A 57354-nucleotide genomic window follows, 5' to 3' on the forward strand; every position below is an offset into this window, starting at 1 on the left:
TACCTCACGCTCGACGCTCCGCTCACCAACTGGCCGGTTATTGAAGCCATCGACCAGTTTGTGCGGGGTATTGGCGTGTACGGCAAGGGCCGCGTGGGCAAGCTCGACTACGTGCTGTCGGTCAACGAGTCGTTCCTGACCAACCAGACCGGGGCCTTCAGCACGCCGCTGGGCCTGGGTACCACCACCGGCACAGGCGCTGCCGCCGTCAACCGCGGCACCAACGTGGCGCAGTACAATCCGCAGGGCACCAACCACATCTACCAGGGCTACTTCAGCTACGAGTTCCTGGATCAGGAAGCCAATCTGCTGCCGTTCAACGTGGGTACGTACTTGGGCGCCAAGCGCGTGTTCAACATCGGAGCCGGCTTCTTCTACAACAAGGACGGCATGGTGTCGCGCTCCAGCAACAGCGTGCTCGATGCGGCGGGCATTGCCGCCGCCACGGCCGCCGGTACCAGCGCCTTCAATACTGTACCGGTTGACAAGCACGACATTGCCCTGTTCTCGGCCGACGTGTTCTTCGATACGCCGATCAACAAAGAAACCGGCACGGCTTTCACGGCCTACGCCGTGTACTACAACTACAACATGGGCCCCAACCACACCCGCTTCATCGGGGCCGCCAACCCTGGTTGGGGCACTGATGCCCGCCGTGGCAACGCCGTGCCGCACTCCGGCACCGGCAACGTGGGCTACGTGCAGGCCGGCTACCTGCTGCCCAAAAACCTGCTGGGCCCCAAGCTGCGGGTGCAGCCCTACGCCTCGCACCTGCTGGCCGGCTACGAAGGCCTGCGCAAGTCTGATGGCGAGCAACAGAACGTGAACATCTTCGATGCGGGCGCCAACTTCTACATCGACGGCCACAACGCCAAGTTCACGCTCAACTACCGCGCCCGGCCTGATTTCACCGACGTGAACAACGTGAACTACAAGCCGGAAATCACGCTCCAGACGCAGGTAGCCCTGTAGGAAATTTCCTCCCGACTTACGGCCACTAAAGCAGGAATCAGCCCCGGAAAACGGGCTGATTTCTGCGCCGGACGTGGTTTTCATCCGCAACTTCATCTTCCCACTTCATTCTGTCCATCATGAACCAAAACCTACCGCAGCGCGACTCCGGAGCGTATTCCGGGGCCGCCCCCGTGGCCGGCACGGCCGGTGCCGTGACGCACGACAACAACGACGTTTCGACCAGCAAGATCTGGCAGGTGATTACGGCCTCCTCGGTGGGCACCGTAATCGAGTGGTACGACTTCTACATTTTCGGCTCGCTGGCCGCCATCATCGGGCCGGTGCTGTTTGGCTCGACGGGCAAGATTGAGGACACCATTCTGGGCACGCTGGCCGTGTTCGGGGCGGGCTTTGTGGTGCGGCCGTTTGGGGCCGTGTTCTTCGGCCGCATCGGCGACATGATCGGGCGCAAGTACACGTTTCTGCTGACGCTGCTGATTATGGGCGGCGCCACGTTCGTGACCGGCCTGATTCCGAGCTACGACAAAATCGGCATTGCCGCCCCCATCATCGTGACCTTGCTGCGCTTGCTGCAGGGCCTGGCTTTGGGCGGCGAGTATGGCGGCGCCACCACTTATGTGGCTGAGCACTCGCCGGACAACAAACGCGGCTATTACACCTCGTTTATCCAGATTACGGCCACGGCCGGCCTGTTTCTGAGCATTCTGGTGATTATCACCACCCGCAAAACCATGGGCGAGGACGCCTTCAAGGAGTGGGGCTGGCGCATTCCGTTCCTGTTGTCGGGTCTGCTGGTAATTGCTTCCTACTACATCCGCCGCAAGCTGCACGAGTCGCCGCTGTTTGCCAAGGCTAAGGCCGAGGGCAAGACCAGCACCAACCCGCTGCGCGAGTCGTTCGTGAACCCCGTAAACCGCCGCCTCGTGCTGATTTCGCTGTTCGGCGCTACCATGGGCCAGGGCGTGGTGTGGTACACCGGCCAGTTCTACGCCTACTCCTTCATGCAGAACACGCTCAAGCTCGACCTCGTGGACGCCTCGCTGGTGCTGTGCATTGCCCTGCTGATTGCCACGCCGTTCTTCGTGTACTTCGGCAGCCTCTCCGACCGCATCGGCCGCAAAAAGATCATCATGATGGGCCTGCTCTGCGGTGCGCTGTTCACCATCCCGATTTTCTACGGCCTTAAGGCTTTTGCCGGCCCCCTGACGGAAGTAACTGCCGCCACCGTGGATGCCAGCGGCAAAGCCGTGCCGGCCGTGATGAAAGCCCTGACGCCCAGCCTCGTGCCCATGACAGTGCTCACCTTCTGCCTGGTGCTGTTCGTGACCATGGCCTACGGCCCGATTGCGGCTTACTTGGTGGAGTTGTTCCCCACGAAAGTACGCTACACCAGCCTGTCGCTGCCCTACCACATCGGCAACGGCGTGTTTGGGGGCTTCGTGCCGTTTATTGCCACGGCCCTCACGCTGCGCGCCGCGGCCCAGCCCGAAGGCACGCTGTTCAAAACCTACAGCAGCTTCGCCGGCCTGCTCTATCCGGTCATCATTGCCCTGATCTGCTGGTTTATCGGGCAGGCGTTGATGAAGGACGTGCGCAACGTGAAGCTGATGGAGGAAAACTCCGGCGATGTAAAATAGGCTGCCTGTTTCCGGCCGAAACCTACAAAATCCGCCGGGCCGTTGGTTCGGCGGATTTTGTAGGTTTAAGCGCTGCCGGTACTGCTACCGGCCTCCTGCTACCAGCTCGTCTTCCCCGCATGTCTGCTCCCTCCAAACCTAGCCCCGCACTGTCCTCCGTCCCGCCGCCCGACCGCCCAGAACAGCGGCTGGGGCAGCGCTTGCTGTTCGTGGCCGTGCTGTTCGGGGTGCTGCTCACGTTCCCGTTCCTGGGCACCTTCGACCGGGAAACGCGCATCGGCGGCATCCCCGGGCTCTACCTCTACGTGCTGCTCGCCTGGTCGGCGCTGGTAGCCCTGACCGGTTGGTTGGTGAGAAGAATTAGTAATTGAGAATTGACTGAGTACTGCAAGCACCAAGAGTTGCACCGGTATTTTGCTACCCGACCAATGCCCGTTCATTCACCTCAAAATCGCCTGAGAATTCTTCATTACTAATTCTCAATTACTAAGTAAAACCTCATGCCCACCTGGCTCGTCATTGGCTTTTCGTTTGGCTACCTCGCTCTGTTGTTTGGGGTGGCGTATGCGGCGGAGCGACGGGCTGGTTCGGCGCGGCGGAGCCTGGTGAGCAACCCCTACGTGTACGCCCTGAGCATGGCCGTGTACTGTACTGCCTGGACGTACTATGGCTCGGTGGGGCGGGCCGCGTACTTCGGGCTGGAGTTCGTGGGCATCTACCTCGGGCCCACGCTCATGGCCCCGATGGCGTGGCTGGTGCTGCGCAAAATCATCCGCATCTGCCGGCTGCAGCGCCTCACCTCCATTGCCGACTTCATCTCGGCGCGCTACGGCAAAAGCGCCTGGCTGGGCGCCCTCGTGACGGTGGTGTGCGTGCTGGGCGTGGTACCCTATATTTCGCTGCAGATCAAGGCTATTGCCGCCTCCTTTGATATTCTGACCGGGGGCGGCGGCACGCTGCATGCGGCGGGCAGCGTGGGGGTGTCGTCGGCGTTTGCTACTACGGTGGCGCTGGCGTTTTTCACCGTCATTTTCGGGGTCCGCTCCATCGAAGCCACCGAGCGGCATGAGGGCATGGTGCTGGCTGTGGCTTTGGAAAGCCTCGTGAAGCTGGTGGCGTTTCTGGCGGCTGGCCTGTTCGTTACCTACGGCCTGTTTGATGGCTTTGCCGATGTGTTTGAGCGGGCCGCCAAAGTGCCTGATTTGAGCCGGCTGTTTACGCTGCAGGGCGCTGGCACCGGCGGCAGCCAGTGGCTCACGCTGCTGCTGCTGAGCATGTCGGCCATTCTGCTGCTGCCGCGGCAGTTTCAGGTGGCGGTGGTGGAAAACGTCAACGAAAACCACCTGCGCAAGGCCATGTGGCTGTTTCCGCTCTACCTCATCGTCATCAACCTGTTTGTGCTGCCGCTGGCCTTTGGCGGGCGCCTGCTCGACGGGGCCGGCCAGCTCGATGCCGACACGTTTGTGCTGGCGCTGCCGCTGCAGGCGGGCCGGCCGTGGCTGGCGCTGCTCATCTACCTGGGCGGGCTGTCGGCGGCCAGCAGCATGATCATCGTGGAAACCATTGCGCTGAGCGTGATGATGAGCAACCACCTGCTGATGCCGCTGCTGGTGCGGGTGCCGGCCGCCCGCGCCGAGGGGCCGCGCTGGTTTGCCTACCTGGGCCAGGTGGCGCTGCACAGCCGCCGGCTGGCCGTGGTGCTGGTGCTGCTGCTGGCCTACGGCTACTACGTGGAAGTCAGCCACCTGCTGCCGCTGGTGAACATCGGGCTGGTGTCGTTTGCGGCGGTGGCGCAGTTTGTGCCGGTGGTGCTGGGCGGCCTCTACTGGAAGGGCGGCACCCGGCAGGGCGCCACGGCGGGCATTCTGGCGGGCTTCGTGGTGTGGTTCTACACGCTGGTGCTGCCCACGCTGGTCGGGCCGGAGCTGCTGCCCGACACCGTGCTGCGCGAGGGGCTGTTTGGCTTGCACTGGCTGCGGCCGTTTGCCTTGTTCCACCTCGAAGGTCTCGATTACCTGTCGCACGGGCTGTTCTGGAGCTGGTTTTTCAACCTGGCGCTGTACGTGGGGGTGTCGCTCCGGCGCCAGCCCACCGACCTGGAGCTGCACCAGGCCGACGTGTTCGTGGACGTGTTCCGGCACGGCGCCGGCTTCGAGGGGCGCGCCGGCTGGCAGGGCGTGGCGGCTTTGCCCGACGTGCGGGCGCTGCTGGCTGGCTTCCTCGGGAAGAAGCGCACCAACCAGGCGCTGCGGGCCTTCGAGGAGCGGTTTCCGGATGCCCACGCGCCCGAAACCGACGGCACACCCGCTCCGCCCCAGGCCGATCCGCGCCTGCTGGCCTACGCCGAAAAGCTGCTGGCCGGCAGCATCGGGCCGGCGTCGGCGCGGCTGCTGCTGCGCTCGTCGGTAGGAGTGGAGGACATCAGCTTCGACAACGTAGTGGGCATCCTGCGCGAAAGCCAGCAGCTGCTGGAAGCCAACCGCCAGCTGCAGAAGCAGCAGCGGCAGCTGCAGCGCCTTACGCAGGAACTGCAGGCCGCCTACGACCAGCTGCAGGAGCTGGATCAGCACAAAGACGAGTTCCTTTACACCGTTACGCACGAGCTGCGCACGCCGCTCACCAGCATCCGGGCGCTGTCGGAAATCCTCACCGACAACCCCGACCTGGAAGAAGAGGAGCAGCACCGGTTTCTGCTCACCATCACCAAGGAGTCGGAGCGCCTGAGCCGCCTGATTACGTTGGTGCTGGACCTGGAAAAGTACGAGTCGGGCAAGGCCACGCTGGAAAAGGCCCCGGTGGACGTGGCCGACGTCATCACCGACGCGCTGGAAGCCATTGGCCAGCTCATGCGCGCCAAGCACATCCACCTCGACCTGGCCGTGCCACCCGGTTTGCCGCCCCTTTCCGGCGACCGGGACCGGCTGATGCAGGTGCTGGTGAACCTGCTCTCCAACGCCGTTAAGTCGTGCCGCGCCGATGGCGACGGCCGCATCCTAGTGAGCGTGGAAACCCCCGCCGACTGTCTGCGCATCACGGTGCAGGACAACGGCAAGGGTATCGACCCGGCGTTTCACCAACTCATCTTCGACAAGTTCTTCCAGGCCCGCAACCAGACCATGCGCAAGCCCGAGGGCTCGGGCCTGGGCTTGGCCATCACCAAGAAAATAGTGGAGCTGCACGCCGGCCGCATCTGGGTGGAAAGCGCCCCGGAGCAGGGCGCGCGGTTCTCGTTTGAATTGCCGGTTGTATGAGCGTTTCAGGCCACAAAGAACGTCATGCTGAGCTTGTCGAAGCATCTCGCGTGCTGACGTCAGATTACCATTTCAGCGTCAGCACGCGAGATGCTTCGACAAGCTCAGCATGACGTTCACTCGCAATTCCGCTCCACCCACGCCCATCCTCCGAAAACAACTACCCCATGCCTACCGCCCCGCACATTCTCATTGTCGATGACGAGCCCAACATCGTCATGTCGCTGGAATTTCTGATGCGCAAAAGCGGCTACCAGGTCAGCATTGCCCGCAACGGCACCGAAGCCCTGGAGGCCATCGACCACACCGCCTTCGACGTGGTGCTGCTCGATATTATGATGCCCGACGTCGACGGCTACCAGGTGTGCCGCCACCTGCGCCAGCGCCCCGACCGCACCGCCACCCGCGTGGTGATGCTCTCGGCCAAAAGCAAGGAGGCCGACGTGCAGAAAGGCTACGACGCCGGCGCCGACCTCTACCTGCCCAAGCCCTTCAGCACCCGCCAGCTCATGGAAAAAGTAAAAAGCCTGCTCGTAGTGCTGTAAGGGGTAGTGGTCCTACGAATCGCCCGAAGGGCTTCGTAGGACCACTACCACCCGAACGACCTGCCTGCAACGACTTAGTGGTCCTACTAACCCCTTCGGGGAATTGGTAGGACCACCCCGCCACTCCGCCACCATCCCGCCCATGACTTACTCTGCCGAATACGCCGCCAGCCTCCAGGACCCCGAAGCTTTCTGGTCCGCGCAGGCGCAGCAGCTGCACTGGTTCCGGCAGCCGCCCCGGCCGGTGCTCAGCCAGGCCCCCGATACCGGGTTCTACCGCTGGTTTCGGGGCGGGCAGCTCAATACCAGCTGGCTCTGCCTGGACTACCACGTAGAAAACGGCCGCGCCGACCAGCCGGCCCTGCTTTACGATTCGCCCGTGACCGGTACCGTGCGCTGCTACACCTACCGCGAGCTGCTGGACCTCACCAGCCGCTTTGCCGGCGGCCTGCGCCAGCTGGGCGTGCAGCGCGGCGACCGGGTCATCATCTACATGCCCAATATGCCCGAGGCGGTGGTGGCCATGCTGGCCTGCGCCCGGCTGGGGGCGGTGCATTCGGTGGTGTTTGGCGGCTTTGCGCCCCACGAGCTGGCCGTGCGCATTGACGATGCCCAGCCCCGCGTTATCGTCTGCGCTTCGGCGGGCATGGAAGTCACGATGCCCATTCCCTACAAGCCCCTCGTGGATGCCGCCATCAGCAAGGCCACCCACAAACCCGCCCATGTGGTGGTGCTGCAGCGCGACTTCTGCGCGGCGGAAATGCAGGCTCCGCGCGACGTGGACTACCGCACGCTGCTAGAGGCGGCCCCCGTGCCGGCCGTGCCGCTCGACGCCACCGCCCCGCTCTACATCCTCTACACCAGCGGCACCACCGGCAAGCCCAAAGGCGTGGTGCGCGACAACGGCGGCCACGCTGTAGCCCTGAAGTACAGCATGAGCGCCATTTATGACGTGCAGCCCGGCGAAAACTTCTGGGCCGCCTCCGACCTGGGCTGGGCCGTGGGCCACAGCTACATCGTGTACGGGCCGCTGCTGCACGGCTGCACCACGGTGCTGTTTGAGGGCAAGCCCGTACGCACGCCCGACGCCGGCACGTTTTGGCGCATCATCCAGGACTATCAGGTGCGGGTGCTGTTTACGGCGCCCACCGCCATCCGGGCCATCAAGAAGGAAGACCCCAGCGGCCAGCTCGCCGGCAAGTACGACCTCAGCAGCCTGCGTCACCTGTTTGTGGCCGGCGAGCGGTGCGACCCCGCCACCTACGACTGGGCCGGCGCCACGCTGGGTGTGCCCGTGGTCGACCACTGGTGGCAGACCGAGTCGGGCTGGCCGATGCTGGCCACGCTGGTGGGTTTGCCCGATATGCCCGGGCCCCGCGCCGGCAGCGCCGGCCACCCCGTGCCCGGCTACGACGTGCAGATTCTCGACGAAGCCGGCCTGCCCGTGCCGCGCGGCACCACCGGCCTAGTGGCGGTGCGCCTGCCGCTGCCGCCCGGCTGCCTGCCCACCCTCTGGCACGACGACGCCCGTTTCCAGCGCAGCTACCTCGACACCTTCCCCGGCTACTACCTCAGCGGCGACGGCGGCTACCGCGACGCCGAGGGCTACCTCTACATCATGGGCCGGGTGGATGACGTGATGAACGTGGCCGGCCACCGCCTGAGCACCGGCGAGATGGAGGAGCTGCTGGCCGCCCATCCCGCCGTGGCCGAGTGCGCCGTGCTGGGCATTGCCTGCGAGCTGCGCGGCCAGGTGCCCGTGGGGCTGGTGGTGCTCAAAGACGGCCAGACCCTCCCCGAAACCCAACTGGAGCAGGAGCTGGTGCGCCTGATCCGGGAGCAGATTGGGGCGGTGGCCTGCTTCCGGCACGCGGCCGTGGTGGCGCGCCTGCCCAAAACCCGCTCCGGCAAAATCCTGCGCAAAACCCTGCGCCAGCTCGCCGACGGCGAAGACTGCCCCATCCCGTCCACCATCGACGACCCCGCCATCCTCGACGAAATCCGGGAGGTGCTGCGCCGAAGGCAGATAGGGCAGGCGTTTGAAAACCCAGCAGCTATAAGCTAAAGCTAAAAGCTAGTTCCCCTCCTTGGAAAGGAGGGGCTAGGGGTGGTTGACAATCGTTGAAAATCATCTGATTCTAGCTCTAAAAACCGTCCAACGTTCATCAACCACCCCTAGCCCCTCCTTTCCAAGGAGGGGAACTAGCCTTAAAATTTCACCACCTCAATTCTCCCCATACCATGCCCGAAGCTCCCGTGAAACACGCCCGCATCCGTACCCTGGAAGAGTACCACGACGCCTACCGCCGCAGCACCGAAGACCCCGAGCAGTTCTGGGCCGATGTGGCCGCGCCCTTCACGTGGCGCCGCAAGTGGAACAAGGTGCTGCACTCCGATATGGCTACCGGCCACAACGAGTGGTTCCAGGGCGCCCGCCTCAACATCACCGAAAACTGCCTCGACCGGCACCTAGCCACGCGCGGCAACAAGCTGGCCATCATCTACGAGCCCAACGACACCAAGACCCGCCACCTGCGTCTCACCTACCGCGAGCTGCACCAGGAGGTCTGCCGCTTTGCCAACGTGCTGCACAACAACGGCGTGGAAAAAGGCGACCGGGTGTGCATCTACATGCCCATGATTCCGCAGCTGGCCATTGCGGTGCTGGCCTGCGCCCGCATCGGAGCAGTGCATTCCGTGATTTTTGCCGGCTTCTCGGCCACCGCTATTTCCGACCGGGTGAACGACGCCCAGGCCACCGTGGTGCTCACCGCCGACGGCCTCAACCGCGGTGCCAAGCAGATTCCAGTGAAGCGCGTGGTGGATGAGGCCCTGGAAACCTGCCCCGGCGTGCGCCGTGTGATTGTAGTGGAGCACCTGGGCTGGCCCGTGCAGATGAAGGACGGCCGCGACGTGTGGTACCACGAGGAAGCCGAGGGCGTGGCCAAAACCTGTCCCGCCGAGGAAATGGACGCCGAAGATCCGCTGTTCATTCTCTACACCTCGGGCAGCACCGGCAAGCCCAAGGGCGTGGTGCACAGCACCGCCGGCTACATGGTGTGGGCCGATTACACGTTCCGCAACGTGTTTCAGGTGGAAGAAAACGACATCTACTGGTGCACCGCCGACATCGGCTGGGTGACCGGCCACACCTACCTGCTCTACGGCCCGCTGCTGGCCGGCAGCACCTCGCTCATGTTCGAGGGCATCCCCACGTACCCCGACGCCGGCCGCTTCTGGGAAGTCATCGACAAGCACTCGGTCAGCATCTTCTACACCGCGCCCACGGCCATCCGCAGCCTGATGGCTGCTCCGCTGGATAACGTGCTCAGCTACTCCCTCGACTCGCTGCGGGTGCTGGGGTCGGTAGGGGAGCCCATCAACGAGGAAGCTTGGTACTGGTATTTCCAGCACGTGGGCAAAGAGCGCTGCCCCATTGTGGATACGTGGTGGCAGACCGAAACCGGCGGCATTATGATTTCGGCCTTGGCCGGCATCACGCCCAGCAAGCCCACCCACGCGGGCCTGCCGCTACCTGGGATCCAGCCCGTGCTCCTCAATCAGGATGGCACCGAAATCGAAGGCAACGACCAGGAAGGCTACCTCGCCATTAAGCACAGCTGGCCCGGCATCATCCGGACCACCTACGGCGACCATGACCGGGCCGTGCAAACCTACTTCGCGCCCTACAAAGGCTACTACTTCACCGGCGACGGCGCCCGTCGCGACCCCGACGGCCTCTACCGCATCATCGGCCGCGTCGACGACGTGATAAACGTGAGCGGCCACCGCTTCGGCACGGCCGAAATCGAAAACGCCATCAACCAGAATCACAACGTCATCGAGTCGGCGGTGGTGGCTTTCCCGCACGATGTGAAGGGCCAGGGCATCTACGCTTACGTCATCTGCCGCTCGGGGGCCGTGGAGAAGGAGTCCGATAAGGCACACATCGAAGCCAGCATCATCGAAACCATCGTGGCCCAGATCGGCAAAATCGCCAAGCCCGACAAGATTCAGATTGTATCGGGTTTGCCCAAAACCCGCTCCGGCAAAATCATGCGCCGCATCCTGCGCAAGGTGGCCGAGGGCGAAATCAGCAGCCTCGGCGACACCACCACGCTGCTCGACCCAGCTGTGGTCGACGAAATCATCGAAGGCCGCAAGTAAACTGTCTGGCTGTTGCCAACTGGCTAGCCTAGAGAACAAAAAAACGCCCCAGCTGAAAAGCTGGGGCGTTTTTTTGTTCTACGCTGCGCTAACGTAGTGGCCAATTAAAACCGGCTCAAATAGTCTTTCTTGACGGGTTTGGGCTGCTTTTTCTTACCAGAAGAAAGCCACACCACCAAACCAGCCGTGACGGCGCCAATCGTAGCCAGCTTAGTCACGAAGGCCGGGCGGTTGTATTTCCACTCCATATCATAGCCTTTCTCGGCCCAGATGTTAGGCAGCTTGCCGTGGGACAGGTCGGCCACAATGCCTTCCACCACGCCCACCCGGTCGGCCACGATGAGCGGCAGCCAGTGTTTGTACTCATTCTCGCTGTACTTGAAGGCGGCCCGGCGGATCAAGCCGCTCAACCCCATCGGCGGGGCCGGCGTGCCGAACACGGCCGACACATCGGGCCGCTCAATGGAGCGCAGCACTTCCGTGTCCTCCGGCTGCAGGTGGTCGGGGCGGTGCTTGCTGTCGGGGTCTTCGCCCACGTTCATGCGCTTGCGCATGGGGTAGGTGGGGTCGTTCTTGGGGTCGGCATCAATGCCCCAGCCTTTGATCTGCTTGGGGTCGATGCGCGGGTTTTTCGGGGTGTTCTTTGGAGTCTTTTCCATGATAACGAGGCGTTACTGGTTGGCGGTGGGGGGCATCAGCACGGTTTTGATGCAGTTGTCCAGCTTGGCGGAGAACATGCGGTAGCCGTCGGCCACGTCTTCCAGCGGGATGCGGTGCGTAATCAGCGCCTTGGGGTTGAGCACGCCGTTCTGCACGTGCTCAATCAGGCGCGGCAGCAGGCGCTTCACCGAAGTCTGGTTGCCCCGGATGGTGAGGCCCTTATTCATCATGTTGCCGATAGGCACGAGGTTGTCTGTAGGGCCATATACGCCCACGATGCTCACCACGCCGCCTTTCTTCACGGAGTTGATGGCCCAGTGTAGCGCCGTAGCCGAGCCCGCCTGCAGCAGCAGCTTGCGGCCCGTTACGGTCTGCATAGTGTTGCCGGCCGCCTCGGCGCCCACGGCATCAATCACGCAGTCAGCGCCCATCCAGTCGGTGATTTTCTTGATGAACAGCACCGGGTCGTTCATTTCCTTGAAGTTGTAGGCCTCGCAGTAGGAGTAGTTGCAGGCAAACTCCAGGCGGTAGTCTTCCTGATCAATAATGATGACGCGGCCGGCCCCAAACAGCCAGGCGCAGCGGGCGGCCACAATGCCAATCGGCCCTGCCCCAAATACCACCACCGTGTCGCCGGTCTGGATGCCGGCCATTTCGGCGGCCTGGTAGCCGGTCGGGATGACGTCGGTGAGCAGCACGGCGTCGTCGAGGTCCATATCCGGCGGAATGATGGTGGGCCCCACGTTGGCGTAGGGCACCCGGGCGTATTCGGCTTGGCCGCCGTTGTAGCCGCCGGCCGTGTGTGAGTAGCCGAAAATGGCCCCTACGGCCGTCGATTCGGTGTTGGATTCGTGGCAGTTGCCGAACATGCCTTGGCGGCAGAAGTGGCACTCGCCGCAGGCAATGTTGAAGGGCACCAGTACCCGGTCGCCCACTTTTACTTTGGTGACATCGGCCCCGATTTCCACGATTTCGCCCACGAACTCGTGGCCGAAGGTGGAGCCCACGCGGGTGTCAGGCACGTTGCCGTTGTAGAGGTGCAGGTCGGAGCCGCAAATGCAGGTGCGCAATACGCGTACAATGGCATCCTGCGGGTGCTTTATCTCCGGCATGGGTTTTTGCACGGCGCGGACCCTTTTCGGGCCCCGGTAGTCCATGGCTAGCATAAGCGTTTGGCTTTAGGGGAAATTGAACAGGTGAAACGAGGCCGCAGCATGGCTGAAATGCAGCGCTTGCTGCCGAACTCGCTGCTGGGGTGTACCTGCTAGCGTGTGCCAAGGTTGTTAGTGTTCAGCTTCAATGCTGACGGCCGGCAACGGAACTGGTTGCCAGTCAAGTTTCTGACGATCCGATAAATAACTGGCGGCTAATTGGCTAAAAAAATAAGCCAAACCTGGCGGCGAGTTGCGTATACTGGCATTCCAATTATGGCTCGCTGAACGCTATGCACTGCTTCACCCGCGAAACTCACCTCACTCAACTCGCTGAAACGCCGGTCTGGGACGTGCTCATCATCGGGGGCGGGGCCACGGGGCTGGGCGTGGCTGTGGATGCCGCCAGCCGCGGCTACCGCATCCTGCTGCTGGAGCGCACAGATTTTGCCCAGGGTACCAGCAGCCGCAGCACCAAGCTGGTGCACGGCGGCGTGCGCTACCTGGCGCAGGGACAGGTGGGGCTGGTGCGCGAGGCCCTGCGCGAACGGGCCCGGCTGCTGCGCAACGCGCCCCACTTGGCGTACCGCCAAGCCTTCGTGATTCCGTGCTACCGGTGGTGGGAGCGGCCCTGGTACCTGCTGGGGCTGAAGCTCTACGATCTGCTGGCCGGCCGCCGGGGCATTGGCGGGGCCCACCTGCTGAGTGCGGCCGAAGCTGCCCAACACCTGCCGGGCGTGCAGCCCGCGGGACTGCGCGGCGGCGTGCGCTACTTCGATGGGCAGTTCGACGATGCCCGCCTGGCCCTCACGCTGGCCCGCACCGCCGCCGACCACGGCGCCACCGTACTCAACTACATGGCCGTAACCGGGCTGCAGAAAGACGCCACCGGCCGCGTGTGTGGCGCCACCGCCCACGACCAGGAAACGGGCCGCACCTATACGCTGCAGGCCAACGTGGTAGTGAATGCCACCGGCGTATTCGTGGATGAAGTGCTGCGCCTCGACACGCCCGCCGCCGCGCCGCTGGTGCGCCCCAGCCAGGGCGTACACGTAGTGCTGCCCGCCGATTTTCTGCCCGGCCCCGAGGCCCTCATGATTCCACAGACGCCCGACGGCCGGGTGCTGTTTGCGGTACCGTGGCTGGGCCGCGTGGTGGTAGGCACCACCGATACGCTGGTGCCGCAGGCCACATTAGAGCCCCTAGCCCAGGCCGAAGAAATCCGCTTCATTCTCGAAACCGCCGGCCGCTACCTCACGCGCCCGCCGCAACTCCACGACGTGCTCAGCATCTGGGCCGGCCTGCGCCCGCTGGCCGCACCCACGCAGGCTGGGGCCGCCACCAAGGAAATTTCGCGCAGCCACAAGCTGCTGGTATCTGCCTCGGGGCTGCTCACTATCACGGGCGGCAAATGGACCACCTACCGCCAGATGGCCGAGGACGTAGTGGACCGTGCTCAGCAACTGGGAAGCTTGCCCGTGCAGGCCTGCCGCACCGCCGTATTGCCCCTGCATGGTGCTCCCGCCTCCAACCTGCCACTGCCCAATGCGGCGCTGTCCGCGTACGGCTCCGACGCCGCCGCGCTGCAGCAGCTACTGGCCGAAAACCCAGCCTGGGCGGCGCCAGTAGCGCCCGGTTTCCCCTATGTATGGGCAGAAGTAGTGTGGGCCGCCCGCCACGAAATGGCACGCACCGTAGCCGATGTGCTGGCCCGCCGTCTGCGGCTGTTGTTTCTGGATGCCCGCGCCGCGCTGGCTGCCGCTCCGGCGGTAGTGCAGCTGCTGGCCACCGAGCTGGGGCATTCCGACGTCTGGGAGCAGCAGCAGTTGGCGGAGTTCCGGGAGCTGGCGGCCGGGTACCTCACCCCCTAGCCCCCTCTCTTTTGGAGAGGGGGCTAGGGGGTGAGGTCTCTACACCACCGGAGCCGGCAGCACCTTGCCCGTCACCTCCCCGAAACCGATGCGCAGGCCGTCTTTTTCGCAGTAGCCGCGCATGGTTATAGTGTCGCCGTCGAGCAGAAATTTGCGCTCCGAGCCGTCGGCCAGGGGCAGGGGGCGGGTACCGCGCCAGGCCAGCTCCAGCATCGAGCCCAGCGAATCGGGCGTGGGGCCCGAGATGGTGCCCGAGGCGTACAGGTCGCCGACCTGCAGGTTGCAGCCGTTGGAGGCGTGGTGGGTGAGCTGCTGGGCCATGCTCCAATACATGAGCCCGAAGTTGGAGCGGGAAATGGTGGTTTCGGGGCCGTTTTCGGGCTGCAAAGCCACTTCCAGGTTTACATCGAAGTTGTGCTGGCCGGGCTGACGTAGGTACAGCAGCGGCTCGGGCTCCTGCACGGGGCCGGCCACCCGGAACGGCTCCAGCGCATCCAGCGTCACTACCCACGGCGATACGCTGCTGCCGAAGCTCTTGCCCAGGAACGGCCCCAGCGGCACGTACTCCCAGCTTTGAATGTCGCGCGCGCTCCAGTCGTTGAACAGCACCAGCCCGAAGATGTGCTCCTCGGCGTACTGAATCGGTACCGTGTCGCCCAGGTGCGTGCCCTTGCCCACGATGAAGCCCACTTCCAGCTCGAAATCTAGCTGCTGCGAGGGGCCGAAGGTGGGGGCGGCGGCATCGGGGGCCTTACGCTGGCCGTTGGGGCGGCGGATATCGGTGCCGCTCACCACGATGCTGCTGGCCCGGCCGTGGTAGCCGATGGGGATGTGGCGCCAGTTGGGCAGCAACGCGTTGGCCGGGTCGCGGAACATGATGCCCACGTTGGTGGCGTGCTCGATGCTGCTGTAGAAATCGGTGTAGTTATGGGGCTTCACGGGGCGCAGCATCTGCACCTCCGTCTGGCGCAGCAGGCACTCGCGCATCACCTCATCCGAGCGGAGGGCGGTGCTGTCGTGGCGCAGTAGCTCCGAGACGCGCTGACGCACGGCCCGCCACGCCGGCCGGCCCAGGGCAATGAACTGGTTGAGCGAGCGGCGGCGGAACACCTTGGGCATCTTCGCGCCCAGCTCCAGATCCTCGAAAAAGCCGAACTGCGCCACGGCGTACAAATCCAGCACGTACTCGCCAATGGCTACGCCCAGCCGTGGGCCCCGTTCCTCCGTCTCGAACACGCCGAAGGGCAGGTTCTGAATGGGAAAGTCGCTGCCGGGGGCAATATCAATCCAGGAGTGCAGGGAAGGGTCGTTGGGGTTGGCCATGCGGGCGGGGTGGTTGGTGGTAGGAGCGGCAAAGGTAACGGGGCCGGCGGAATGCGGGTACAGGAGGCAGAATCCTAGATGCAAGAAGCATTATCTTTACTAAGGCATCAGCTACAACCACCAACGATTAATAGACGCGAAAATGAATCAGATTAACTATCCGGAATTTGCTAATGATTGTCTTCATGATCTAATAGAAAAGCAGGATATATTTAATGCTGCATATGATATTAACGGATATGAAAATTGGTTTTATAATCAGGCTACAGGTTTGCTTACCTTTTCAACTGGTGATGATGAATTGAATTTTAAATACGTTGAAATAGGTACTTTCTCCAAGAAGTCTAATACTTGGAAATGGTCATGGGACAATGAGCATACTTTGCCTAGCGTAAAGGACGAAGCTATACAGCTTAAGGAATTTGGCGCGAAGTACGGATACGAAAAACTAACGGAAGGATATTTTGCCAGCAGTGAGGAAGAAGCCTGGGAGTTTACGGCTATTGCTGCCAAGTTGATAAAAGGTATCGGGGCATATAGACCAACATCAGAGCAGCTGTTGATTTTTATGGTGCTCACTGAATTTGTTGATACTGAAACTGCTAAGAATGTCAAAGATTTATATGTGGAGTGTGGTAAGCACGAATATCGCAGAAGGGCATTTGTCTGCAGCCATTTAATGGCTCGTAAGAAAGTTGGATTTGAAGAATCATTCGATACGTATGAGAATATGGAATTGCACGATGAGGATGACTATCAGGCATGGTGTAATGAATGTGAAGTAGTGCGGCAGCAGGAAGATGGTTGGAATGAAAAGTCAATGGAGTTTGCCGACATCAGAGTTGTTTGCGAACAATGTTATTTTGAGATGAAAGAAATAAACCTCGGTTATAGATGATAATTGAAAAGGTAAATAACCACAGCGCCCCGCCCCAACCGGAAAACCGGCAGGAGCGGGGCGCTGCTGTGTTACGTAAGAAACGAACGGCTACCGGACCTGGCCGGCGGGCTGCTCACTCATGGGCGTGACGTTGATGGCTTCCACGGCGCGGATTTCGGGCACGGCCTTCTTCACCGATTCCTCTACGCCGGCTTTCAGCGTCATCGGCGACATGGGGCAGGTGCCGCAAGCGCCGAGTAGCTCCAGGCGCAGCACCATGTCGTCGGTGATTTCCAGTACGCGCACGTTGCCTCCGTCGGCGGCCAAGTAGGGCCGGATGGTATCCAGGGCCTGTTCGATGCGGGGCAGGAGCGGATGAGTTTCCACGGTGGGCGATACGGTCATAACGGGGATTTCACGGGTTTTACGCTGGGTGGGCGGCAAAGCGCCCGCCAGCGTCGGCAATACGAAAGCAAAAGTAGAACATTCGCCCGACGCTACGGTAAACCGGCCGGAGAGGGGAGAAGTTCAGGGGGAAGCGTAGCTACGGAGAACGTCATGCAGAGCGCAGCGAAGCATCTCGCGTGCTGATGTTGGATTACTTTGGCAACGTCAGCACGCGAGATTCCTCGCGCTGCTCGGAATGACGTTCTGGCTCGTTCCGCCAGTTACGATTTCATCTCCACGATGTTGGTTTTCGGGGCTACGGCGTTGCGGATGCTCACCTGGCGGGCCAGCTCCTCGGCCAGCTGGGCGAAGACCTCGGCGGCCGGCGTGTTTTCCTGCAGGATGGCGGGCGTGCCCTGGTCGCCGTTTTCGCGGATGCTCTGCACCAGCGGAATCTGGCCCAGCAGCGGCACCTCGTGCTTGGCTGCCAGTCCTACGCCGCCGCCTTCACCGAAGATGAAGTACTTGTTGTCGGGCAGCTCGGCGGGCGTAAACCACGCCATATTCTCCACAATGCCCAGCACCGGCACGTTGATTTGCGGCAGGCGGAACATCTGCAAGCCCTTTTCGGCGTCGGCCAGGGCTACTTTCTGGGGCGTGGTCACGATGAGCGAGCCGGTGACGGGCACCGTCTGCACCATGGTCAGGTGGATGTCGGAGGTTCCGGGGGGCATGTCGAGCAGCAGGTAGTCCAGCTCGCCCCAGTCCACTTCCGTGATGAACTGCTTGAGGGCCGAGGAGGCCATCGGGCCGCGCCACACAATGGCCGACTCGGCCGGGGCCAGGAAGCCGATGCTCATCAGCTTCACGCCGTGGGCTACCACCGGCTGAATGAGGTTTTTGCCGTCGGGGCCCTGAAACACGTGGGGCCGCTCGTCCATCACGCCGAACATGAGGGGCATGCTGGGGCCGCTGATATCGGCATCCACGAGGCCCACTTTGGCGCCGGATTTGGCCAAGGCAATGGCCAGGTTGGCCGTGACGGTGCTTTTGCCCACGCCGCCCTTGCCCGAGGCAATGGCAATGATGTTCTTCACGCCGGGCAGCAGGTCGCGGTTCTGGCGCATGGTGGTCACGCGCGAGGTCATCACAATCACCACCTCGGCGCCCGGGTCCACCATCGTGTGGATGGCCCGCTCGCAGGCGTCGTGGATGAGCTGTTTGAGGGGGCAAGCGGGCGTGGTGAGCACGACGGTGAACGACACGCGGCGGCCTTCAATCTGCACGTCCTCAATCATGTTGAGCGTCACGAGGTCTTTGCCCAGGTCGGGCTCCTCCACGTAGCTCAGGGCCTTGAGGACGGCTTCTTTGGTAATGGGTTCCATTATAGTCAGCGAAGAAAGTGCGGATGCAAAGCGCAAAGATAACCCGGAAACCGGGGCGGCGGTTGCGCAACATTGTTCCCATGGAACGTCATTCCGAGCATGTGGCGCATTAAGCCAGCGACGAGGAATTTCGCGTGCTGACGTTGTGGCCGTGGGAACGATGTAGAGACGCAATATTTTGCGTCTCGTCGTTGCTGACGTTGTTTAAGTGATGCGGTTCCGGTCGTTCAACGACGAGACGCGAAGTGTCGCGTCTCTACATCGTTCCTGCGAACCCAAAGTCAGCAACGACGAGACGCAAAGTATTGCGTCTCTACATCGTTCCTGTGAACCCGGCATCAGCACGCGAGATTCCTCACGCTGCTCGGAATGACGTTCTTTTTGGGGCAGACTACAGCCCGAACTGCGCCAGCAGGGGTTCTTTGTGCTGCTTGCCGATGGGCAGCTTTTCGGGCAGGTCGTAGAGCTCGACTTCGTTGCCGCTGATGGCCCGGATGGCGTCGAGGCGCACGATGTACGACTTCTGGATGCGGATGAAGCGGCTGGGCGGCAGCTGGTCTTCCACGCGGCTCATGCGCAGGTAGGTGATGATCATCTGGTTTTTGAGCACGATGCGGATGTAGTCCTTCATGCCCTCGATGTAGTAGATTTCCTCGAACAGCACCCGGCGCAGGGAGTGGCCCTCCTTCACGAACAGAAACTGCGGCGCGGCGGCCACCGGGGCGGCCGGGCGGCTGCCCACCACGGCCAGGGCCTTGTTCACGGCCTTCATGAAGCGCGGAAACGACACGGGCTTCACCACGTAATCGAGGGCGTCGAGCTCGTAGCCTTCCAGCGCGTGGTGGGGCGAGGCCGTGACGAAGATGACGTAGGGCGGGTTGTGCAACGAGCGGATAAACTCCAGCCCATTCACCTGGGGCATGTTGATGTCGGAAAACAGCAGGTCGATGCGCTGCTGCTGGAGCACTTCCAAGGCTTCGAAGACATGCTCGCAGCTGGCTACCAAGTGCAGGCCGGGCATCTGGGCAATGTAGTCCTGCAGCAGCTCGCGGGCAAAGGGTTCGTCGTCGATAATCAGACAGTTAATCATAGCATTGGGGAGATGGGCAGGAGGAAAGCCGCAGCAGTAACGGCGGCGGCCGGGGCGAGGCGCAGGGCCAGGGCTACGCGGTAGGTGTAGGCGTCGGGGTCGTGGGTGAGGCGGAGCTGGTAGTCCGGCGGGGCATAGTGCAGGGCCAGGCGCTTCTGCACGTTGGCAATGCCCACCCCGCCTACTTCGCGCCGGGGCGCATCGGGGCTGAAGCTATTGCTGACCTCGAAGTGCAGCCAGCCATCGGCGGCCGTGAGGGAAATGGCCACCCAGGAAGCGTCGAGGCTGCTATCCACGCCGTGCTTGAAGGCGTTTTCCACGAAGGGGAAGAACAGCAGCGGCGTGACGCGGTAGGCGTCCAGCGGGCCGGTTTGCTGGTAGTCGATGCGCACTTTCTGGCCGTAGCGCAGCCGCTCCAGCTGCAGGTAGGCCGCCAGAAACTCCACCTCCCGCGCCAGCGGCACCAGCGCCGCATCCGACTCAAACACCGTGTAGTGCAGCAGCCGGGTGAGGTGCTGCACCATGTCGGGGGCGCGCTCGTCCTGCTTCACCACCATCATATACAGGTTGTTGAGGGTGTTGAACAGGAAGTGCGGGTTCACCTGGGCTTTCAGGAAATTCACTTCCAGCTGCAGGTTTTCGCGCTCCAAGCGCAGGCTGTGGTTGCTGCTGCGGAGCAAAAACCGGATGAAGCGCAGCAAAATGGGTGGTATCACCGTCACGGCAAAATCGTTGAGGCCCATGCTCACGCTGCGCCACGAAAACACGCCGGCCCACAGGCTGCCATCGAGGAAGCGGTGCGCGTAGCTGTAGAGGTCCTTGGAGATTAGCCCGTAGCGGTCCAGCAGGGCGTAGCAGGCATAGGAGCACAGCGCCCAGAAGTAGTAGATGGCCACCAGCCCCAGGGCCGTGAGCAGCCAGCGCCGCCGCAGCAACACGCGCGGCAGCAGCACTTCCGAGAAGAAATAGTAGCTGCCGATAGTGGCCACCGCGTCCTTCAGCACGAAGCTCCAGGTTACAATCGGCGTCTGCCTGAAACTCTGGAAAACGTAGTATTCAAAGCCCACAAACAGCAGCCACCAAGCCGCGTGCCGCAGCCCCCGACCGCCCGGCGTGGCGAAAAACCGGCTGGCGCGGGTGCGTGTATCAGCGAGCCAGCGGCGCATCGGGCGGAAGTTGCAGGTGGAGGCGCAGGTGCACGCGGTGGGCGTCTTCGGTGAGGGCCACGGTGTGCCGGCCGGGGTAGAGCAGGGCTAGGCGGCGCAGGGCGGCGTCCACGGCCGCGTCGGGGCGGTAGGTGAGGGGTGCGGCGCTGGTGCGGGTCAGGGTGAACGTCACGGCGTCGGGCTGCACCGCCACGGTGCTGTGCAGGGTGGCGGCGGTGCCGGGCGGGGCGGCGTCGAGGCCGGCGCAGAGGCGCTCCAGAAACGGGTGCAGCAGCAGCGGCGCGAGCTGCTGGTGGGCGGGCGTGCCGGTGGTTTCGTGGGTGATGCGCACGGTATCGGGGCGGCGCAGGCGTTCCAGGGCCAGGTAGTCTTCCAGGAACTCCAGCTCCCGGCTGAGCAGCACCCGCTCGGTATCGGTTTCGTAGAGCGTATAGCGCATCAGGTCGGCCAGGTGCAGCACCACGTCACCGGCGCGGTCGTCGCGGGTGCGGGTAAGCTGGTGCAGGCTGCCGAGGGTGTGGAACAGAAACTGCGGGTTGATTTGCGACTTGAGGTAGCCCAGCTCCAGGCGCAGGTGGTTGCGCTCCAGCTGCAGCCGGCGGCGGTCCACCACCAGCGCGTAGGCCAGAAAGCTGATCAGCACCGGAAACAGACAGATGGCCAGCAGCCCGAAAAACACGCTCAGCTGCTGACCGGGGCTGAGGAGCCCGGCCCAGAAGCCTTCCACGTAAAACCCGTGCAGGGTGCGCCGCAGCACCCCCGACAGCGGCACGTACGCTTCGGCCAGGCGGGTGCCAATGTACATCCAGAACTGAAAGGCATAGAGCAGGGCCACCCCGCCCAGCAGGGCCCGGCCGTAGCGCCCGCGCAGCAGCCAGCGCGGAATAATGAGGTACACTAGGGCATTGAACAGCAGCACGGCGTAGCCCATCTGCAGCCCTACCAGCGGCCAGATGGGCCCTTCGAAGCGGAAGTTGGGGCGGTTGTTCCAGGCGAAGTAGAACCCGGCCAGTACCAGCCACAGCAGCGCCTGCAGCAGCAGCGTGGTGGTGCGGGTACTCGGGGCCGGCCAGCGCCCGGCGGCCCGCAAAACAGATTCTGGCATAGCAAAACAGCAGACCAAGTCGGGCTTTGGTGGTGTGGGACCCGCGCTTGGTCGAAGAAACTTCGGAAGCCTAAAGCTCTGCAATTTCTTCGTTCCAGAATCTACCGCTCGCCAACTAAATCTTCCCCGATGTACCCTTCCTTCCGCCTTTCGCTCTGCTCTTCTCCCGCCACTGCCGCCCGCCGTTTGCGCCTGGCCGCTGGCGTTGCGCTGGCCGGCCTGCTCAGCCTGCCCGCCCAGGCCCAGGACAGTACGCTCACCCGCCTCACCCACAAATACCAGTTTGCGCTGGAGCAAAAGGGTACCCAGTTTTCTGGGGCGGGCTGGGACAAGCTGCGGCAGGACATCGAGAAAAGCCAGCTGGTGCTGGTGGGCGAAGACCACGGCATGGCCCAGATTCCGCAGTTCACCCAGGCCGTGGCCCAGGTGCTGAAGCCGAAAGTATTCGTGGCCGAAATCGACAAGTACCAGGCCCGCGACCTGACGCAGCTGGCCGCGCAGCCCGGCCTGCCCGTAGCCGTTGAGCGGAAGTGCCCGATGGGGTTTGCCTTTTACAGCTGGGCTGAGGAATTTGAGTTGGCTCGGGCGTTGCGGGCCCAGAATACGGCCCTTGTGGGGCTGGAGCAGGTGGGCTTTTTCGCGCCGGGCCGCTTCTACGCGCTGCTGGCCGAGAAAACCAAAAACAAGCAGTCGGCGGCGTATTTGCGGCAGCGGGGCGCGGCTTACCAGGCCCACAACCAGGCCGTGATGAGCACCAACCCCGGCCAGCTGATGGTGTACCGCCACACGCCATCCACCCTGGACAGCCTCACGGCCCTGGCCCGCCAGGAAAGCCCGGAGGTGCAGCGCATGGTGAAGGAGTATATTACCAGCGTCCACATCAACCAGACGGCTATCCAACCCAAAACCGGCCTCCAGAGCCACCAGGACCGCGTAAACCTGATGCGCCGCAATCTGTTGGCCGAGCTGCCCGCCTACCAGAAGCCCGGCCAGCCGCTGCCCAAAATGCTCTTCAAATTCGGGGCCGGCCACATGGGGCGCGGGGCCAGCTTCACGGGCGGCGTGTACGATGTGGGCAACCTGGCCCTGAACCTGGCCGAAATGCAGGATCAGAAGTCGCTGCACATCTTCATCATCGGCAAACAGGGCACCCAGAACAGCGGCTTCAATCTGCAGGATTTCAGCAAGAACGTGGCCACATATTCCAATGCTGATAGCGACATGATCCGTCCCTTTGTGGCCGCTACGCCGGCCGGCACTGCCTGGCAGGTGTTCGATGTGCGCCCCCTGCGCCGCGCCCTGCTCCGCGACCAACTGAAAATCAGCAGTTCCGAGCTACTGACGACCATCATGAACTACGATTACGTGGTCATCATCCCCAAAACCACCGCCAGCCACAACATCTAGCCCCAGCAACAGTAGCGCGAACTTTGTAGTCCGCGTCCCCACGCTGTCCGGATAACTGAAATGGCGTGGGGGCGCGAACTGCAAAGTTCGCGTTACTGCCGTTCTGAGATGCTGAACGGTGTAGAGACGCGAAGTGTCGCGCCTCTACATCGTTCAGCGAACCGCCAGTTGTCCGGCAGGCCGTAGCTTTAGCCCTGACAACGGAAAACTAACAACTGACAACTCCCCCTCATGCAGCTTGGTATCGACAGCTTCGCCGCGGCCCCTACGGGTGGCACCGCCTCCGACAACGCCACGGCCCTGGGCCAGCTCCTGGAGCGCATCGAGCGGGCCGACCAAGTGGGCTTGGATTTCTTCGGCATCGGCGAGCATCACCGCCGCGAGTTCCTCGATTCGGCCCCGGCCGTGATTCTGGGCGCGGCGGCCGCCCGCACCAGCCGCATCCGGCTGGGCAGCGCCGTGGCCGTGCTCAGCGCCGCCGATCCGGTGCGGGTGTTTCAGCAGTTTTCCACCCTCGACCTGCTCAGCCACGGCCGGGCCGAGCTGGTGGTGGGCCGCGGCTCCTTCACCGAAGCCTTCCCGCTGTTCGGCCTGAACCTGCACGACTACGACGCCCTGTTCGAGGAAAAGCTGGCGTTGCTGCTCCAAATCCGCGACCAGGAGCAGGTGAGCTGGTCGGGGCGGTTCCGGCCGGCTCTGACAGGGCAGGCGGTATACCCGCGGCCCATGCAGGCGCAGCTGCCTATCTGGCGCGGCGTGGGTGGCACGCCCGAGTCGTTTGTGCGGGCCGGGGCCATGGGCCTGCCGCTAATGGTGGCCATCATTGGGGGCGAAACCCACCGCTTCCGCCCGTTGGTTGATTTGTACCGGGAGGCCGGTCGGAAGGCGGGGTTTGCGCCCGAACAGCTGCAAGTCGGGCTCCACTCCCTGGGCTACGTGGCCGACACCACCGAGCAGGCCATTACCGACTACTACCCTGGCTACGCCCGCACCTTCACCCGCATCGGGCGGGAGCGGGGCTGGCCGCCCGTCACGCCCGGCCACTTCGAGGCCCAGCGCGGCCCGCGCGGTGCGCTGCTGGTCGGCAACCCCGAGGAAGTGGCTGCCAAGATTCTGCGCCACGCCGAGTCGCTGGGTGGCGTGAGCCGCGTCACGTTCCAGATGGACAACGCCGACCTAGCCCCCGAAAAGCTGCTCCGCGCCATCGAGTTGCTGGGCGAGCGGGTGAAGCCGCTGCTGGGGTAAGTAGGGTAGGAAGGCGCAAATAGAACGTCATGCTGAGCGCAGCCGAAGCATCTCTACCGCTTTCAATAAACGTTAATTTATCCGTCATGAACGACAGCGCATTTGATTCACTTCTTGAATTTCTGACCCAAATACCAGCTATTGAAAATGTAACTGGGACGGGAATCAACGAGGCGGGCCTATGGTGGGTGAAGTTTAAAATAGATATCAAGCATAAGTTGGTTTGGCAAGTCGTACAAGAATTGGGGCATGTTATAAATTATGTGTCTTTGGGTGAACGTTTACCGACTGTCTTCTACCCAGTTTCACCTCCACCATACATGAATGGTGGGCCGTTTGATTTTCTATCGTGGATGATTGAAAACAAGCATAAAGACTTCACGCCTGATGATTTAAAGGAGTGGCTGGAAGGCAGGTTGCCTCAGCCGGTAGATAGTGAGTCGGAATGGTTAACTGATGATGAAGATGATAGTGAGCCAGAGCTGTAACTTCAACGAAGCGGGAGAGATGCTTCGGCAAGCTCAGCATGACGTTCAAAGGGACTTAGCCAGCCAGCTGTAAACCCAAGGCGTGCCACTTCGCGGCGGTTCCTGCCTACCTTTGGGGTTCTGTTCCGCTGCTACCCCTGTTGCCCGCACCGCCTTGGCCCGTATCCCCAAAGAAACCGTCGACCAGATTATCCACCACGCCGACATTGTGGAGGTGGTGGGCGACTTCGTGAGCCTCAAGCGCAAGGGCCAGAATATGTGGGCCTGCTGCCCGTTTCACCACGAAAAGTCGCCGAGCTTCTCGGTGGCCCCGGCCAAGGGGCTGTACAAGTGCTTCGGGTGCGGCAAGGCCGGCGGGGTGGTGCAGTTTATCATGGACATCGAGGGCACCAGCTACGTGGAGGCCCTGAAATACCTGGCCAAAAAGTACGGCATCGACGTTCAGGAAGAGGAAAAGACGCCCGAGCAGCAACTCGCCCAGAACGAAAAGGACTCCCAGTTTATCGTCTCGAACTGGGCCAAGGACCACTACCACAAGCTGCTCCAGGATAACGAGGAAGGCCAGAGCATCGGCTGGAGCTACCTCCGGCAGCGTGGCCTCAACCAGGCCACCATCAAAACCTTCGAGCTGGGCTACTCGCTGGATCAGTGGGACGACCTGCTGAAATCGGCCTCGGCAGCGGGGTTTGAGCTGAAGTACCTGGAGAAAACCGGCCTCGTGGTGCGCCGCGAAGACGACCAGGGCCAGGACACCGGCCGCCGCTACGACCGGTTCCGGGGCCGGGTGATGTTCCCGATTCACAACATTTCGGGTCGCGTTATCGGCTTCGGGGCGCGCACGCTCAAGCCCAACGATAAGACCGCCAAGTACCTCAACTCGCCCGAGTCGGAGATTTACCATAAGTCGGATGTGCTCTACGGCCTCTACCAGGCCCGGCAGCCCATCCGCTCGGAGGAGCTGTGTTACCTGGTGGAAGGCTACCTCGACGTGCTGAGCTTGCACCAGGGTGGCATCAAGAACGTGGTGGCCTCGTCGGGTACCTCGCTCACCGACGGCCAGATCCGCCTCATCAAGCGCTACACCGACAACGTAACGGTACTCTACGACGGCGACGCGGCCGGCATCCGGGCCTCGCTGCGCGGCATCGACATGCTGCTGGAAGGCGGCCTGAACGTGCGCGTGGTGCTGTTCCCCGACGGCGACGACCCCGACAGCTACATCCGCAAAGTCGGCGACCAGCGCTTCAAGGAGCACTTGGAAGTTGCCAGTCAGGATTTTATCCAGTTCAAAACCGACCTGGTTTCGCGCGAGGCGGCCCACGACCCGGTGAAGAAGGCCGAGGCCATCCGCGAAGTGCTCCAGAGCATTGCCAAGGTGCCCGACCCCATCAAGCGCCAAGTGTTCCTGCAGCAGACCTCGCAGGCCTTCGGCATCGACGAGCAGGTGCTCATCACCGAGTACAACAAGCTGGTGCGCAACGCCACCCAAAAGGCACCCGGCGGCCAGAGCAGCAGTGGTGGGAGCGGGGCGGCGGGTAGTGCCAGCGGCTACAATAGCAGCTATGGTGGTAGCTCCGGCGGCCAGCAGGTGCCAGGTGGTGGCGCCAGCCAACGCCCGGCCCCGCGGCCCATGAGCCCCGAGGAAGAGGCCGAAGCCCTGATGTACGGCGCCTCGCCCGAAGACCTGATGGGCGGCGGCGGCGACCTGGGCACCCTCACCCGCGAAGACTTGGAGCCCGTGCCAGACGTGCTGGAGCAGTGCGAGCGGGAAGTGGTGCGCCTGCTGCTGCTCTACTCGGCCCAGCCGCTGGCGCCCGAGGTGGCCGTGGCCCAGTACCTGCTGCAGCAGCTCGACGATACGCCCTTCAAAACCGGTGTCTATGCCGATTTGCTGCACCTGTGCCGGCAGGAGCTGGAGCAGGGCCGCTGGCCCGAGGTGCGCACGCTCATCCAGCACGGCCGCTCCGATATCCGCAGCGTGGTAGCCGAGCTGGCCACCGAGAAGTACGAGCTCAGCCCCAACTGGACCACCCACCAGATCCACGTGCCCCGCGAGCTGGACTTGCTGCAAACTGCCTGCGACAACGCCATTCTGCGCCTCAACAAGGTGAACGTGGAGCGCGAGCTGGCCGTGCGCCTCGAAGCCCTGCGCCACCCCGCCGACGAGGCCAGCATGATGGAAAACCTGCAAACCATCCATCTGCTCAAGCAGATGGACAACCAGCTGGCCAGCCTGCTGGGCACGGTCATCCCGCGCGGCGCCTGATTCAATTATAAATTCAGGATTAAAGATTTAAAATTGGTCCTGCCGGTGAATCTTGCGCCGTGAGGACGGGGCTGCCGGGGGTTGTCATGGCCTGGAATAGTTGGCGGCGCCCGCCTGAGCGCCCGCGCCAAGCCACCAATTCCTACTTTTTAATTCTCAATTTTTAATTGAAAAAATGTGGCACCGCTTTAACCTGAGTCGGTTTTTTCTGGCTGTGGTGCTCACCATTGTCAGTTTCGGTAGCGGTATTCTGGGGTTCATGTGGATTGAGAAATTCACCTTGGCCGAGGCCTTCTACATGACCATGATTACCATCTCCACAGTGGGGTTTGGCGAGCTGCATCCGTTGTCGCCGGACGGGCGGCTGTTTGTCTCGGTTTATATCTTCTTCAACCTGCTCGTGGTGGCCTACCTGGTGTCGGTGCTGACCACCTACATCTTCGATGGCGAGCTGCGCAACCTCTTTCAAATGCTTCGCACTGACCAGGAAATCCGCAATGTATCCAACCACATCATCGTGTGTGGCTTTGGGCGCAACGGCAGCAAAGCCTACCACGAGCTGCACGACAGCGGCTCGCAGGTGGTGATTGTGGAGCAGAGCGAAGCCTTGCTCAAAAGCACCGTAGAAGTGCTGGGCGGCAAGATTCTGGCCGTTTTCGGCGACGCCACCACCGACGAAACCCTGCTGGCCGCCGGTATTGCGCGGGCCCGGGCCATCATCACGGCCCTGCCCAAGGATGCCGACAACGTCTTCGTGACCCTAACGGCCCGCGAGCTGAACCCGGGCATCAAAATTATTGCCCGCGCCAGCCTCAAAACCAGCGAAGCCAAGCTGCTGCGCGCCGGCGCCGACTCGGTGGTCATGCCCGACGAAATCGGCGGCTCGCACATGGCCAACCTCGTGATCCGCCCCGAAGTCATCCGGTTTCTGGACATGATTTCGGGCTTGGGTCCCAACAAGCTGCGCCTGGAAGAACTGCGCCCCGACGAAATGCGGCCCGAATGGCGCGGCCGCAGCATCCGCGAGCTGGACATCCGCTCGCGCACCGGCGCCACTGTCATCGGCCTCAAGCACCACACCGGCGAGCTGCTGGTGAGCCCCAGCGCCGACACCATCCCCCAACCCGGCGACGTGATGCTGTTCCTGGGCACCGACGAGCAGATTGCCTCGCTGGTCCGCCAGTTTCATGTGTAGCGGCGGCGCGGTGCCGGGTAGCCGGTGTGGTGCTACGAGTTGCCCGCAGGGCCTCGTCGGACCACTATCTTTGAACGATCCGGCCCGCATCGGCCAACGAATAGTGGTGCTACGAGGCCCTGCGGGCAACTTGTAGCACCACAACCCACCATTCCACCATCCCACCATCCACTACGTGCACATTCTGCAGCTTTGTCCGCGCGTTCCGTTTCCTACCACCGATGGCGGGGCCATTGCCATGTACGACGTGGCCGCGGGCCTCGTGCGGGCCGGTCACCGCGTCACGATGCTGGCCCTCAACACACCCAAGCACTATCAGCCCGCCACCGCCCTCGACCACCTCGGGCCCAATTTCCGCCTGGTTACGGTGGATATTGACACGCGCCTTTCGCCCTGGAAGGCCCTGCGCAACCTGCTTTCCAGCGAGCTGCCCTACAACGTGGAGCGGTTTGTGAGCGAAGCGGCAAAGGCGAAACTGGCCGAGCTGCTGGCCGCGGAGCCTTATGATGTGGTGCAGATGGAAGGCACTTTTGTGGCGTGGTACGCTGGGTATTGGGCCGAGGCCGGCCGGCCCCGTGGGAGGCACCTGCCGCCGGTGGTGCTGCGCGCCCACAACGTGGAGTACACCATCTGGGAAATGCTGGCTCAGCGTGCCGGTAACCCCTTAAAGCAATGGTATCTGCAGCAGCTGGCCCGCCGCCTCAAAACCTTCGAACACCACGCCCTGCACCAGTTTGATGCCGTGGCGGCCATCACCGAAGCCGACCAGCAGCGGCTGCGGCAGCTGGGCTGCCCGGAGCCGGTGGTGTTCATTCCGGCCGGCGTGGAGCTGGAGCGGTTCCGGTCAGATGTCGCCATCGTGCCCCGGCCCCGTAGTTTGTTCATGATTGGCTCGCTGGACTGGCTGCCCAACCAGGAGGGCCTCGACTGGTTTCTGCGCGAAGTCTGGCCCCAGGCCACGGCCCGCTACCCGGGCCTGGAGCTGCACTTGGCCGGCAAGCAGATGCCGGCCCGCTTCCGCGAGCTGCAGCTGCCCGGCGTGACGGTGCACGGCTTCGTGGAGTCGGCGGCAACCTTCATGCAGCAGCACGACATCATGCTGGTGCCGCTGCTGAGCGGCGGCGGCATGCGCATCAAAATCATCGAGGGCATGGCCCAGGGTAAATGCATTCTGAGCACCACGCTGGGCGCCGAAGGCATCCATGTGAAAGACGGCTTCGACATTTTGGTGCGCGATACGCCGGCCGCCTGGCTGGAGGTGCTGGGCCGCTACTACGCCGGCGGGCTGGCGTCGGGCCTGATCGGGCAGGAGGCGGCTCACACTATTCGGCGCCTTTACGACAACCGCCGCGTGGTGGAAAGCTTCGTGGATTTGTACAGTGTGGTGCGCCAGCGGCGGGCCGAAACGGTGTAAGTTTGCCGGCAATGAAGCTTCTTGTACTGCTGTCCCGGTTTCCGTATCCGCTCGACAAGGGCGACAAGCTGCGCGCCTACCATCAGCTGCGCCACCTGGCCCGGCACCATGAGGTGTGCCTGTTTGCGTTGTCGGATGAGTTGGTGACGGCCGCGGACCGCGCCGCCGTGGAGCCGCTGTGCGCTGGCGGCCTGCACGTGCACTCCCTCAGCCGCCCCGGCATTGCCCTCAACATGACCCGCGCTCTGGCGCAGGGGCTGCCGCTGCAGGTGGGCTATTTCTACGACCGCACGGCCCAGGGCCACCTCGATGCCCTGATCCGCCAGTTCCGGCCCGACCACGTGTATTGCCAGTTGATCCGGATGGCGCACTACCTGCGCGCCCACGTCCCGCAGCTGCCCATGACCATCGATTACATGGACGTGTTTTCGAAAGGCATGCTGCGCCGGGCCGAGAATGCGCCGCTCTGGCAACGGCCGCTCTGGCTGCGCGAAGGCCGCCGCCTGCGCTCCTACGAGGCCCGGGCGTTCGACTGGTTTCGCCACCACACCATCATCTCCGACCAGGACCGCCAGCTCATCGAGCACCCGCACCGGGCCCAAATTCAGGTGGTGCTCAACGGCATCGACACGCAGTTTTTCCAGCCCCGCGCCACCGCGCCTACCTACGAGCTGCTGTTCTGCGGCAACATGAGCTACCACCCCAACGTGGATGCCGCCGTGTTTCTGGCCGAGGAAATCCTGCCGCTGGTGCGCCAGCTGCACCCCGAAGCCCGCCTACTGATTGCGGGCACCACACCCTCGGCGCGGGTGCTGGCCCTAGCCTCGGCCGCCGTCACGGTCAGCGGCCGCCTGCCCGACATCCGCGACGCCTACGCCGCCACGCAGGTGTTTGTGGCGCCCATGCGCGTGGGCACCGGCCTGCAGAACAAGCTGCTGGAAGCCATGGCCATGGAGCGCCCCTGCGTGACCACGCCGCTGGCCAATAACGCCCTGCGCGGCCGCCCTGGCCAGGATCTGCTGGTGGGCGAGTCGGCTCCGGAGCTGGCGGCCCTCATCATCGGCCTGCTCAACGACCCCGCCGCCGCCGCGACGCTGGGCCAACAGGGCCGCCGGTTTGTGCAGGAGCACTACGATTGGGAAGCCGCCACTAACAAGCTAGAAGCGTTGTTTCAGTAGCCAGCCAGATGATTTGGTTCTTGGGTGTGCTGGTGGTGATAGTATTTGGCAGAACATGGCTGCAAAGCTGCAGGGAAGGATTTGTGTCATTAAAGAGTGCCACCCGCCTCAAACGAACCGGAGTGCACAAAACCGGCGAAATAATAGGGTTTGAGGAGTGCGTCGACAAGGAAGGCGACAAGTGGTTTTACCCCATCATTGTGTTTTCATACCAAGGCAGGCAGTGGCAGTTTATATCACAGGCAGGATATGACGATAAAGGTCTTGCCGGAGCGTACGTTCGCGTCATTCATGACCCGCTGACGCCCAACCTGGCTGAAGTAGACAATCTCATGGCGTTGTTCGGTGGGCCTGCTTTAACTCTGTACTTTCAGATACTGTTCTTGGTTTTGGCAGCCGGCTACGCAATTCAGGAATTTCTCGCGTAGGTTGGATAACACAACTTGGGGGGTGTTTGAGCAGCGCGCCAGCGTTAGCTTGCTTAATTCAGCTTGTCGCATGGCTGCGTTAAGCACATTTGCGAAGTGCCTTCATACCCTCAATTCACCTTCTTCACTCAATTCCCATGACTCCTCTTCGCATTGCAATTCTAGGCTGCGGCAACATGGGCATGGCCTTCGCCAAGGCGTTTCTGCACTACAATCTCGTGGAACGCCCCGATTTGCTGCTCCTCGGGCGCGACGCGGCGCACTGCCAGCGGCTCGATGCCACCCATCGGGGCCTGCCCACCGGACTGCTCGAAGCGCACGTGGGCACCTACGACGTGGTGATGGTAGCTGTGAAGCCGCAGGATTTCAACAAGATAGCGGCCGGGCTGCGGGACGTGCTGCAGCCCACGCAGGTGGTGGTGTCCATCATGGCCGGCATCCCGATCGGGCGGCTGCAGCGCGAGTTGGGCCACCAGCAGGTGATGCGCGCCATGCCCAATACGCCGGCGCTGCTGGGGCTGGGCATCACCGGGTTTTCGGCGGCGCCGGAAGTGGAGCGCAGCCGCCTGCACCAAGTAGAGAACCTGTTGAACGCCACCGGCCGCTCAATCTTCCTGGAAGATGAGAGCCTGCTCGACGCCGTGACGGCCGTAAGCGGCAGCGGCCCAGCCTATTTCTACTATATCGTGCAGGCCATGATGCAGGCCGGCCGCGAACTGGGCTTCTCCGAGTCGGTGGCCGGGCTGCTGGTGAAGCAGACCATGCTGGGCGCCTACCACCTGCTCAACACCTCCGACAAAAGCCCCGACGAGCTCATTGCCGCCGTGGCCTCCAAAGGCGGCACCACCGAAGCCGCCCTGCGCGAATTCCAGGCCGGCCACCTCGCCGAAACCCTGAAAGCCGGCATGAAAGCCGCCCAGCAGCGCGCCACCGAGCTGGCGAAGGAGTAGCTGAGTAGGCAGTAGCGCGAACTTTGTAGTTCGCGCCCCCGCGCCGTCCGAATGGCTCTAACGGCGCGGAGACGCGAACTACAAAGTTCGCGCTACAGCCATCGGTACAGTATGAAAGCTGCCGGGCATAACACCTGTGCGAAACAGAGCGTTACCATCCTCCTCCATTGCCAAGCCGACGCGGTTTTACGCAGTTACTCCGCTACTCAGCTACTCTCTCGTAACTTCGCGGCGTGGCTGCTGGTTGTAGCAGCAACTTTGCGGGGCTCCTCGGGGCTGCACCTCCTGAATCCGCGAAATCCGAATAATCCGTTTAAATCCGTGATTCCATGCTGGATTCCATTGAAGACGCCATTGCCGACATCCGCGCCGGCAAAGTCGTAGTAGTCGTTGACGACGAAGACCGTGAAAACGAGGGCGACTTTATCTGCGCCGCCCGCTGTGCCACCCCCGAGGTCATCAACTTTATGGCCACCCACGGCCGCGGCCTCGTGTGCGCCCCGCTCATCGAGCAGCGCTGCGAAGAGCTGGGCCTGGAGCTGATGGTAGGCCGCAACACGGCCCTGCACGCCACCCCGTTCACCGTGAGCATCGACCTGCTGAAAAACGGCGTGACCACCGGCATTTCGGCCTCCGACCGCAGCAAAACCATCCTGGCCCTCATCGACCCCGACACCAAGCCCGAAGAGCTGGGCAAGCCCGGCCACATCTTCCCGCTGAAGGCCCGCAAGGAAGGCGTGCTGCGCCGCGCCGGCCACACCGAAGCCGCCATCGACCTCTCCCGCCTCGCGGGCTTCGAGCCGGCCGGCGTGCTGGTAGAAATCCTGAAGGAGGACGGCGAAATGGCCCGCCTGCCCGAGCTGCGCGAAATTGCCACCAAGTGGAATCTGAAGCTGATTTCGGTTCAGGACCTCATCAAATACCGCCTCGATAAGGAAAGCCTCATCACCCGCGAAATTTCGGTGAAGCTGCCCACCGACTACGGCGACTTCGACCTGGTGGCCTACACCCAGCGCACCACCAACGCCCAGCACTTGGCCCTGGTGAAAGGCGACATTTCGGGCGACGAGCCGGTGCTGGTGCGCGTGCACAGCTCCTGCGTCACGGGCGACATCTTCGGCAGCTGCCGCTGCGACTGTGGCCCGCAGCTGCACCGCGCCATGCAGCACATCGAGCGCGAAGGCCGCGGCGTAATCGTATACATGAACCAGGAAGGCCGCGGCATCGGCCTGCTCAACAAGCTGCGCGCCTACAAGCTGCAGGAGCAGGGCCGCGACACGGTGGAAGCCAACCTGGAGCTGGGCTTCGGCATGGACGAGCGTGACTACGGTGTGGGCGCCCAAATCCTGCGCGACCTGGGCATCTCGAAGATGCGCCTACTTTCTAATAACCCCCGCAAGCGCACCGGCCTGATCGGCTACGGCCTGGAAATCGTGGAATCGGTAGCCATTGAGGTGGAGCCCAACGAGCACAACGAGCGGTACCTGACCACCAAGCGCGACAAGCTGGGCCATACCATCCTGCACAAAGACCGCACCCCGCACCCGGATGTAGATTCGGCAGTAGGCGTGGAGTAAGCCTGCATTCTTTTGCAATAGTCACCAAAAACGCCCCGTATGGTTTCATGCGGGGCGTTTTTGATGGTGCGAATACGTTGGTGCGGGGCCTCACATATTCGGGTGACAGAGTAGGATGTTGGCTTGAAAATCAATAGCTTATCCTAAATATCTTGCTGTCCTGTCATGCAACGCCGCTCCTTTCTGCACCTGACGCTGGCCGCTCCCGGGCTGGCCGTAGCTCCCTCATTTGCCAGTATGGTCCAGGGCGGAACGGGCGAGTCCCGCAAGAGCCTGCTCGTCAGGGCCGGGGCCGACAGTACCAACCGACCCTTTGAATTCCTGGATGCCACGTTCACTGTGAAGGTTTCCGGCCGGGACACGCAGGGCCGCTGCGTGATTTTCGATACGCTGCGCCGGGAAAAGGTGGGCCCAATGCTGCACCTGCACCTGAATCTGGACGAGTGGTTCTACGTGCTGGACGGGGAGTTTAAGTTTCAGGCCGGGGCGGAAATCATGCGCCTCAACGCTGGCGACTCGCTGTTCGTGCCCCGGAATATGGCGCATGCCTTCGTCAAAATCAGCGAAGGCCCGGCCCGCCTGATTGTGATGCACCAGCCGGCCGGCACCATGGAGGAGTACTTCCGCATCGTCAGCGCCATGCCCGACCAACGCCCGGAAGCGCGCAAAGCCCTGGCTGAAAAGCACGACACGCGCTTCGTTGGCCCGCCTCTGAAACCAGATTGAAGGTGGCACGCCTCTTCTGCTTTACGCAAAAGGGTAGAGCATTACTGCGCTATTATCAACGATACATCAGCAGCGGGAGCGGCGGATTGTCAGCTTACGGCTGCTTGGTGGCCGAATGATTGAGCAGGTAGAGCAGCACGCCGTTGGTCCAGCCGAAGCCATCCTGCAGCGGATACTCGCCGCCGCCGGCGGGCAGGCTGGTGTTTTGCACGTTGTATTTCTCCAGCAGCTTGCCGGTTTGCTGAAATACGCGGCTATTCAGGCGCACCCAGCGCGTAGCTACCGTGTCGGCGAGGGGCTGCTGGTTGTAGCGGCGCAGGCCCTGGATGGCCAGGTACTGCAACGGCGCCCAGGCATTGGGGGCGTCCCACTGCTGGCCGCTGGCGTTGAGGGTGGTGAGCAGGCCGCCATCCTTCAGAAAATCCGCTTTCAGGCCGGCCGCCACCTGCGTGGCCTGCGGCGCAGTAGCCACCCCGAACGCCAGCGGAAACACGCCCGCCAGCGTCCGGATGGTCGCCGGACGGCGCTGCGGGAGGTCGTAGTCGGTGTACCAGCCGGCGGCTTTGTTCCAGCAGTAGCGCTGAATGGCGGCCTGCCGTTTGGCGGCTTTCAGCTCCCAGGTTTTGGCCGTAGCGGCTTGGCCCTGGGCTTTGTAGGAGCGGGCCAGGGTTTGTTCTAGCGTCAGCAGCAGGCAGTTCAGGTCTACGGGCACCAGCTCGGTGGTGCGGATGGACGTCAGCTTGCCATCGGGCCCGAACCAGCGGGTGCTGAAGTCCCAGCCGGAAGCCGCCGCCGCCCGAATGTCGCGGTAGAACTGGCGCGGATTGGGCAGGCCTTTCGCCGCCGCCACGTCCTCGGCATACGACTCTTCGCGGGGCTCGGTGCTGCTGTCCCAGTAGCGGTTGAGCACCTCGCCGCCCGGCATCCGCACGGCGCGGCGGCTGGCCTTGCCGGGCGCCAGCGAGTCGGCCCCGCCCATCCAGTAGGCGTATTCGCGCAACAGCGCGGGCTGGTAGCGGGGCAGCACCGAGTCGGTTTGCTGCTGGGCCAGCAGCTGCACCATCAGGGCGAAGAAGGGCGGCTGCGAGCGGGTGAGATAGTAGCTGCGGTTGCCGTTCGGGATGAAGCCGTAGCGGTTCAGTAGGAAGGCGAAGTTGTCGGCCATGCTGCGCACCAGCGGGGTGCGGCCGGCCTCGCTCAGCCCGATCATCGTAAAATACGAATCCCAGTAATACACTTCCCGAAACCGGCCGCCCGGCACCAGATACGGCTTGGGCAGCGGCAGCAGCGACGAGTACCGGGCCACCGAATCCTGAGGGCGGCGCTCCAACACGCGCCAGAGCGTATCGAGGTGGGGGCGCAGGCCGGCGGCCACGTTGCTGCGGTAGGTGCTGGCGTCGGAAGCCGGCAGCCGGAAGCGGGCCTTCACGAAGGTGGCCAGGTTGAAGCCGGGCTGGGTGCGCTGCTGGGCATAGTCGGCCAGAATGCGCGACGGCGGCGCCAGCGGCACCATGTCCACAAACGTCTTGTTGTCGGGAAACACGCGGCCCTGCTGCACGGCCTCAAACAAGCCGGGATAGAGCTGGCGGGGCGTGAGCGGCAGCTGGGCCGAAGCCCAGGTAGTGGACAGGCAGCAAACGAGGAGCAGAAGGTGGCGCATGGCGGTAGGATGGGGCATTGCTGGCCTCAAGATACGGGTTCAGCTACTGATAATCAGGAATGTACTGCCGAGGGCAGCGGCACCGGGCGGGCCGGCCCCGAACAGGACGGTTGTAGGATCTACGGAACCAGGCCGGCCGAGGGAGAGTTAGCTGGAAAAAGCCGTGTCAGAGCATGGCGGCCACGTATTTTTTCGGCTATCTTTCCCCGGCTATGAGGAAGCTCCCTACCATTATTTTTGCGCTGCTGACCGCCCTGGCGCTGGGCACGGCCCCGGCCGCCCGGGCCCAGCAAGGCCAGCGGGCCCTGGTGCAGGAATTTGCCGGCAGCACCATCCTGCTGACCTCGGGCGACACGCTCCGCGGCCCCGTAACGCTGCGCCGCGACCAGGACGTGCTGCTCATGGCCCAGCCCGACGGCACGCTCACTACGCTCTCAGCGGTAAGCGTCAACAGCTTCGCGGTGAAAGGCGAGCAGATTGACAGCCGCCTCGGCAACGGCTACTACGACAACTTCCTCGATGCCCGCAACGGCTACTACTACGGCAACCCCATGTACGGCGCGCCGCGCCTGCGCCCCGAAACCGAAAACCTGAACCGCGTGCGGGTGTTCCGCACCTTCCGCTGGAACCGCGGCAACGACTACAGCGACTTCACGTCGCCGGCGTTTTTTGAGCAGCTCAGCAACGGCCCGCGCATGCTGCTGCGCCGCGAGTCGCTGGTAGAGCGCACCGTAAACAACGGCCCGTACGGCTATGGTGGATACGGCTACGGCTACGGCGGCCGCAACTTCGGCACCTACACCGACAAAAAGGACGATTTCTACCTGGCCACGCCCACCGGCAGCATCATTGCCCTGCGCAACCCAAAAAAGGACCTGCTGGCCGTGTTCAGGGGCCAAGCCAAGCAGCTGGAGCAGTACGCCCGCGACAACCGCCTCAGCTTCACCGTAGCCCGCGAACTGGCCTTCATCGTCAACTATGCCAACTCGTTGGTGAAGGAGTAGAACGTGGTTGTCATTACGAGCAGAGCGAAGCAATCCTTCCTCTGAATAATGGACAGTTCCCTAACAGACAAGCCCTCCGGCATTAGTGTACTAAACTAACGCCAGAGGGATTATCTTGTAAGGAGAGTGACTGCCACGTGAGGAAGGATTGCTTTGCTCGCAATGACAACTGTTACAAATCACGGCTGCGCAGCAGCAAGTAGCTCAAACCCCAGAACAGGGCCGTGTAGGCCAGGGCCAGCGGCAGCGCCTGGCTGGGCAGCAGGGCCATGGATGGGCCCGTGACGGTGGCCATCAGCTCCTGGCCGGGCATGGGCGTGAGGCTGTTGAAGATCTTGGCCGGCAGGAAGCGGTCCAGCTCGTCGGGCAGCGACAGGCGCAACAGTGGCTCGGCCACCCACAGGTACAGCAGAAACAGCAGAATGGCGGCTCCGCTGCGGCGCACCAGCACCGCCACCAGCGCGGCCAGCGCCAGCACGCCCAGCACCTGTACCCCATAGAGCAGCACCGCCGGCAAACCCGCCGTGGCCTGCGCCACCGTGCCCGCCGCCCGCGTCAGCCCGAAATACGTCCCGATGCCCAGCACCACCAGCACCGCAAAGCCCGCCAGCAGCCCCGATACGGCCAGCTTGTTTTGCAGCAGCCCCGCCACCGAGCTGCCATCAATCACCTGTTGCCGGAACGTGCGGAACTGAAACTCGTCGGTGACAAGAATCACCAGCAGAATACCCAGCAGCATGGTGAAGTAGCTGGCCACAAACGTGAGCTTCTCCCACAGCCCCGGAAACACATACAGCGAGTCTCCCAGCCGCTGCCCGTTCACGTTCAGGCTGCCGCCTGCCGACACAAACAGCAGCAGCAGCACGGCATACGCCAGCAGAATGATCCAGACGGTGCGGTAGGGGAGAATCTTGCGAAGTTCGGCGCGGAAAAGCATGAGCGGTTGAATGGCTTGATGGTTGAATTGCTGAATGGTTTGATGGCTGAATGGTTGAACACTGTGAAGGCCGGGGCAGAAAGATGAACCTTCAGCTATCCAGTCCTTTAACCGTTCAACCATGCAGCCATCAAGCCATTTACTTGGTCAGCTCCAGAAACTGGGCTTCCAGGCTGCGGCGGCGCAACTCCAGGCCGGCCAGGGCAATGTTCTGGGCGAACAGGGCGCGGTTGAGGTCGGCGGGGCCGTGGCCGGGTGCCAGGGCGGCGCTGAGCTGGCCGTCGGGTTCGGGGCGCACGTCCGACACCCAGGGCAGGGCGGCCAGTGCCTGCTGCACGGCGGCGGCGGCCTGCGGCTCGGGGCGCAGCAGCACCCGGTCGGCGGTGGCCAGGATGTTGCCGACGGGGCCGGCCGCCCGCAGCTCGCCGCGCTGCAGTACCGCCACATGCGTGCATACTTTCTCGATTTCATCGAGCAGGTGGCTGGCCAGAATTATGGTTTTGCCCTCGGAAGCCAGACGCTGCACTAGGCCGCGCACCTCGGCAATGCCCTGCGGATCGAGGCCGTTGGTGGGCTCGTCGAGCACCAGCACCTCGGGGTTGCCGAGCAGGGTGGAAGCTAGGGCCAGCCGCTGCTTCATGCCCAGCGAGAACCCGCGGAAGGCATCGTGCTGCCGCGTGCCCAGCCCCACGGTATCGAGGGCCTGGTCTACGCTGCGCGGGTCGGCCCGCTTGATGTCGGCGGCCAGCTGCAGGTTCTGGCGGGCCGAGAGGTAGGGGAAGAAGTTGGGCGTTTCCAGCAACGCCCCGATGCGCCGCCGCCCGGCCGCCGTGGGCGGCTGCCCAAACCAGCGCACCGTCCCGCCCGACGCCCGCAATACGCCCAGCGCAATGCCTAGCGTAGTGGTTTTGCCGCTGCCGTTGGGTCCCAGCAGGCCATACACGCTGCCCGGCTCCACCTGCAGCGTCAGGCCCCGCAGCGCCGTGGTGCCGCCGTAGGTTTTGGAAAGGTTGTCGAGTTCGAGAATGGGCATGAGTAGGGAGGGAATTGTATAAGGTCCGAGGCTGCAACGTTAGCACGTCATGCAGAACGCAGCCGAAGGCGAAGTGAAGCATGACGTTCAAACTACTCCACTGGCAGCGCGCCGCCCATCCAGCGGACTACCGGGTAGCGCAGGTGGGTTTTTTCGTAGTTCGGCGACTGGCGGTACACCCAATCCAGCTGGGCGGCGCCGCTGGCGGCAAAGGCAGGGTTTTGCTGCTTGAGCTTCTCCAGCCGCTCGCGCAAAGCCGGGTCGCGGCGGAGCAGGTCGGCGGCCACGTCCTCGAACACGTAATCGGAGAAATACTCTTTCTGCTGCAGCACGCTGTCGAAGAAGCCCCAGGCAAAAAACGAGTCGGTGGCCTGCGGCTCCAGCGTTTCGATGAGGTAGCGGGCGGCCGGCTGGTTGAGGACGGCCACGTAGTCGCCTTTCAGAAAGGCCACGGGCTGCGGCGCGGTGCGCAGCTCCACGGCCGTGTGCACATAGTGGCCCTCATAGGGGCGCTGGCCGGTTTTGTAGTCCTGCACGTAGTACACGTCGGCCGTGAGGGTGGTGTCTTGGCGCAGGCGGCGCAGCTGCACGCCCGAGAGGCGCAGGCGCTCCAGTACCTCGCTCCAGGCCTGCGGAATCAGATAAGCCGCAGGCCGCTGCACCTGCACGGTAGGCTGGAACGTGTTGTAGTACGGAATCTGGCGCGAATACGGGGCTTTGCGGTCGTAGTAGAGGCGGGGCTGGCCGCTGATGTCGCTGGGCTTGAGCTTGCCTTCGTAGCCGAGAAACGTCACTTTGTCGGCGGCCGTGGTGTCGAGCTTCCAGGCCAGCGGGAAGGTGGTCTGGATGGCGGTCTGCTGCTGGGCGGCGGCGCGGGCCTGCGCCAGGGCGTCTTTCTGCTGAGCCACGGCCTGCACCAGCAGCTCCAGGAAATCGTACTGAGCCTTCACGCGGGGCGCGTAGGCTTTGAGCATGTGCGTTTCCGTGACGAAGCCGATGGTATTAAACAGCGTGGTGTAGCCCGTGGAATAGCGCGGCGACTCCATGAAACCCGTCAGGCCGCGGGCGTCGGGCGTGCGGCCCTCAAAGTCCACGTAGGGCGTCATGGGCGTTTTGCGCTTGGCCATGCCGCCGTACACGGCCGGCAGCAGCTGCCCGTTGAGGTAGCTGCGCAGGGCCGGGTGCAGCTTGCTTTGCTGCGTGGCAATGAGCGTCATCGTGTACTGGTAGTCGGCGCCGTCGGAGGTGTGGGTGTCCACGAACACGTCGGGCTGCCAGCGCTGGAACAGCTGCGCAAAGGCGCGGGCGTTGCGCGAGTCCTGCTTGATGTAGTCGCGGTTCAGGTCGAGGTTGCGGGCGTTGCCGCGGAAGCCGTAGCTCTCAGGCCCGTTCTGGTTGGCGCGGGTGGTGGAGTTGCGGTTCAGCGAGCCATCGACGTTGTATATCGGGATGATAACTAGCGTAATGTCCGTAAGCTGGCGGCGCAGCTTAGGCTGCTGCACGTAGTCGCGGGCCAGCATCATGGCCGCATCAATGCCCTCCGGCTCGCCCGGATGAATGCCGTTCTGGATGAACACCACCTGCCGCCCTTTGGCCCGCACCGAAGCCGGGTCAGCGTCGCCGTCGAGGCTTATCACTACCTCGTGCAGGGGCCGGCCGCTGTCGGTGGTGCCGGCCTCACGCAGCGTGATTTCGGGGTAGGCCGCATCCAGGCGCTGGTAGTAGGCGATGCAGGCGGCGTGGGTGGTGGTGGTATTGCCGTTGCCCAACTCGTAGGGCGTGCGCCAGTCGGTTTTGGGCGCCGCCGACGTGAGCAGCAGCGCAGAAAGCAGGAAGGAAAGCATGCGGCAAAGGAAGGAAAACCGCGCGGGATTATAGGGAGGTGATGAGGTGAATGGTGATGAGGTAATGAAGTGCGGTGTTATTTCTCACCATTCACCTCATCACCATCTACCTCATCACTTAATACAAGCGGCGGCGGGCCGGGAACAGTAGCTGGTCGAGGCTGAGGCGGCCGGGGCCGGCTAGCAACAGTCCCAGAAACAGGAAGGCCGATTCCAGGGCGTGCGAGTAGCCGCTGAACCCGTCGCCGGCGCTCAGGTGCTGCACCGTAGCCATAATCATGGTGCCCAGCAGCAGGGCACACGCTACCCGGAAAAACAACCCCAACGCCAGCAGCTGCCCGCCCACGGCCTCGGCCACCGCGGCCAGAAAGCCCCAGAAAGCCGGCGCAAAATCCAGCCCCACCACCTTCATCACGCTGCCCACCTTCACCCAGGCCTCGGGGCCGCCCACCAGCTTGGGGTAGCCATGGATGGTGAACATGACGCCAATGCCCACCCGCAGCAGCAAGAGGCCAAGGTTGTGGGTGCGGTAGCGGTTTTCAAACAGAGTCATAGGAAAAACGGTATTCCTAAATGCTTGGCCAGAGAAAAGAGTGTGCTTTCGTTGGCAAAGTACAAGAAATACGCAGCATCACAATCTGCAGGGTTTGCCGGCTACTGGTATAGTAATACCCCGGTGATGCGCGCTGCCGGCGGGATATCTGTTGAGCTCATTTCCTCCGGGTGCTTGTCGGGCAGCGAGTTGGGGTCGATAACCCAGGCGGTTTTCACCTCGCCCGACACGGCCGCAAAGCCGGCCGGCGTGTTGCGCACCTTGGTAAGCCCCAGGTTCTGGCGGGCGGCCCCAAACGGCGAGCCCACCCCAATGCCTTCGGCCGTGCGGTACTGCGGGTCGTAGATGCGGATGCGGCGCAGCCGGTAGCCGCCGGCCGAGTCCGGAATCATGTGCAGGATGTTGGCGGGAGCGTCGGGGCGCTTGGCGTCGCGCATTTCGTAGGCGGGCAGCTGCCGGCCGTTGTCGGAGTAGGTGGTGGGGCGGAGCTGCTCGGCGGGTACCACCTTTTTGAGCTGGGTTTCGCGCATGCCCAGGCGCAGCACGCCGGCGCGCCCCGGGCTGATCAGGTATTGCAGGTCGATGTTGTCGGCTGGAGTGGAGGTGCCGGGCTCCTGGGCTACGCCGGGGGCGCCAGGCTTGAGGGCCGCCGGGTCGGTGGCCCCGTCGGCGGGCAAGAAGGGCGGCGTGCCCGAGTCGGAAGGAGAGCCGCAGGAAGTGGCGAGGGCAGTGGTAAGCAGGGCCGCGGCCAGCGCCGGCACCAGGGAAGCAAATCGATTCAGCATCATGGGCATACGGCAGAACGCGGCCGGTAGTTGATGGCCGGCCCGGCAGATAATTTGGCTATAAGGTCGGCCGTGCTACCCGGCTGGCGCGTACGGAAACGAGTACCTTTGGCTTCCTGATCGTTCACCACACCCTTTCGAATCGTGTCTGATACTGCCCGCAAACCCCTGATTCTCATTTCCAACGACGACGGCATCACGGCCCCCGGCATTGCCACGCTCGTGCGCGTCATGCGCCGCATCGGCGAGGTAGTGGTAGTAGCGCCCAACTCGCCGCAGTCGGGCATGGGCCACGCCATCACTATCGGCACCTCGTTACGCCTCGACCCCAGCACCATTTTCCCCGGCATCGAGAGCTACGAGTGCAGCGGCACCCCGGCCGACTGCGTGAAGCTGGCCAAGCACCACGTGCTGAAAGACCGCCAGCCCGATCTGGTGGTGTCGGGCATCAACCACGGCTCCAACTCGTCGGTAAATGTGCTGTACTCGGGCACGATGTCGGCGGCCATCGAGGCGGCCATTGAAGGGCTGCCGGCCATCGGGTTTTCGCTGTGCGAATACGGCCACAACGCCGACTTCGAGCACACCGAAGCGTGGGTGGAGCACATTGTGCGGGAGGCGCTGGCGCACGGCATCCCGCAGGGTACGGCCCTGAACGTGAACATTCCCAAGAAATCGGAGCAGCCGATTGCGGGCATCCGCATCTGCCGCCAGGCCCGCGCCAAGTGGCAGGAAGAGTTCGATTTGCGCCACGACCCCTACAAGCGCCCGTATTACTGGCTGATCGGGGAGTTCGTGAACCTCGACCAAGGCACCGACACCGACGAGTGGGCGCTGGCCAACAACTTCATATCGGTAGTGCCCTGTCAGTTCGACCTTACGGCCCACCATACCATCAGCACCCTGAATGCCAGCTGGCAGCTGGGCCCGAAATTCGACGGCCCCACGCAGCCCGCGCCGCACCTGGGCAGCGCCACCCCCGAGCCCGGCGAATCGGCCGAAGGACTGGGGTAGAGAGTAGCTGAGTAAGATTGCCCAGAGTGAGCAGAAGCCGCGTAGCGGCGGCAGGTTTGTAGCAGCCAGCCAGTCTATCTTGGAGCAAAGCCGCGTAGCGGCGGCAGATTCGTTAGCAGAATCTGCCGTTGCTACGCGGCTTTTTTGTGCGTGGTGCAGTAGGCTATTTGTTCCACACATGCTTCACGTGGCGCACTACTGGCCCGGGCGCGTGGCGCACTACCAGCGGGACGCTGTGCGCTACGGCTGCCGGCGGGGTGGGCCTGAGCAGCACGGGCAGGTAAAGCAATACGGCCAGCGCGGCCAGCAGCAGCAAAATGCCGAGCAGCGGCCGGGCGTAGGACTTGTGGCGAATAGAAGAGAATTTCATGCGGGTGGGAGTTGAGCGAGTGGGAGCTCTAAGCTAGCACGCTCAGCATGAAGACTGTATGAGGGAAAAGCGCTAGGCGCCAGAGGCTTTAGTGGCAGCTTCACCGGCAAATTCCAGCGCAAACGTGGTGCCTTTGCCCAGCTCCGAACTGGCCGTGAGGGTGGCCTCGTGGAAGGTGGCAATGGTGAGGGCAATCGGCAGACCGAGGCCGAAGCCTTCCGGCGAGGCGGCCCCGCCCGCATTGAAGCGCCGGAACCGGTCGAAGAGGTGGGGTAGGTTTTCGGGCGCAATGCCCGGGCCGGTATCGGCCACGGCCAGGCGGTAGCCGCCAGCCGGCAGCCGCGCCCCCGTCACGGTGATGCTGCCGCCCCAGCGGTTGTACTTGATGGCATTGCTGAGCAGGTTGAACAGCAGCGTAAATAGCAGCGTGTGGTTGGCGCGGAGCAGCACCAAGTCGGGGGAGAGCTGGGTGTGCAGGTGCAGCTCGCGCTGAGCCAGCCGGTCGTCGAGCTCGTTGAGTACTTCGGCCAGCACCGTGGCCAGGCTCACCGATTCCTCGCGCAGGTACTGCTCGTTTTCGATGTTGGCGATGAGCAGCAGCGTCCGGACGGTGTTGCGCAGTCGGTACAGCGTTTTCTGCGACTCTACAATCTTCAGCGAGTGCGCGTGGCTGAGGTCGGCGTCCTGCAGCATGTTCTCGAAGCGCGTCTGCAGAATGCTGACCGGCGTCAGCAGCTCGTGCGACACGTTGCTCATAAACTCGCGCTCCTTCTCAAACGCCGATTGTACTTGGTGCATCATTTCGTTGAGGCTGTCGTCGAGGCGGCGGAAGTCGGTGGTGCTGGTGCTGATGGGGGCGAAGGGGAAAGCCGACGGGTGGCGCACGTCGCGCAGCTTGCGCGTTATCAGGTCGCCGAGGGGGCGCAGCAGAAAGCGCGCAAAGGCTGCGTCCGTCACGATGGTGAGCAGCGCGCCCACCACCAGCACCCACAGCGCCAGTTGCCGCAGCGTGGCTTCCAGCAGCTCCACCGTGGCCAGCGACGAGCCGATTTCCAGGCGGTAGGGGCGGCCCTGGGCCGCAAACCGGTAGCTCAGAATCCGGAAATCCTCCACGTCGTTGTCGACCTGCCGCTGCTCATCGAAAATGCGCTCCACGGCCACAGGCGCGGCGCGTCCGGCTTCTGGCGTCAGGCTGATGTATTCCTGCTTGAGGATGTTGTAGTCGGCGTAGGCCTCGTTCTGTTCCTGCCGCACAAAGGCCGTCAGGCCGTCGCGGGCAATCAGGGCCAGCACCTCACGCTTCTTCTCGTGCAGGCGCTGGTCGGTGTGCGACACGGCCACCCGGCTCACGATAGGCGGAATCACCAGCGCCCCCAGCAGCACCAGCAGCAGCTTGGACAAGGCATTGAACAGGGCCAGTTTCGCTTCGAGGCGCATGGGAGAGTAACTGAGTAGTGGAGTAGCTGAGTAAATGTGTTGACAGGTATCTTACTACCTCACAAAAGCTATTCCGACTATGACCAAGGAAGAAAAAGCGGCCTATAATGAAGCATTCCGCAACCGCACAAAAGCCGCTGCACTGCGCGTTATCCAGGTGGTTGAGCAGTTACCAAGAACTGCGGCGGCTGATGTGCTGGCCAGGCAGCTGTTACGGTCTGCTACTTCTGTGGCTGCTAACTATCGGGCGGCGTGCCGGGGCCGTTCTGCCGCCGAATTCTTTGCCAAACTCAGTATTTGCGTTGAAGAGGCAGACGAAACGCAGCTCTGGCTGGAAATGCTGGGAGATGCCGGAATCGTGCCTAAGTCCAGGTTGGCTGCTCTGGAATTGGAGTATGCCCAAATCACGGCAGTCCTCACCAAAGCCCGAAAAACAGCCTCGGGAGAGTAACTGAGTAGATGAGTAACTGAGTAAGACGTTCTTGTGCTTGAACGGCCTACTCAGTTACTCTATACCCAATTCCGCGCACGGTTTCCAGGAAGTCGGCGGGGGCAAAGGCCGTGAGCTTCTTGCGGATGTTCTTGATGTGCACGTCGATGTAGTTGGAGTCGGAGTCGTCTTCCAGCACATTGCCCCACAGGTGCTCACCCAGCTGCAGGCGCGTGAGCACGCGGCCCTTATGCAGCAGCAGATAGTGCAGCAGGTCGAATTCCTTTTTGGTGAGCGGCACTTCCTGCTCGCCGTGGCGTAGCACGCGGGCCGTCACGTCCATCTCGAAACCTTGGCCGAAGGTGATTTCCTGGCGCCGCAAACCAAACTTGCGGCGCGTGATGGCCTGCATCCGGCTTTGCAGCTCCAGCAGCGAAAACGGCTTGGGCAGGTAGTCATCGGCACCCAGGTCCAGGCCTTTGATCCGGTCGTCGAGGTCGCCGCGAGCCGTCAGGATGATGAAGGAAGCTTCCTGCTTATCGTTCTGGCGGGCTTCGCGCAGCAAATCCAGGCCGTCGCCGCCGGGCAGGCCCAGGTCCAGCAGCACGAAATCGTAGCTGTTGACATAGATTTTCTCGGAAGCCTCCGCAAAGGTGAAGGCTGAATCGACGAGGTACTGCGACTGCAGCAGGAACTGCTTCACCTCTTGGTGCAGGCCTTTTTCGTCTTCGACAAGCAAAATGTGCATAGAAACGGACTAAGTGTGGTGCAACATACGCCTCCCAGGCGTGAAGAGAGCGTGAAGTACCGCAAAATGGGCCCACGAAGTACGCAGGCGAATTACCTCAGGTATGCACTCAGCTCTGAAATAGAGCTGATGCCCAGCGCCTGCGCCTGCTGGCGGCGCATCAGTAGGGCATAGGTGTTGTTGAAGCCCAGTGGCGCCAGCCACTCCAACTGGTAGCGTCGCCGGAACTGCTGGCGCACGTAGCCGAACACCGCCCCGGCATCGGCCCCCAGCGAATCGACTGTGGCGGGCGGGGGCTGCAGCAACACCAGCAGCCCGGTGCCGCTGTATTCGGGGTACATGTCGATGGCGCCGCTGCGCAAGGCCTCGAAGCAGATGGTGGTACCGCCCAGCCCGGTTTTGGTGCTTACGTCCAGCGAAGTGTAGCCCCGGATCAGGCTGGCGTACAGCTCGGCCAGAATGTACTGCTCGGCGAAGATCTTGGAGCCCAGCTTCACGACGGGCGCGTCCGCGCTCAGCGGCCGGGGCGCCCGCCACAGCCCGCGCCGCCGCAGAAACGCCAGGGCCACCGCCTTCGGCTCCTCGTGCAGGTAGTCAACGCGGTAGTTGAGGTCGGTCATCACGGAGTCGGAGAGCTGGCCGGCCAGCATCCCGAACACGGCCCGCAGCTCGGGGTGCTCCGTGAGGAGCCCGGCCCGCACCACGGGGGCCGCGAAGTAGGGCGGAAACACGTGCCGGTCGTCGTGGAGCACGCGCAGGTGGTAGGCTTTGATGCGGCCGTCGGTGGAGTAGCCGTCGATGAGGTCGACGTTGGCGCTGCGGGCGGCCTCGTACACCAGGGCCGGGGCCAGCACCACGCTGGGCAAGCGACCCAAGCCGTAGGCCTGGCGCAGACCCGGTAGCCCGTCGGCCCGGCCGATGAACTCGGGGCTGAAGCCGGCCAGCAGCTTGCCGGTGGCGCGGGGCAGCAAATAGAGGCCCGCCAGCAGCGGCAGCGCCACCAGCAGCCCGCGTCCCACCGCCACCAGCTTCCGCCCCGACAGCCGCTGCACGCCGCCCAGCGTGGCATCAAAGGCCAGCGCCAGAGCCGCCGCCGGAATGGCACCGGCCAGAATCATTACCGGGTTATTGAGGGCAATGCCGCCAAAAATGAACTCGCCGAGGCCGCCCGCCGCCACGTACGCCGCGAGCGTGGCCACACCCACATTGATGACGGCCGCCGTGCGGATGCCGGCCATGAGCACCGGCAGCGCCAGCGGCAGTTCCACGCGGCGCAGCAGCTGCCCGTCGGTGAAGCCCAACCCGCGCGCGGCGTCCACCACGGCCGGCGGCACGCCCTGCACGCCTGCCACCGTGTTGCGGATGATGGGCAGCAGCGAGTAGAGGAACAGAGCCAGAATAGCCGGCCCCGGCCCGATGCCCAGCAGCGGAATCAGGAAGCCCAACAGCGCGATGCTCGGAATGGTCTGGAGCACGCCGGCCGCGCCCAGCACCCACGGCGCTACCCGCGGCCGGCGCGTGAGCCATAGCCCCAGCGGCACGCCCACCAGCACGCCCAGCAGCAGCGAGGCGGCCGTCAGGCCGATGTGCTGCAGGGTCTGTTCGCCGAGTTTGCCGGCCTGCGTCTGCCAGAAAGCCAGGAGTTCGTGGAGCGTATTCATGGCTTCGATAGACGGTGGACAGCCTGCCCAAAAGCACTCATCAGCGAGGCTAGGGTGAAGGGTACGGCCGGCGCCTCAGCGGCTGCCGGTTGCGTCAGCAGCACCCGCTCGGTGGCCGGGTCTGAGACCAGGGCGTCAGCGCTGAGAGCCTCCAATGCTTCCTGGATGGTTGCTGTAAGTGGCAGGGTTTTATGGTTTGAAGATGAGTTGTTTGTGTACTCGGAAGCTAAATCGGGTAGCACGTCCTGCAGCTGTAGCGTGCGGAACTGCAGGCTCAGCTTTTCGGCCTCGAAGAAGCGCCGCGCGAAGTCGTTGGCGGGCTGGAACAGCAGCTCCCGCGGAGTGCCCAACTGCTGCGCGCGGCCGGCGTCCAGCAGCAGAATTCGGTCGGCCAACTCGAAGGCTTCCTGCACGTCGTGGGTCACCAGCACCATGGTTTTGCGGCGCAGTTCCTCCAGCTCCCGGAACTCGCGCCGGATGCCGGCCCGCGTAATCGGGTCGAGGGCGCCGAAGGGCTCGTCGAGCAGCACCAGCGGCGGGTCGGCGGCCAGGGCGCGGGCCAGCCCCACCCGCTGCTGCTGCCCACCCGACAGCTGGTGCGGGTATTGCTGGGCGTAGCGCTCCGGCGGCAAGTGCAGGCGCGCCAGCAGCTCGTGGGTGCGCTGGGCAATGGCGGCCGGCGCGTGGCCCAGCAGCCCTGGCACCACACCCACATTCTCGGCTACGGTGTAGTGCGGCAGCAAGCCCACCTGCTGAATCACGTAGCCGATGCCGCGGCGCAGCTGTTCGGGCGGCAGTTGGCGCACATCCTGGCCGGCCAGCTCCACGGTGCCGCTGTCGGGCTCCACGAGGCGGTTGAGCATGCGCAGCAGCGTGGTTTTGCCGCAGCCGCTGGGGCCCAGCAGCACCAGCGTCTCGCCGGGCTGCAGCGCAAACGTCACATCCTGCACCACGGCGTGCGGGCCGTAGCGCTTGGTCAGGTGGTGTACCGCAAGGGCGGGGGTAGGCGTAGGCATAGGCTGTAAGGTAGCGACGGATGCGACAGCAGCAACCGGCACGAGGGCTGATGCGCTGCCGCCGAAGTGGATGGGACCGTGGTGGGTGCAGAGCTGGCAACCTGGCTTTGCGGCAGCAGCCTAACAAAGAAAAGGCTCCCCCGGCGACGGGAGAGCCTTTGTCAAGCTGATTTCAAGCGGCAAGCCTACTGCTTCACCACTTTCAGCACCGCCGACTGGCCCGCAACTGCCACCCGGGCCAGGTACATGCCGGCTGGCAGCTGCGCCAGCTCCAGCGTGAGGAGCTGGCCGGCAGAAGCCGGGAAAGCCTGCTGATGCACGCGGCGGCCGGCCAGCGTCAAGAGCTCCACCGTGGTTGGCTGCCCGGCCTCGGCGCCCGCCACCGTCAGCACGAGTTGGCTGCCGAAGGGATTCGGGGCGGCCGTAACCTGCAGCGGCTGACCGGTTTTGCGCCCGGCCGTGAGGGCCAGCACCGGCGAAGTGGTGCTGGTGCCGTCCTGGTCGATCTGCAGCAGGCGGTAGTAGCGCACGCCGGCCTGTGTGGTGGGGTGCTGGTAGCTGTACTGGCGGCGCTGGCTGGACGTGCCGGCTGCCTGCACGCGGCCCACCGTCCGGAAGGTGCGGCCATCGGTGCTGGCTTGTACCTCAAAGGCGGCTGAGTTGACTTCCTGCGCGGTCTGCCAGGTCAGGGTGGTTTGGGTGGTGGCGGCTTCGCCTCCAAAAGCCGTCAGCTCTACGGGCAGCGGTGGGTTGAAGAACGTGGCAGCCTGCGCGTTGTACGCTACAAATGCAATGTCGCTGCTACCGCTCAGCAACACCTGGAAGCCGCGGATTGCGCTGGCGTTAGCTGCTGTAATGCCAAAGGCGCTCAGATCGGCCGACCACAGCCGTAGTGGCCGGTCGGTGCGAGTGAACCCGCTAGTTAGCGTCATGGGGTTTTTGGAGGCTTCATAAAAATCAGCCGTCCAATTAGCTACCACCCCAATGTTTGTGAAAGTCACCGCCACCGTATTGCCCACGACCTGGCCGTTGGCATCCAGAAACTGATACCGGTCTTGGGCGCTGGATGGATCAGCAAACTGGGTGACCAGAATATCCGGAATACCGTCGGCGGCGGCGGCGGGCACCACTTGCGAGATGGTGAAGGTAAGCGTACCGGCCGGGGCATTGGCCGTGCCCGTGCCCAGGTTAAGGCCATTGCGGCCGTCGCGCAGGTAAAACGGGATGTTGTTGGACGGCGGGGGAGAACTGGCGCCATTTGGCACGCCATCGTAGCTGGCGCCCAACCCTACCTTGGTATTGGGGTCAGTGATGGTGCCAAGGCTTTCCACTGGCAGCCCCTTGTACTGTCCGGCTACGAATGTCAGGCCCCGAGCTGTCAGCAGGGCATCGTCCACGCCAGTGGAGTAGCGCGTGCCGCTCAGCGTAAAAGCCAGCAGGTCATGCGAATTGTCGGGCTTGACGGGGTTGATGGCGGTGGTAGAGCTCTGGAAAAAGCCCCCGAAGTCGGTGATGATTTCCGTGACGTTGTTGACGGATTGCGCGGATGCGTACTTGGCTTGGAGCAGGCAGATAGCTGCTAATAGGATAGTCTTCGAAGGCATGCAGGGAGAAAAAAGGACAGAATCGGGCCGCTTTGGCCAAGCTATAAGGTGTGCGAAGCCACAAACCTACTGTCAGATTTTGATAGAATTGTGCTAAACCAATAAAAAATAAGTTCGCCTGAACCCTCACGGATACCTTACTCGATGCCGCCGCCGAAATTCTATAGCCCGCTCAGATTGCTCCCCGGCGGATTTCTTGCGTGCTTTAGCCCATGAAACGACTCTACTGCGCCCTGCTGCTGCTGGCCGGCCTGGCCCGACCGGCCGTCGCCCAAGTGTACCGCACCACCGACCCGCTGGCCCACACCTACAGCATCGTGGCCCGCGACCCGGCCACCGGCGACCTGGCCGTGGCCGTGCAAAGCCACTGGTTTTCGGTGGGCACCAGCGTGAGTTGGGCCGAAGCCGGGGTAGGGGCCATTGCCACCCAGTCGTTTACCAACAAGTCGTTTGGGCCACGCGGGCTGGCGCTGCTGCGCGCCGGCAAAACCGCCCAGCAAGCCCTCGACGAGCTGCTCAGCACCGACGAAGGCCGCGACGTGCGCCAGGTGGCCATCGTGGACAGCAAAGGCAACGTGGCCACCCACACCGGCGCCAAGTGTATTGATTTTGCCGGCCACCGGCAGGGTACCCAGTTTTCGGTGCAGGCCAATATGATGCTCACCGAGAAGGTACCTGCCGCCATGCAGCAGGCGTTTGAGGCCGGCACCAAGCTGCCGCTGCCCGAGCGCATGCTGGCCGCCCTCGACGCGGCCCAGGCCGCCGGCGGCGACGTGCGCGGGCGGCAGTCGGCGGCGCTGTTGGTGGTGCGGGCCAAGCCGGGCGCGGGCATTTGGGAAGACCGCCTCGTGGACCTGCGCGTGGACGATGCCGCCGAGCCGCTCAAAGAGTTGCGCCGCCTGCTGAGTTTGCACCGCGCCTACGAGCACATGAACGCCGGCGACCTAGCCGTGGAGAAAAACGACGTGCCGGGCGCCATCCGCGAGTATGAAGCCGCCGAAAGGCTGTTTCCCAACAACCTGGAAATGCGCTACTGGCACGCCATCAGCCTGGCCAACAAAGAGCAGGTGCCGGCCGCGCTGAAGCTGCTGGCCCCCATTTTCCGGCAGGAGCCCAACTGGCGTGAGCTCACCGGCCGCCTGCCCAATGTGGGGCTGCTGACGGTGAGTGCCGCCGAACTGAAGCAGATTCTTAGCCTGAAATAAGTCCGACCGTGTTCTTCCTGCCCCCGTTTTTTATGTCTGCTTTCCGCCCTGCCGCTTTTCGTTTGCTTCTCTGGCTGCTGCCGCTCTGGCTGGCTGGCAGCGGCTGTACCGCCTCGAAGCAGACGCCGGCAACCAGCGCCTCCTACACCACGGTCTATGTCGTGCGCCACGCCGAGAAAGACCTCACGCCCGGCCTCGCCGACCCACCCCTGACACCTGCCGGAGAGCAGCGGGCCCTGGCTTTGCGCGAAACGCTGAATAAGGTACCGCTGGACGCAGTATTCTCCACGGCCACCACCCGCACCCGCGCCACGGCCGCCCCGCTGGCGGTCCTGAAAAACCAGCAGGTCGTGCCCTACGACGCCAAGCAGCTGCCTGCCCTGGCCGCCCGCATCCGGCGCGACTACCAGGGGCGCACGGTGCTGGTGGTCGGCCATTCCAACACCATCCTGGAAACCGTGGAAGCCCTGGGCGCCGCCCGCCCGGTGCCCACCGTCGGCGACAACGAGTACGACTACTTGCTGGAAGTACGCATCCCGGCGGATTCCACCCGTACCGCTACGGCCACCGCCCGGCGCTACGGGGTGCGTAGCGCCGGCCAGTAACGGGCGCGCCGCTGCAACCCGCCCCGCTTTTCCTGCTACTTTAGCCGCGCTGTGCCACCCCAGGCGCTGCCGGTTTCTCTCGTTTTTCTGCTCTCTATGATTTCATCTTTCCGTCGCCTTACCCTGGCTGGCCTGCTGCTGGCCGCCGCCCCGGTAGCCGCCCAGACTGCCCCCGCCACCGACTCCCTGGCCATCCGCCGCCTCTACGACGAAGCCCTGCTGCGCGGGCAGAGCTACGACAACTTGCGTGAGCTGTGCACCAAGATCGGCGGGCGCCTCAGCGGCTCGCCACAGGCCGAGCAGGCCGTGCAGTGGGGAAAGCGCGAGATGGAAAAGATGGGCCTCGACCGGGTGTATCTGCAGGAGGTGATGGTGCCGCACTGGGTGCGGGGCGCCAAGGAAAAGGGCCGCGCCACCGGCGCCAAAGGCAAGGGCGTCGACTTCAACGTGTGCGCGCTGGGCGGCTCCGTCGGGACGGGCGGCAAGCTGAAGGCGCAGATAGTGGAGGTGCACAGCATGGCCGAGCTGGCGGCGTTACCCGCTGATAAAGTGAAAGGTAAGTTCGTGTTCTTCAACCGCCCGATGAACCCCGTGCACGTGGAAACCGGCCGGGCCTACGGCGAAGCCGGCGACCAGCGCCGCAGCGGCGCCTCCGAGGCCGCCAAGCGCGGTGCCATCGGGGCGCTGGTGCGCAGCCTCACGCTCACCCACGACGACTACCCCCACACCGGCACCATGCGCTACGACGAGGCCGTGGCCAAGGTGCCCGCCGCCGCCCTCAGCACCAATGGCGCCGACCAGCTCAGCCAGCTGCTCAAAGCCGACCCCAACCTTCAGTTTGAGCTGGACATGAGCTGCCAGACCCTGCCCGACGTGAAGAGCTACAACGTAGTCGGCGAACTGAAAGGCTCGAAGTACCCCGACGAAATCATCACCGTCGGCGGCCACCTCGATTCGTGGGATTTGGCCCAGGGCGCCCACGACGACGGCACGGGCTGCGTGCAAAGCATGGAAGTGCTGCGCCTGCTGAAGGCCTCGGGCCTGAAGCCTGAGCGCACCGTGCGGGCCGTGCTGTTTATGAACGAGGAAAACGGCGTGCGCGGCGGCGAGAAATACGCCGAGCTGGCCAAAGCCGCCAACGAAAAGCACTTGGCCGCCATGGAGTCGGATGGGGGCGGGTTCACGCCGCGCGGCTTCAACATTGAGGCCGATGCCGCCACGGTGCGCAAGGTGCAGCAGTGGCAGCCGCTGCTGCGCCCCTACGGCAGCGCCGAGTTCAACGCCGGCCACGCCGGCACCGACATCGGCCCGCTGAAAGCCCAAACCAAAGCCCTCATCGGCTTCGACTGCGACTCCCAGCGCTACTTCGACCTGCACCATGCCGCCACCGACACCTTCGACAAGGTAAACCGCCGCGAACTGGAACTGGGCGGCGCCAGCATGGCCGCGCTGGTGTACCTGATGAGTAAGTACGGGTTGTAAGTTTGATGGCTGAACGGTTAAATTGTTGGATGGCTGAATGAATAGGTAGCAAATTTGCGCAGCGGCGGTTGTGCAGCCACTACCTGCAGGCATAATGACCAACCTTCAACCATTGAAATTACTCTACCTGATTGCGCTGGTGCCGCCGGAGCCGGTGCGCGGGCAGGTGTGGGCCCTGAAGCAGGAGCTGCACCAGCGCACTAGCAGCCGCAACGCCATCGGTCTGTCGCCGCACATTACGCTGGTGCCGCCTACCCGGCAGCCGGAACCGTTTACTGCGGAAGCCACGGCAAGCCTGCACGGGTTTGCAGCCACGCAAAGTGCGTTTGAGGTGCGTTTGCAGGATTTCGGCTGGTTCACGAACCGTACGCTGTTTGTGCAGGTAGCGGAAAACCCGGCTCTGCGGCAATTGCAAGCGGCGCTGATGGGCTGGTGCGGCCAGCACCTGCCCACGATTCAGCCCGAGGCGCGCCCCTACACGCCCCACATGACCCTGGCCACCCGCGACCTGCCACCCGCCCTGGTACCGGAGCTGCAGCAGGATTTCGCGGGCCGCCACTACCAGGCCACTTTCCCGGTCAAGTCCTTCGAGCTCTTCCGCCACGACCGCCGCCAGTGGCACAGCCTCGCCACCTTCCCACTACCACCAGCATAAAAAAAGGCCGGGCGCTTCCAACAGAAGCACCCGGCCTTTTCAATTGTAAGCGGAATCCGCAAGGCCGTTATTCGAAACAGTCAGAAATTGAGACAGAAGCCAGCCGTGTAACTGGCTACAAAGGCCCGCGAAGCAAAAGCTTCTCGCTACACCGAATCGTCCACAAAATCCGTGAAATCCGCGAAAAATCCGTGCTAATCCGTGATCCTAGTTGGCCTCCAGGATCTGGAACAGCTCGTCGAGCTTGGGCGTGAGGATGATTTCGGTGCGGCGGTTGATGGCCTTGTTGGCGGGCGTGTCGTTGCTGGCTACGGGCATGTACTCGCTGCGGCCCGAGGGCGTCACCTGGGCGGCGGGCAAGCCGGAGCTGGTCAGGATACGCGTGATTTCGGTGGCGCGCAGCACGCTCAGGTCCCAGTTGTCCTTGGCCCCGTTCACCACGCCTTTCAGCGGCACGTTATCGGTGTGGCCTTCCACCAGCACGTTCACGTCCTGATTGCCCTGCAGGGCGGTGGCCAGCTTTTTCAGGGCCTCCTGGCCTTTAGGGTCCACTTTCGTCGAGCCCGACTTAAAGAGCAGCTGCTCCGACAGCGACACGTAGACCTTGCCGTTTTTCACGTTCACCTGCAGATCCTGGGCATTGAAGCCCAGCAGGGCGTCGCCTACTTTCTGGCGCAGGGCCTTCACGGCGGCATCTTTCTGGTCGAGGATACGCTGCATTTCGGCAATGCGCTGCTCTTTGGAGCGTAGGTCGGCGGAAAGGGCGGTGTTAGCCTGCTCGGCACCGCTCAGGTTCTGGTTGAGCTGGTTTACCTGCTGGTTTTTATTGAGCAGGCTGGAGCGCAGGGCTTCCTCGTTGCGGGCTTTTTCCTGCTCCAAAGCCGTTTTCTGGGCCTGCAGCTGGTCGCGCGACGACGTGAGGGTGGCATTCTGCTGCTGCAGGGCCGCAATTTCTTTGGCGTTGCAGCCGCCGAGCAGCAAAGTACCGGCACTGCACAGCATCATCAGGGAAATACGCATGGCAAGAGTGGGAATAAAAGGCGAAGAATCTGGACAGCACAGCCGTGCCATCGGGGTTTCAAACGGCCCCGGCGGCAGGGGAGTTGCCAGCGGCCCCAATGCCGTGCGGATTCTGCGTTACTTTGCCCGCAGGTATACCAGGCCCCAGGTCAGGCACAAAATCCGCCGGTTTCCGCGGCCTCCCGAACGGTTGTTGCCGGCTGGTGCGCCCGGCATTTGCGGCCGGCCTGGGTGGAAAGGGTCTGTATCTGACAGCTATTGCTACATGATTGAGTTGACGTTTCTGCCGTGGCGCGCCGCGGTGTTCTGCGCGATGCTGAGCCTGCCGTGGGCAGTCCCGGCAGCCTCCGCCCAAATAGCCGCTGGCCCGCCTACGGCCGGCTATTGGGTGGAGCTGCGCGACAAGGCCGGCGTATCCTTCAATCCCGGCACCTACTTCACGGCCGCTGCCCAGCTGCGCCGACAGCGCCAGCACCTGCCCGCCGCCGACAGCTCCGACTTCCCGGTGCGCCCCGACTACCTGCGTAGCGTGCGCCAGCACGCCGACTCGGTGCTGCTCGTCAGCCGCTGGCTTAATGCCGTGGCGTGCCGCGCTACGCCGGCGCAGGCCGCCGCGCTGGCCCAACTGCCGGGCGTGCGGCGCGTGCTGCCGCTGGCTGGGGCCGAGGTGCTGCCGGCCGCCCGCCCGGCAGCCTTGCAGCCAGCGGCCAACCGCCCTATCAGTACTGCTGACCGCCAGCTGGCCCGCCGCCAGACCCGCAGCCTTGGTGCCGATGCGTTGCGCCAGGCCGGCCTCGATGGCAAGGGCCTGCGTATTGCGGTGTTCGATGTGGGCTTCAGTGGCGCAGACCGGCACGCAGCCTTTCAGGAGCTGTTTGAGCAGAAGCGGGTAGTGGCGACCTATGATTTTGCCCGGCGCACGCCCGACGTATTTCACGGCGGCGGCCACGGCACCGAGGTGCTGGCCTGCCTGGCCGGTCGCCTGCCTGACGGCACGCCGCTGGGCCTGGCCACTGGCGCCACCTACCTGCTGGCCCGCACCGAGCGGATGCAGCGCGAGATTTACGCCGAGGAGCTGGACTGGCTGGCCGCTGCCGAGTGGGCCGACCGCAACGGCGCCGACATCATCAACTCCTCGCTGGGCTACACGGCGCGCCGCTACTTTCCGGAGCAGATGACCGGCCGCCGCAGCCTGGTGGCGCGGGCGGCCAGTTTGGCCGCCCGCAAAGGCATGCTGGTGGTCAGCGCCGCCGGCAACGACGGCGACAACGACGACTGGCGCACTGTAGGCACTCCCGCCGATGCCGACTCCGTGCTGGCCGTGGGTGGCGTCGACCCCGAAACCGGCCTGCACCTCGACTTCAGCGCCTACGGCCCCACCGCCGACCGCCGCCTCAAGCCCAACGTGGCCGCCTTCGGCACCGTCCTGACGGCTGCCCCCGGTGGCAGCTACGCGCGCGTCGATGGCACGTCGTTTTCCAGCCCGCTGGTGGCGGGGCTGGCGGCCTGCGCCTGGCAGCAGCAGCGCGGCCTCACGGCCATGCAGCTGTTTGGCCAGCTGCAGCAGTCGTCCACGCTCTACCCATACTACGATTACGCCCACGGCTACGGCCTGCCACAGGCCGCCCGCCTGCTCCGACCCGCCGCCAGCCCGCCGCCTACTCTCGATTTTGTGGTGCTGGACAGCCTGCTGGCCGTGAACATCCGGCCGGAGGCCCTACAGCCGCTTCCTTTATACGCCGACTCGCTCAGCCCGCAGCCCGAGGGTGCCCGGCGCGTGCCGGCCGTCGGGCGTGAGGAGTCGCGCCCGGCCGGGTCTACGCA

Annotated in this window: 49 protein-coding genes (2 of these 49 cut by a window edge); 28 read left to right on the forward strand and 21 right to left on the reverse strand. The window is 63.5% G+C overall.

All coding sequences use genetic code 11. The features are described 5' to 3' along the window. From O9Z63_RS06170 to acs, 7 genes are all read left to right on the forward strand, one after another. Positions 1-972 carry the 3' portion of a hypothetical protein gene (locus O9Z63_RS06170; RefSeq protein ID WP_270128440.1) on the forward strand. Its footprint begins 570 nt before the window's first position, so 972 of the gene's 1542 nt are visible here — the last part of the coding sequence; the start codon falls outside the window, past its left edge; the stop codon is at positions 970-972. A gap of 119 nt (positions 973-1091) precedes the next feature. Further along, the gene (locus O9Z63_RS06175; RefSeq protein WP_081910886.1) at positions 1092-2612 is read left to right on the forward strand and encodes an MFS transporter; all 1521 of its coding nucleotides are present in this window, start codon (positions 1092-1094) and stop codon (positions 2610-2612) included. A 119-nt stretch (positions 2613-2731) separates the two neighbouring features. Beyond that, positions 2732-2983, forward strand: a complete 252-nt coding sequence (locus O9Z63_RS06180) for a hypothetical protein (protein WP_270128441.1) — start codon at positions 2732-2734, stop codon at positions 2981-2983. 129 nt (positions 2984-3112) lie between these two features. Then, positions 3113-5863: a sensor histidine kinase gene (locus O9Z63_RS06185; protein WP_270128442.1), complete on the forward strand. Its 2751-nt coding sequence runs from the start codon at positions 3113-3115 to the stop codon at positions 5861-5863. A 167-nt stretch (positions 5864-6030) separates the two neighbouring features. Continuing rightward, a complete protein-coding gene (locus O9Z63_RS06190; protein ID WP_270128443.1) occupies positions 6031-6408 on the forward strand; it encodes a response regulator transcription factor in 378 nt (125 codons plus the stop codon). Between the two features lie 142 nt (positions 6409-6550). Further along, entirely contained in the window at positions 6551-8473 is a 1923-nt protein-coding gene (locus O9Z63_RS06195) for a propionyl-CoA synthetase (protein WP_270128444.1), read from the forward strand. 176 nt (positions 8474-8649) lie between these two features. Next, a complete protein-coding gene (gene acs / locus O9Z63_RS06200) occupies positions 8650-10575 on the forward strand; it encodes an acetate--CoA ligase (protein ID WP_270128445.1) in 1926 nt (641 codons plus the stop codon). A 104-nt stretch (positions 10576-10679) separates the two neighbouring features. Here the strand turns inward: acs and O9Z63_RS06205 are convergent, their stop codons facing one another. Together O9Z63_RS06205 and O9Z63_RS06210 are read right to left on the reverse strand one after the other, a co-directional pair. Beyond that, positions 10680-11234, reverse strand: coding sequence for a hypothetical protein (locus O9Z63_RS06205; RefSeq protein ID WP_270128446.1), 555 nt, complete (start codon positions 11232-11234; stop codon positions 10680-10682). A 12-nt stretch (positions 11235-11246) separates the two neighbouring features. After that, positions 11247-12401: a zinc-dependent alcohol dehydrogenase gene (locus O9Z63_RS06210; RefSeq protein WP_270128447.1), complete on the reverse strand. Its 1155-nt coding sequence runs from the start codon at positions 12399-12401 to the stop codon at positions 11247-11249. A gap of 278 nt (positions 12402-12679) precedes the next feature. On the opposite strand from O9Z63_RS06210, the gene O9Z63_RS06215 reads away from it, so the two are divergent. Beyond that, complete coding sequence (locus O9Z63_RS06215; RefSeq protein WP_270128448.1) at positions 12680-14257, forward strand: glycerol-3-phosphate dehydrogenase/oxidase; 1578 nt, start codon at positions 12680-12682, stop codon at positions 14255-14257. A gap of 39 nt (positions 14258-14296) precedes the next feature. Here the strand turns inward: O9Z63_RS06215 and fahA are convergent, their stop codons facing one another. Further along, positions 14297-15580 carry a fumarylacetoacetase gene (gene fahA / locus O9Z63_RS06220; protein ID WP_270129245.1) on the reverse strand — a complete coding sequence of 428 codons (1284 nt, stop codon included), beginning with the start codon at positions 15578-15580 and terminating at the stop codon, positions 14297-14299. Between the two features lie 142 nt (positions 15581-15722). On the opposite strand from fahA, the gene O9Z63_RS06225 reads away from it, so the two are divergent. After that, positions 15723-16478: a DUF6882 domain-containing protein gene (locus O9Z63_RS06225; protein ID WP_270128449.1), complete on the forward strand. Its 756-nt coding sequence runs from the start codon at positions 15723-15725 to the stop codon at positions 16476-16478. Positions 16479-16568: 90 nt separating this feature from the next. On the opposite strand, the gene O9Z63_RS06230 is transcribed toward O9Z63_RS06225, so the two are convergent. From O9Z63_RS06230 to O9Z63_RS06250, 5 genes are all read right to left on the reverse strand, one after another. Continuing rightward, positions 16569-16865 carry a NifU family protein gene (locus O9Z63_RS06230; RefSeq protein ID WP_044017835.1) on the reverse strand — a complete coding sequence of 99 codons (297 nt, stop codon included), beginning with the start codon at positions 16863-16865 and terminating at the stop codon, positions 16569-16571. Positions 16866-17128: 263 nt separating this feature from the next. Further along, a complete protein-coding gene (locus O9Z63_RS06235) occupies positions 17129-18232 on the reverse strand; it encodes an Mrp/NBP35 family ATP-binding protein (RefSeq protein WP_270128450.1) in 1104 nt (367 codons plus the stop codon). Positions 18233-18623: 391 nt separating this feature from the next. After that, the gene (locus O9Z63_RS06240; RefSeq protein ID WP_270128451.1) at positions 18624-19322 is read right to left on the reverse strand and encodes a LytR/AlgR family response regulator transcription factor; all 699 of its coding nucleotides are present in this window, start codon (positions 19320-19322) and stop codon (positions 18624-18626) included. Then, positions 19319-20488, reverse strand: coding sequence for a sensor histidine kinase (locus tag O9Z63_RS06245; protein WP_270128452.1), 1170 nt, complete (start codon positions 20486-20488; stop codon positions 19319-19321). Before O9Z63_RS06245 ends, O9Z63_RS06240 begins: the two co-directional genes overlap by 4 nt. Then, a complete protein-coding gene (locus O9Z63_RS06250; protein WP_270128453.1) occupies positions 20469-21593 on the reverse strand; it encodes a sensor histidine kinase in 1125 nt (374 codons plus the stop codon). The genes O9Z63_RS06245 and O9Z63_RS06250 overlap by 20 nt, the downstream gene beginning before the upstream one ends. Positions 21594-21722: 129 nt before the next feature. Between O9Z63_RS06250 and O9Z63_RS06255 the strand changes: the two genes are divergently transcribed. From O9Z63_RS06255 to O9Z63_RS06305, 11 genes are all read left to right on the forward strand, one after another. Further along, on the forward strand, positions 21723-23000 hold the full coding sequence (locus O9Z63_RS06255) for a hypothetical protein (RefSeq protein WP_270128454.1): 1278 nt from the start codon (positions 21723-21725) through the stop codon (positions 22998-23000). 231 nt (positions 23001-23231) lie between these two features. Continuing rightward, positions 23232-24245 carry an LLM class flavin-dependent oxidoreductase gene (locus tag O9Z63_RS06260; protein WP_270128455.1) on the forward strand — a complete coding sequence of 338 codons (1014 nt, stop codon included), beginning with the start codon at positions 23232-23234 and terminating at the stop codon, positions 24243-24245. An 86-nt stretch (positions 24246-24331) separates the two neighbouring features. Next, positions 24332-24733, forward strand: a complete 402-nt coding sequence (locus tag O9Z63_RS06265; RefSeq protein WP_270128456.1) for a hypothetical protein — start codon at positions 24332-24334, stop codon at positions 24731-24733. A 154-nt stretch (positions 24734-24887) separates the two neighbouring features. Continuing rightward, positions 24888-26999, forward strand: coding sequence for a DNA primase (gene dnaG, locus O9Z63_RS06270; protein ID WP_270128457.1), 2112 nt, complete (start codon positions 24888-24890; stop codon positions 26997-26999). A gap of 175 nt (positions 27000-27174) precedes the next feature. Beyond that, a complete protein-coding gene (locus O9Z63_RS06275) occupies positions 27175-28194 on the forward strand; it encodes a potassium channel family protein (protein WP_270128458.1) in 1020 nt (339 codons plus the stop codon). Between the two features lie 175 nt (positions 28195-28369). Further along, a complete protein-coding gene (locus O9Z63_RS06280; RefSeq protein ID WP_270128459.1) occupies positions 28370-29608 on the forward strand; it encodes a glycosyltransferase family 4 protein in 1239 nt (412 codons plus the stop codon). An 11-nt stretch (positions 29609-29619) separates the two neighbouring features. Beyond that, positions 29620-30786, forward strand: coding sequence for a glycosyltransferase (locus tag O9Z63_RS06285; protein ID WP_270128460.1), 1167 nt, complete (start codon positions 29620-29622; stop codon positions 30784-30786). Positions 30787-30794: 8 nt separating this feature from the next. Beyond that, the gene (locus O9Z63_RS06290; RefSeq protein ID WP_270128461.1) at positions 30795-31214 is read left to right on the forward strand and encodes a DUF3592 domain-containing protein; all 420 of its coding nucleotides are present in this window, start codon (positions 30795-30797) and stop codon (positions 31212-31214) included. Between the two features lie 137 nt (positions 31215-31351). Continuing rightward, a complete protein-coding gene (proC, locus tag O9Z63_RS06295) occupies positions 31352-32164 on the forward strand; it encodes a pyrroline-5-carboxylate reductase (protein ID WP_270128462.1) in 813 nt (270 codons plus the stop codon). Between the two features lie 329 nt (positions 32165-32493). After that, on the forward strand, positions 32494-33741 hold the full coding sequence (locus tag O9Z63_RS06300; RefSeq protein ID WP_052381736.1) for a bifunctional 3,4-dihydroxy-2-butanone-4-phosphate synthase/GTP cyclohydrolase II: 1248 nt from the start codon (positions 32494-32496) through the stop codon (positions 33739-33741). Positions 33742-33906: 165 nt separating this feature from the next. Then, a complete protein-coding gene (locus O9Z63_RS06305; RefSeq protein ID WP_270128463.1) occupies positions 33907-34467 on the forward strand; it encodes a cupin domain-containing protein in 561 nt (186 codons plus the stop codon). A 94-nt stretch (positions 34468-34561) separates the two neighbouring features. On the opposite strand, the gene treA is transcribed toward O9Z63_RS06305, so the two are convergent. Continuing rightward, complete coding sequence (gene treA, locus O9Z63_RS06310; RefSeq protein WP_270128464.1) at positions 34562-36145, reverse strand: alpha,alpha-trehalase TreA; 1584 nt, start codon at positions 36143-36145, stop codon at positions 34562-34564. A gap of 194 nt (positions 36146-36339) precedes the next feature. Here treA and O9Z63_RS06315 point away from each other — a divergent pair, with 194 nt between their 5' ends. Beyond that, positions 36340-37131 carry a hypothetical protein gene (locus tag O9Z63_RS06315; RefSeq protein ID WP_270128465.1) on the forward strand — a complete coding sequence of 264 codons (792 nt, stop codon included), beginning with the start codon at positions 36340-36342 and terminating at the stop codon, positions 37129-37131. A 172-nt stretch (positions 37132-37303) separates the two neighbouring features. Here O9Z63_RS06315 and O9Z63_RS06320 read toward each other — a convergent pair whose 3' ends face one another. From O9Z63_RS06320 to O9Z63_RS06340, 5 genes are all read right to left on the reverse strand, one after another. Then, complete coding sequence (locus tag O9Z63_RS06320; protein ID WP_270128466.1) at positions 37304-38068, reverse strand: ABC transporter permease; 765 nt, start codon at positions 38066-38068, stop codon at positions 37304-37306. Between the two features lie 139 nt (positions 38069-38207). Continuing rightward, positions 38208-39101 (reverse strand): ABC transporter ATP-binding protein, encoded by an 894-nt coding sequence (locus tag O9Z63_RS06325; RefSeq protein ID WP_270128467.1) that lies wholly within the window; start codon positions 39099-39101, stop codon positions 38208-38210. Positions 39102-39193: 92 nt separating this feature from the next. Continuing rightward, on the reverse strand, positions 39194-40945 hold the full coding sequence (locus O9Z63_RS06330) for a M14 family metallopeptidase (protein ID WP_270128468.1): 1752 nt from the start codon (positions 40943-40945) through the stop codon (positions 39194-39196). Positions 40946-41063: 118 nt separating this feature from the next. After that, positions 41064-41498, reverse strand: coding sequence for a DoxX family protein (locus O9Z63_RS06335; protein ID WP_270128469.1), 435 nt, complete (start codon positions 41496-41498; stop codon positions 41064-41066). 101 nt (positions 41499-41599) lie between these two features. Then, the gene (locus O9Z63_RS06340; RefSeq protein WP_270128470.1) at positions 41600-42286 is read right to left on the reverse strand and encodes a hypothetical protein; all 687 of its coding nucleotides are present in this window, start codon (positions 42284-42286) and stop codon (positions 41600-41602) included. Between the two features lie 141 nt (positions 42287-42427). Here O9Z63_RS06340 and surE point away from each other — a divergent pair, with 141 nt between their 5' ends. Then, positions 42428-43297: a 5'/3'-nucleotidase SurE gene (gene surE, locus O9Z63_RS06345; RefSeq protein ID WP_270128471.1), complete on the forward strand. Its 870-nt coding sequence runs from the start codon at positions 42428-42430 to the stop codon at positions 43295-43297. Positions 43298-43460: 163 nt separating this feature from the next. Here surE and O9Z63_RS06350 read toward each other — a convergent pair whose 3' ends face one another. Both O9Z63_RS06350 and O9Z63_RS06355 read right to left on the reverse strand, forming a co-directional pair. Then, complete coding sequence (locus tag O9Z63_RS06350; protein WP_270128472.1) at positions 43461-43667, reverse strand: hypothetical protein; 207 nt, start codon at positions 43665-43667, stop codon at positions 43461-43463. Between the two features lie 72 nt (positions 43668-43739). Beyond that, positions 43740-45104, reverse strand: a complete 1365-nt coding sequence (locus O9Z63_RS06355) for a sensor histidine kinase (RefSeq protein WP_270128473.1) — start codon at positions 45102-45104, stop codon at positions 43740-43742. 79 nt (positions 45105-45183) lie between these two features. Here O9Z63_RS06355 and O9Z63_RS06360 point away from each other — a divergent pair, with 79 nt between their 5' ends. Further along, positions 45184-45555 (forward strand): four helix bundle protein, encoded by a 372-nt coding sequence (locus tag O9Z63_RS06360; RefSeq protein ID WP_270128474.1) that lies wholly within the window; start codon positions 45184-45186, stop codon positions 45553-45555. Between the two features lie 46 nt (positions 45556-45601). Here the strand turns inward: O9Z63_RS06360 and O9Z63_RS06365 are convergent, their stop codons facing one another. The 4 genes from O9Z63_RS06365 to O9Z63_RS06380 all read right to left on the reverse strand — a co-directional run bounded on the left by O9Z63_RS06365 (position 45602) and on the right by O9Z63_RS06380 (position 50563). Beyond that, entirely contained in the window at positions 45602-46282 is a 681-nt protein-coding gene (locus O9Z63_RS06365) for a response regulator transcription factor (RefSeq protein ID WP_270128475.1), read from the reverse strand. Positions 46283-46374: 92 nt separating this feature from the next. Next, entirely contained in the window at positions 46375-47943 is a 1569-nt protein-coding gene (locus O9Z63_RS06370) for an ABC transporter permease/substrate-binding protein (RefSeq protein WP_270128476.1), read from the reverse strand. Then, the gene (locus tag O9Z63_RS06375) at positions 47940-48959 is read right to left on the reverse strand and encodes an ABC transporter ATP-binding protein (RefSeq protein ID WP_270128477.1); all 1020 of its coding nucleotides are present in this window, start codon (positions 48957-48959) and stop codon (positions 47940-47942) included. The genes O9Z63_RS06370 and O9Z63_RS06375 overlap by 4 nt, the downstream gene beginning before the upstream one ends. Positions 48960-49144: 185 nt before the next feature. After that, positions 49145-50563, reverse strand: a complete 1419-nt coding sequence (locus O9Z63_RS06380) for a T9SS type A sorting domain-containing protein (RefSeq protein ID WP_270128478.1) — start codon at positions 50561-50563, stop codon at positions 49145-49147. Positions 50564-50775: 212 nt separating this feature from the next. On the opposite strand from O9Z63_RS06380, the gene O9Z63_RS06385 reads away from it, so the two are divergent. The 4 genes from O9Z63_RS06385 to O9Z63_RS06400 all read left to right on the forward strand — a co-directional run bounded on the left by O9Z63_RS06385 (position 50776) and on the right by O9Z63_RS06400 (position 54510). Beyond that, on the forward strand, positions 50776-51768 hold the full coding sequence (locus O9Z63_RS06385) for a DUF1028 domain-containing protein (protein WP_270128479.1): 993 nt from the start codon (positions 50776-50778) through the stop codon (positions 51766-51768). 32 nt (positions 51769-51800) lie between these two features. After that, positions 51801-52373, forward strand: coding sequence for a phosphoglycerate mutase family protein (locus tag O9Z63_RS06390; protein ID WP_270128480.1), 573 nt, complete (start codon positions 51801-51803; stop codon positions 52371-52373). A 96-nt stretch (positions 52374-52469) separates the two neighbouring features. Further along, complete coding sequence (locus O9Z63_RS06395; RefSeq protein ID WP_270128481.1) at positions 52470-53855, forward strand: M20/M25/M40 family metallo-hydrolase; 1386 nt, start codon at positions 52470-52472, stop codon at positions 53853-53855. A gap of 112 nt (positions 53856-53967) precedes the next feature. After that, positions 53968-54510 (forward strand): 2'-5' RNA ligase family protein, encoded by a 543-nt coding sequence (locus O9Z63_RS06400; protein WP_270128482.1) that lies wholly within the window; start codon positions 53968-53970, stop codon positions 54508-54510. Between the two features lie 207 nt (positions 54511-54717). Here O9Z63_RS06400 and O9Z63_RS06405 read toward each other — a convergent pair whose 3' ends face one another. Beyond that, a complete protein-coding gene (locus O9Z63_RS06405; RefSeq protein ID WP_197062897.1) occupies positions 54718-55530 on the reverse strand; it encodes an OmpA/MotB family protein in 813 nt (270 codons plus the stop codon). A gap of 265 nt (positions 55531-55795) precedes the next feature. Between O9Z63_RS06405 and O9Z63_RS06410 the strand changes: the two genes are divergently transcribed. Beyond that, positions 55796-57354: the 5' portion of a S8 family serine peptidase gene (locus O9Z63_RS06410; RefSeq protein ID WP_270128483.1), read on the forward strand. The gene runs 214 nt beyond the window's last position; the window shows 1559 of its 1773 coding nt (coding positions 1-1559); its start codon is at positions 55796-55798; its stop codon lies off the right edge, out of view.

Source organism: Hymenobacter yonginensis (genome assembly GCF_027625995.1).
Classification (GTDB): Bacteria; Bacteroidota; Bacteroidia; order Cytophagales; family Hymenobacteraceae; genus Hymenobacter; species Hymenobacter yonginensis.

Coding starts and splice junctions, on each gene's coding strand:
- O9Z63_RS06290 (WP_270128461.1), top strand. CDS start 30,795: ATGATTTGGTTCTTGGGTGTGCTGGTGGTGATAGTATTTGGCAGAACA.
- acs (WP_270128445.1), top strand. CDS start 8,650: ATGCCCGAAGCTCCCGTGAAACACGCCCGCATCCGTACCCTGGAAGAG.
- O9Z63_RS06325 (WP_270128467.1), bottom strand. CDS start 39,101: ATGCCCATTCTCGAACTCGACAACCTTTCCAAAACCTACGGCGGCACC.
- O9Z63_RS06175 (WP_081910886.1), top strand. CDS start 1,092: ATGAACCAAAACCTACCGCAGCGCGACTCCGGAGCGTATTCCGGGGCC.
- O9Z63_RS06335 (WP_270128469.1), bottom strand. CDS start 41,498: ATGACTCTGTTTGAAAACCGCTACCGCACCCACAACCTTGGCCTCTTG.
- fahA (WP_270129245.1), bottom strand. CDS start 15,580: ATGGCCAACCCCAACGACCCTTCCCTGCACTCCTGGATTGATATTGCC.
- O9Z63_RS06185 (WP_270128442.1), top strand. CDS start 3,113: ATGCCCACCTGGCTCGTCATTGGCTTTTCGTTTGGCTACCTCGCTCTG.
- O9Z63_RS06265 (WP_270128456.1), top strand. CDS start 24,332: ATGAACGACAGCGCATTTGATTCACTTCTTGAATTTCTGACCCAAATA.
- O9Z63_RS06190 (WP_270128443.1), top strand. CDS start 6,031: ATGCCTACCGCCCCGCACATTCTCATTGTCGATGACGAGCCCAACATC.
- O9Z63_RS06225 (WP_270128449.1), top strand. CDS start 15,723: ATGAATCAGATTAACTATCCGGAATTTGCTAATGATTGTCTTCATGAT.
- O9Z63_RS06350 (WP_270128472.1), bottom strand. CDS start 43,667: ATGAAATTCTCTTCTATTCGCCACAAGTCCTACGCCCGGCCGCTGCTC.
- O9Z63_RS06275 (WP_270128458.1), top strand. CDS start 27,175: ATGTGGCACCGCTTTAACCTGAGTCGGTTTTTTCTGGCTGTGGTGCTC.
- O9Z63_RS06300 (WP_052381736.1), top strand. CDS start 32,494: ATGCTGGATTCCATTGAAGACGCCATTGCCGACATCCGCGCCGGCAAA.
- treA (WP_270128464.1), bottom strand. CDS start 36,145: ATGCCCCATCCTACCGCCATGCGCCACCTTCTGCTCCTCGTTTGCTGC.
- O9Z63_RS06365 (WP_270128475.1), bottom strand. CDS start 46,282: ATGCACATTTTGCTTGTCGAAGACGAAAAAGGCCTGCACCAAGAGGTG.
- O9Z63_RS06355 (WP_270128473.1), bottom strand. CDS start 45,104: ATGCGCCTCGAAGCGAAACTGGCCCTGTTCAATGCCTTGTCCAAGCTG.
- O9Z63_RS06380 (WP_270128478.1), bottom strand. CDS start 50,563: ATGCCTTCGAAGACTATCCTATTAGCAGCTATCTGCCTGCTCCAAGCC.
- O9Z63_RS06385 (WP_270128479.1), top strand. CDS start 50,776: ATGAAACGACTCTACTGCGCCCTGCTGCTGCTGGCCGGCCTGGCCCGA.
- O9Z63_RS06210 (WP_270128447.1), bottom strand. CDS start 12,401: ATGCTAGCCATGGACTACCGGGGCCCGAAAAGGGTCCGCGCCGTGCAA.
- O9Z63_RS06180 (WP_270128441.1), top strand. CDS start 2,732: ATGTCTGCTCCCTCCAAACCTAGCCCCGCACTGTCCTCCGTCCCGCCG.
- O9Z63_RS06255 (WP_270128454.1), top strand. CDS start 21,723: ATGTACCCTTCCTTCCGCCTTTCGCTCTGCTCTTCTCCCGCCACTGCC.
- O9Z63_RS06195 (WP_270128444.1), top strand. CDS start 6,551: ATGACTTACTCTGCCGAATACGCCGCCAGCCTCCAGGACCCCGAAGCT.
- O9Z63_RS06205 (WP_270128446.1), bottom strand. CDS start 11,234: ATGGAAAAGACTCCAAAGAACACCCCGAAAAACCCGCGCATCGACCCC.
- O9Z63_RS06235 (WP_270128450.1), bottom strand. CDS start 18,232: ATGGAACCCATTACCAAAGAAGCCGTCCTCAAGGCCCTGAGCTACGTG.
- O9Z63_RS06390 (WP_270128480.1), top strand. CDS start 51,801: ATGTCTGCTTTCCGCCCTGCCGCTTTTCGTTTGCTTCTCTGGCTGCTG.
- O9Z63_RS06395 (WP_270128481.1), top strand. CDS start 52,470: ATGATTTCATCTTTCCGTCGCCTTACCCTGGCTGGCCTGCTGCTGGCC.
- O9Z63_RS06240 (WP_270128451.1), bottom strand. CDS start 19,322: ATGATTAACTGTCTGATTATCGACGACGAACCCTTTGCCCGCGAGCTG.
- O9Z63_RS06285 (WP_270128460.1), top strand. CDS start 29,620: ATGAAGCTTCTTGTACTGCTGTCCCGGTTTCCGTATCCGCTCGACAAG.
- O9Z63_RS06305 (WP_270128463.1), top strand. CDS start 33,907: ATGCAACGCCGCTCCTTTCTGCACCTGACGCTGGCCGCTCCCGGGCTG.
- O9Z63_RS06340 (WP_270128470.1), bottom strand. CDS start 42,286: ATGATGCTGAATCGATTTGCTTCCCTGGTGCCGGCGCTGGCCGCGGCC.
- O9Z63_RS06360 (WP_270128474.1), top strand. CDS start 45,184: ATGACCAAGGAAGAAAAAGCGGCCTATAATGAAGCATTCCGCAACCGC.
- O9Z63_RS06245 (WP_270128452.1), bottom strand. CDS start 20,488: ATGCGCCGCTGGCTCGCTGATACACGCACCCGCGCCAGCCGGTTTTTC.
- O9Z63_RS06260 (WP_270128455.1), top strand. CDS start 23,232: ATGCAGCTTGGTATCGACAGCTTCGCCGCGGCCCCTACGGGTGGCACC.
- O9Z63_RS06315 (WP_270128465.1), top strand. CDS start 36,340: ATGAGGAAGCTCCCTACCATTATTTTTGCGCTGCTGACCGCCCTGGCG.
- O9Z63_RS06215 (WP_270128448.1), top strand. CDS start 12,680: ATGCACTGCTTCACCCGCGAAACTCACCTCACTCAACTCGCTGAAACG.
- O9Z63_RS06230 (WP_044017835.1), bottom strand. CDS start 16,865: ATGACCGTATCGCCCACCGTGGAAACTCATCCGCTCCTGCCCCGCATC.
- O9Z63_RS06405 (WP_197062897.1), bottom strand. CDS start 55,530: ATGCGTATTTCCCTGATGATGCTGTGCAGTGCCGGTACTTTGCTGCTC.
- proC (WP_270128462.1), top strand. CDS start 31,352: ATGACTCCTCTTCGCATTGCAATTCTAGGCTGCGGCAACATGGGCATG.
- O9Z63_RS06320 (WP_270128466.1), bottom strand. CDS start 38,068: ATGCTTTTCCGCGCCGAACTTCGCAAGATTCTCCCCTACCGCACCGTC.
- O9Z63_RS06370 (WP_270128476.1), bottom strand. CDS start 47,943: ATGAATACGCTCCACGAACTCCTGGCTTTCTGGCAGACGCAGGCCGGC.
- O9Z63_RS06375 (WP_270128477.1), bottom strand. CDS start 48,959: ATGCCTACGCCTACCCCCGCCCTTGCGGTACACCACCTGACCAAGCGC.
- O9Z63_RS06250 (WP_270128453.1), bottom strand. CDS start 21,593: ATGCCAGAATCTGTTTTGCGGGCCGCCGGGCGCTGGCCGGCCCCGAGT.
- O9Z63_RS06330 (WP_270128468.1), bottom strand. CDS start 40,945: ATGCTTTCCTTCCTGCTTTCTGCGCTGCTGCTCACGTCGGCGGCGCCC.